The sequence below is a fragment of the Neisseria sp. P0008.S010 genome, from assembly GCF_051962715.1.
GTDB classification, from domain to species: domain Bacteria; phylum Pseudomonadota; class Gammaproteobacteria; order Burkholderiales; family Neisseriaceae; genus Neisseria; species Neisseria elongata.
On record NZ_JBQCVA010000013.1, the window covers coordinates 1 to 54,267 of the forward strand.

Annotated in this window: 50 protein-coding genes and 3 pseudogenes; 17 read left to right on the plus strand and 36 right to left on the minus strand. The window is 53.9% G+C overall.

Annotation, left to right across the window (positions count from 1 at the left end; genetic code table 11):
• From ACTHSL_RS05030 to ACTHSL_RS05040, 3 genes and pseudogenes are all read right to left on the minus strand, one after another.
• Nucleotides 1–110, minus strand: a pseudogene (locus tag ACTHSL_RS05030) (IS5/IS1182 family transposase); the annotation flags it as partial.
• Between the two features lie 86 nt (nucleotides 111–196).
• Complete coding sequence (locus tag ACTHSL_RS05035; RefSeq protein ID WP_440380575.1) at nucleotides 197–748, minus strand: DUF4189 domain-containing protein; 552 nt, start codon at nucleotides 746–748, stop codon at nucleotides 197–199.
• A 148-nt stretch (nucleotides 749–896) separates the two neighbouring features.
• The gene (locus ACTHSL_RS05040) at nucleotides 897–1,547 is read right to left on the minus strand and encodes a DUF4189 domain-containing protein (RefSeq protein WP_440380576.1); all 651 of its coding nucleotides are present in this window, start codon (nucleotides 1,545–1,547) and stop codon (nucleotides 897–899) included.
• A 147-nt stretch (nucleotides 1,548–1,694) separates the two neighbouring features.
• Here ACTHSL_RS05040 and ACTHSL_RS05045 point away from each other — a divergent pair, with 147 nt between their 5' ends.
• A complete protein-coding gene (locus tag ACTHSL_RS05045; protein WP_440380577.1) occupies nucleotides 1,695–2,144 on the plus strand; it encodes a hypothetical protein in 450 nt (149 codons plus the stop codon).
• A 393-nt stretch (nucleotides 2,145–2,537) separates the two neighbouring features.
• Here the strand turns inward: ACTHSL_RS05045 and ACTHSL_RS05050 are convergent, their stop codons facing one another.
• Nucleotides 2,538–3,335 (minus strand): hypothetical protein, encoded by a 798-nt coding sequence (locus ACTHSL_RS05050; RefSeq protein ID WP_440380578.1) that lies wholly within the window; start codon nucleotides 3,333–3,335, stop codon nucleotides 2,538–2,540.
• Nucleotides 3,336–3,424: 89 nt separating this feature from the next.
• Entirely contained in the window at nucleotides 3,425–6,262 is a 2,838-nt protein-coding gene (locus tag ACTHSL_RS05055; protein ID WP_440380579.1) for a valine--tRNA ligase, read from the minus strand.
• A 153-nt stretch (nucleotides 6,263–6,415) separates the two neighbouring features.
• Here ACTHSL_RS05055 and ACTHSL_RS05060 point away from each other — a divergent pair, with 153 nt between their 5' ends.
• Both ACTHSL_RS05060 and ACTHSL_RS05065 read left to right on the plus strand, forming a co-directional pair.
• The gene (locus ACTHSL_RS05060) at nucleotides 6,416–6,784 is read left to right on the plus strand and encodes a YgiW/YdeI family stress tolerance OB fold protein (RefSeq protein ID WP_440380580.1); all 369 of its coding nucleotides are present in this window, start codon (nucleotides 6,416–6,418) and stop codon (nucleotides 6,782–6,784) included.
• Between the two features lie 166 nt (nucleotides 6,785–6,950).
• A complete protein-coding gene (locus ACTHSL_RS05065; RefSeq protein ID WP_440380581.1) occupies nucleotides 6,951–7,616 on the plus strand; it encodes a hypothetical protein in 666 nt (221 codons plus the stop codon).
• 106 nt (nucleotides 7,617–7,722) lie between these two features.
• Here ACTHSL_RS05065 and ptsP read toward each other — a convergent pair whose 3' ends face one another.
• The 4 genes from ptsP to rsmG form a co-directional block, all read right to left on the minus strand.
• Nucleotides 7,723–9,474, minus strand: coding sequence for a phosphoenolpyruvate--protein phosphotransferase (gene ptsP / locus ACTHSL_RS05070; protein ID WP_440380582.1), 1,752 nt, complete (start codon nucleotides 9,472–9,474; stop codon nucleotides 7,723–7,725).
• Nucleotide 9,475: 1 nt separating this feature from the next.
• A complete protein-coding gene (locus ACTHSL_RS05075; protein WP_107884799.1) occupies nucleotides 9,476–9,745 on the minus strand; it encodes an HPr family phosphocarrier protein in 270 nt (89 codons plus the stop codon).
• Nucleotides 9,746–9,748: 3 nt separating this feature from the next.
• Nucleotides 9,749–10,156, minus strand: coding sequence for a PTS sugar transporter subunit IIA (locus tag ACTHSL_RS05080; protein ID WP_440380615.1), 408 nt, complete (start codon nucleotides 10,154–10,156; stop codon nucleotides 9,749–9,751).
• Between the two features lie 176 nt (nucleotides 10,157–10,332).
• Complete coding sequence (rsmG, locus tag ACTHSL_RS05085; RefSeq protein ID WP_440380583.1) at nucleotides 10,333–10,962, minus strand: 16S rRNA (guanine(527)-N(7))-methyltransferase RsmG; 630 nt, start codon at nucleotides 10,960–10,962, stop codon at nucleotides 10,333–10,335.
• 150 nt (nucleotides 10,963–11,112) lie between these two features.
• On the opposite strand from rsmG, the gene ACTHSL_RS05090 reads away from it, so the two are divergent.
• From ACTHSL_RS05090 to ubiT, 9 genes are all read left to right on the plus strand, one after another.
• Nucleotides 11,113–11,931, plus strand: coding sequence for an SDR family NAD(P)-dependent oxidoreductase (locus ACTHSL_RS05090; protein WP_440380584.1), 819 nt, complete (start codon nucleotides 11,113–11,115; stop codon nucleotides 11,929–11,931).
• 274 nt (nucleotides 11,932–12,205) lie between these two features.
• Nucleotides 12,206–13,735 (plus strand): ABC transporter permease, encoded by a 1,530-nt coding sequence (locus ACTHSL_RS05095; RefSeq protein ID WP_440380585.1) that lies wholly within the window; start codon nucleotides 12,206–12,208, stop codon nucleotides 13,733–13,735.
• Between the two features lie 265 nt (nucleotides 13,736–14,000).
• Complete coding sequence (gene ubiU, locus ACTHSL_RS05100; RefSeq protein WP_440380586.1) at nucleotides 14,001–15,008, plus strand: ubiquinone anaerobic biosynthesis protein UbiU; 1,008 nt, start codon at nucleotides 14,001–14,003, stop codon at nucleotides 15,006–15,008.
• 29 nt (nucleotides 15,009–15,037) lie between these two features.
• Nucleotides 15,038–15,655: a GyrI-like domain-containing protein gene (locus ACTHSL_RS05105; RefSeq protein WP_440380587.1), complete on the plus strand. Its 618-nt coding sequence runs from the start codon at nucleotides 15,038–15,040 to the stop codon at nucleotides 15,653–15,655.
• Between the two features lie 351 nt (nucleotides 15,656–16,006).
• Nucleotides 16,007–16,363 carry a hypothetical protein gene (locus ACTHSL_RS05110; protein WP_440380588.1) on the plus strand — a complete coding sequence of 119 codons (357 nt, stop codon included), beginning with the start codon at nucleotides 16,007–16,009 and terminating at the stop codon, nucleotides 16,361–16,363.
• A 131-nt stretch (nucleotides 16,364–16,494) separates the two neighbouring features.
• Nucleotides 16,495–17,076, plus strand: a complete 582-nt coding sequence (locus ACTHSL_RS05115) for a hypothetical protein (protein ID WP_440380589.1) — start codon at nucleotides 16,495–16,497, stop codon at nucleotides 17,074–17,076.
• 107 nt (nucleotides 17,077–17,183) lie between these two features.
• On the plus strand, nucleotides 17,184–17,516 hold the full coding sequence (locus ACTHSL_RS05120) for a hypothetical protein (RefSeq protein ID WP_440380590.1): 333 nt from the start codon (nucleotides 17,184–17,186) through the stop codon (nucleotides 17,514–17,516).
• 26 nt (nucleotides 17,517–17,542) lie between these two features.
• On the plus strand, nucleotides 17,543–18,463 hold the full coding sequence (locus ACTHSL_RS05125; protein ID WP_440380591.1) for a U32 family peptidase: 921 nt from the start codon (nucleotides 17,543–17,545) through the stop codon (nucleotides 18,461–18,463).
• A 12-nt stretch (nucleotides 18,464–18,475) separates the two neighbouring features.
• On the plus strand, nucleotides 18,476–18,922 hold the full coding sequence (gene ubiT, locus ACTHSL_RS05130) for a ubiquinone anaerobic biosynthesis accessory factor UbiT (protein WP_440380592.1): 447 nt from the start codon (nucleotides 18,476–18,478) through the stop codon (nucleotides 18,920–18,922).
• A gap of 186 nt (nucleotides 18,923–19,108) precedes the next feature.
• Here the strand turns inward: ubiT and ACTHSL_RS05135 are convergent, their stop codons facing one another.
• The 3 genes from ACTHSL_RS05135 to ACTHSL_RS05145 all read right to left on the minus strand — a co-directional run bounded on the left by ACTHSL_RS05135 (nucleotide 19,109) and on the right by ACTHSL_RS05145 (nucleotide 21,517).
• The gene (locus ACTHSL_RS05135; protein WP_040665521.1) at nucleotides 19,109–19,402 is read right to left on the minus strand and encodes a helix-turn-helix domain-containing protein; all 294 of its coding nucleotides are present in this window, start codon (nucleotides 19,400–19,402) and stop codon (nucleotides 19,109–19,111) included.
• A gap of 409 nt (nucleotides 19,403–19,811) precedes the next feature.
• A complete protein-coding gene (map, locus tag ACTHSL_RS05140) occupies nucleotides 19,812–20,720 on the minus strand; it encodes a type I methionyl aminopeptidase (protein WP_440380616.1) in 909 nt (302 codons plus the stop codon).
• Nucleotides 20,693–21,517 carry a GNAT family N-acetyltransferase gene (locus ACTHSL_RS05145; RefSeq protein ID WP_440380593.1) on the minus strand — a complete coding sequence of 275 codons (825 nt, stop codon included), beginning with the start codon at nucleotides 21,515–21,517 and terminating at the stop codon, nucleotides 20,693–20,695. The genes map and ACTHSL_RS05145 overlap by 28 nt, the downstream gene beginning before the upstream one ends.
• A 170-nt stretch (nucleotides 21,518–21,687) precedes the next feature.
• Here ACTHSL_RS05145 and ACTHSL_RS05150 point away from each other — a divergent pair, with 170 nt between their 5' ends.
• On the plus strand, nucleotides 21,688–22,452 hold the full coding sequence (locus ACTHSL_RS05150; RefSeq protein WP_440380594.1) for a hypothetical protein: 765 nt from the start codon (nucleotides 21,688–21,690) through the stop codon (nucleotides 22,450–22,452).
• A 712-nt stretch (nucleotides 22,453–23,164) separates the two neighbouring features.
• Entirely contained in the window at nucleotides 23,165–24,607 is a 1,443-nt protein-coding gene (gene mgtE / locus ACTHSL_RS05155; RefSeq protein ID WP_440380595.1) for a magnesium transporter, read from the plus strand.
• Nucleotides 24,608–24,683: 76 nt separating this feature from the next.
• Here the strand turns inward: mgtE and ACTHSL_RS05160 are convergent, their stop codons facing one another.
• From ACTHSL_RS05160 to ACTHSL_RS05190, 7 genes are all read right to left on the minus strand, one after another.
• Nucleotides 24,684–25,517, minus strand: a complete 834-nt coding sequence (locus tag ACTHSL_RS05160; protein ID WP_440380596.1) for a DUF4198 domain-containing protein — start codon at nucleotides 25,515–25,517, stop codon at nucleotides 24,684–24,686.
• A 185-nt stretch (nucleotides 25,518–25,702) separates the two neighbouring features.
• The gene (locus tag ACTHSL_RS05165; RefSeq protein WP_440380597.1) at nucleotides 25,703–26,662 is read right to left on the minus strand and encodes an MlaA family lipoprotein; all 960 of its coding nucleotides are present in this window, start codon (nucleotides 26,660–26,662) and stop codon (nucleotides 25,703–25,705) included.
• Nucleotides 26,659–26,934: an STAS domain-containing protein gene (locus ACTHSL_RS05170; RefSeq protein WP_440380598.1), complete on the minus strand. Its 276-nt coding sequence runs from the start codon at nucleotides 26,932–26,934 to the stop codon at nucleotides 26,659–26,661. Before ACTHSL_RS05170 ends, ACTHSL_RS05165 begins: the two co-directional genes overlap by 4 nt.
• The gene (locus tag ACTHSL_RS05175) at nucleotides 26,934–27,530 is read right to left on the minus strand and encodes an MlaC/ttg2D family ABC transporter substrate-binding protein (protein WP_440380599.1); all 597 of its coding nucleotides are present in this window, start codon (nucleotides 27,528–27,530) and stop codon (nucleotides 26,934–26,936) included. Before ACTHSL_RS05175 ends, ACTHSL_RS05170 begins: the two co-directional genes overlap by 1 nt.
• Nucleotides 27,531–27,562: 32 nt before the next feature.
• Nucleotides 27,563–28,063 (minus strand): outer membrane lipid asymmetry maintenance protein MlaD, encoded by a 501-nt coding sequence (mlaD, locus tag ACTHSL_RS05180; protein ID WP_003772450.1) that lies wholly within the window; start codon nucleotides 28,061–28,063, stop codon nucleotides 27,563–27,565.
• Nucleotides 28,064–28,094: 31 nt separating this feature from the next.
• Nucleotides 28,095–28,871 carry a lipid asymmetry maintenance ABC transporter permease subunit MlaE gene (gene mlaE / locus ACTHSL_RS05185; RefSeq protein WP_074897389.1) on the minus strand — a complete coding sequence of 259 codons (777 nt, stop codon included), beginning with the start codon at nucleotides 28,869–28,871 and terminating at the stop codon, nucleotides 28,095–28,097.
• 62 nt (nucleotides 28,872–28,933) lie between these two features.
• The gene (locus ACTHSL_RS05190; RefSeq protein WP_049248350.1) at nucleotides 28,934–29,734 is read right to left on the minus strand and encodes an ABC transporter ATP-binding protein; all 801 of its coding nucleotides are present in this window, start codon (nucleotides 29,732–29,734) and stop codon (nucleotides 28,934–28,936) included.
• Nucleotides 29,735–30,022: 288 nt separating this feature from the next.
• Here ACTHSL_RS05190 and apbC point away from each other — a divergent pair, with 288 nt between their 5' ends.
• Both apbC and ACTHSL_RS05200 read left to right on the plus strand, forming a co-directional pair.
• A complete protein-coding gene (gene apbC, locus ACTHSL_RS05195) occupies nucleotides 30,023–31,102 on the plus strand; it encodes an iron-sulfur cluster carrier protein ApbC (protein WP_440380600.1) in 1,080 nt (359 codons plus the stop codon).
• A 342-nt stretch (nucleotides 31,103–31,444) separates the two neighbouring features.
• Entirely contained in the window at nucleotides 31,445–32,125 is a 681-nt protein-coding gene (locus tag ACTHSL_RS05200; RefSeq protein ID WP_440380601.1) for a hypothetical protein, read from the plus strand.
• A gap of 491 nt (nucleotides 32,126–32,616) precedes the next feature.
• Here the strand turns inward: ACTHSL_RS05200 and ACTHSL_RS05205 are convergent.
• The 9 genes and pseudogenes from ACTHSL_RS05205 to ruvA form a co-directional block, all read right to left on the minus strand.
• A pseudogene (locus tag ACTHSL_RS05205) lies at nucleotides 32,617–32,734 on the minus strand (prepilin-type N-terminal cleavage/methylation domain-containing protein); the annotation flags it as partial.
• Nucleotides 32,735–33,130: 396 nt separating this feature from the next.
• A pseudogene (locus tag ACTHSL_RS05210) lies at nucleotides 33,131–33,236 on the minus strand (prepilin-type N-terminal cleavage/methylation domain-containing protein); the annotation flags it as partial.
• A gap of 586 nt (nucleotides 33,237–33,822) precedes the next feature.
• Entirely contained in the window at nucleotides 33,823–34,920 is a 1,098-nt protein-coding gene (locus ACTHSL_RS05215; RefSeq protein WP_440380602.1) for an NnrS family protein, read from the minus strand.
• A 188-nt stretch (nucleotides 34,921–35,108) separates the two neighbouring features.
• Complete coding sequence (locus tag ACTHSL_RS05220; protein ID WP_003703682.1) at nucleotides 35,109–35,723, minus strand: CadD family cadmium resistance transporter; 615 nt, start codon at nucleotides 35,721–35,723, stop codon at nucleotides 35,109–35,111.
• 310 nt (nucleotides 35,724–36,033) lie between these two features.
• Nucleotides 36,034–36,726, minus strand: coding sequence for an ATP-binding cassette domain-containing protein (locus tag ACTHSL_RS05225; protein ID WP_440380617.1), 693 nt, complete (start codon nucleotides 36,724–36,726; stop codon nucleotides 36,034–36,036).
• Entirely contained in the window at nucleotides 36,726–37,523 is a 798-nt protein-coding gene (locus ACTHSL_RS05230; RefSeq protein ID WP_440380603.1) for an ABC transporter permease, read from the minus strand. The genes ACTHSL_RS05225 and ACTHSL_RS05230 overlap by 1 nt, the downstream gene beginning before the upstream one ends.
• 442 nt (nucleotides 37,524–37,965) lie before the next feature.
• Nucleotides 37,966–38,943, minus strand: coding sequence for an ABC transporter substrate-binding protein (locus tag ACTHSL_RS05235; protein ID WP_440380604.1), 978 nt, complete (start codon nucleotides 38,941–38,943; stop codon nucleotides 37,966–37,968).
• 57 nt (nucleotides 38,944–39,000) lie between these two features.
• On the minus strand, nucleotides 39,001–40,920 hold the full coding sequence (locus ACTHSL_RS05240; protein ID WP_440380605.1) for a TonB-dependent receptor: 1,920 nt from the start codon (nucleotides 40,918–40,920) through the stop codon (nucleotides 39,001–39,003).
• A gap of 180 nt (nucleotides 40,921–41,100) precedes the next feature.
• Nucleotides 41,101–41,685 carry a Holliday junction branch migration protein RuvA gene (ruvA, locus tag ACTHSL_RS05245; protein ID WP_107993922.1) on the minus strand — a complete coding sequence of 195 codons (585 nt, stop codon included), beginning with the start codon at nucleotides 41,683–41,685 and terminating at the stop codon, nucleotides 41,101–41,103.
• A gap of 122 nt (nucleotides 41,686–41,807) precedes the next feature.
• Between ruvA and ACTHSL_RS05250 the strand changes: the two genes are divergently transcribed.
• Entirely contained in the window at nucleotides 41,808–43,736 is a 1,929-nt protein-coding gene (locus ACTHSL_RS05250; RefSeq protein WP_440380606.1) for a hypothetical protein, read from the plus strand.
• A 93-nt stretch (nucleotides 43,737–43,829) separates the two neighbouring features.
• On the opposite strand, the gene ACTHSL_RS05255 is transcribed toward ACTHSL_RS05250, so the two are convergent.
• The 8 genes from ACTHSL_RS05255 to thrB form a co-directional block, all read right to left on the minus strand.
• Nucleotides 43,830–45,620 (minus strand): aminopeptidase P family protein, encoded by a 1,791-nt coding sequence (locus ACTHSL_RS05255; RefSeq protein WP_440380607.1) that lies wholly within the window; start codon nucleotides 45,618–45,620, stop codon nucleotides 43,830–43,832.
• Between the two features lie 106 nt (nucleotides 45,621–45,726).
• A complete protein-coding gene (locus ACTHSL_RS05260; RefSeq protein WP_440380608.1) occupies nucleotides 45,727–46,689 on the minus strand; it encodes a DUF4424 family protein in 963 nt (320 codons plus the stop codon).
• 64 nt (nucleotides 46,690–46,753) lie between these two features.
• Complete coding sequence (locus tag ACTHSL_RS05265; RefSeq protein ID WP_440380609.1) at nucleotides 46,754–48,202, minus strand: oligopeptide:H+ symporter; 1,449 nt, start codon at nucleotides 48,200–48,202, stop codon at nucleotides 46,754–46,756.
• A gap of 236 nt (nucleotides 48,203–48,438) precedes the next feature.
• The gene (locus ACTHSL_RS05270; RefSeq protein WP_440380610.1) at nucleotides 48,439–50,271 is read right to left on the minus strand and encodes a transglycosylase SLT domain-containing protein; all 1,833 of its coding nucleotides are present in this window, start codon (nucleotides 50,269–50,271) and stop codon (nucleotides 48,439–48,441) included.
• 241 nt (nucleotides 50,272–50,512) lie between these two features.
• Complete coding sequence (locus tag ACTHSL_RS05275) at nucleotides 50,513–51,928, minus strand: sodium:proton antiporter (RefSeq protein WP_440380611.1); 1,416 nt, start codon at nucleotides 51,926–51,928, stop codon at nucleotides 50,513–50,515.
• Nucleotides 51,929–52,396: 468 nt separating this feature from the next.
• Entirely contained in the window at nucleotides 52,397–52,495 is a 99-nt protein-coding gene (locus tag ACTHSL_RS05280) for an iron ABC transporter (protein WP_440380612.1), read from the minus strand.
• A gap of 87 nt (nucleotides 52,496–52,582) precedes the next feature.
• A complete protein-coding gene (locus ACTHSL_RS05285) occupies nucleotides 52,583–52,807 on the minus strand; it encodes a DUF1737 domain-containing protein (protein ID WP_440380613.1) in 225 nt (74 codons plus the stop codon).
• A gap of 135 nt (nucleotides 52,808–52,942) precedes the next feature.
• Entirely contained in the window at nucleotides 52,943–53,866 is a 924-nt protein-coding gene (gene thrB / locus ACTHSL_RS05290; RefSeq protein ID WP_440380614.1) for a homoserine kinase, read from the minus strand.
• Between the last annotated feature and the right edge of the window lie 401 nt (nucleotides 53,867–54,267).

The window sequence follows — 54,267 nt, forward strand, 5'->3', positions numbered from 1 at the left end:
CTTTCTGCTTCTGTGGTGACTTGCAGCATTTCATGAAAAAGGACGGGCGTTACACCTGTGAGCCGTTTGAATTCCCTATTGCTTCTTTGGATTAGGTTTTCGTATTTCATTTGGAAATTGTAAATCTTCAGGATACTTTCGCAAGAGGTCTATTGAAGCTGCATTTTCAGACGGCCTCCAATCCTTTCAAACCCGCCTAGCGGAAAAACGACGGTACCTTTTGCATTCTCATGCCTTTGTCGGGGAAGATGATCCCGGGGTCTTCGTAGCGGCAGGATTTGTTGGTGACGACGTTGCAAGGGACGGCGCAGGAGGGAGTTGCCCCGACGGTGGGGTGGCAGCCCTGGCCGCCCTGGTTTTGGCAGTTGCCCATTGCCGTTATTTTGGCAAACTCGTGGGTGGGGCCGTAGCCCATTGCGTCAAAGCCTTTGCCGTTGCGTCGCCCCTGCGCCATGGTAAAGCACAGATTGCTGTAAAGAACGGCGGTTCTGCAGTTTTTGCCACCGGCCTGGCGGCATTGTTTGAGTGCGTCTGCCGAGGCGGCTTCGGGGGTGTCGAAGGCTTTGTCGGTTGTCCATATCATTTTTATCTCGTCCGAGCCGGCATATCCGCCCCATTTGCGCGGGTGCATTGGGCGCGTGGCCAGTTCCGCTTTGGAAGGCAAACCTTTAATTGCTTCCACAACCGGCATCATGGATTCGATTTCCTGTGCGGAAGTGGGGGCGTTGTTTCCTTTGGCAACCTGCAACAGTTCGTAGGCAAGCGAACCCTGGCAGCCCGCCAGCAGGGCAGCCAGCGCGGCGGCGGCCAGCGGGGGGGGGTACGTGAAGTCATGGTTATTCCTTGTTTATGGTTGGTTGAAGCGGTATTGCAGACGGCGTGATATGCCGTCTTACTTATTTGTCCGGTTCCGGACGCGTCAGTAGCGCAGGCATTTTGTGCATTCTCTTGCTTTTGCCGGGGACGATGTAGGCGGGGTTTTCGTAGCGGCAGGTTTTGTCGGTAACGAGGTTGCAGGGCACGGCGCAGGAGGCGGGTGCGCCGGGGACTGGTTCGCAGTTTTGCGCGCCCTGGTCGCGGCAGTTGGCCACGCCCACGCTTTTGGCAAGCGATTCGGTGGGGCCGTAGCCGAATGCGGTAAAGGGTTTGCCGTTGCGTTTGCCCTGCGCCACGGCAAAGCACAGATTGCTGTAAATGGTATAGGTTTGGCAGTTTTGGCCGCCTTGTGCGCGGCATTCTTTCAGAACGTCGTTGGAGGCGGCTTCGGGGGTGTCGTAGGGCTTGTCGGTTGCCCATATCATTTTGCCCTCGGGGGAAGCGGCGTATGCGCCCCATTTGCGCGGATGCATTTTGCGCTTGGCCAGTTCTGCGGCGGACGGCAGTTTTTCCATGTCTTCCACAATGGGCATCATATTTTGCACTTGGTCTGCAGAGGGGCCGTTGCTGCCTCTGGCAGCCTGCATCAGTTCGTAAGCAAGCGAGCCTTGGCAGCTGGACAACAGCAGGCTGAGCGCGCCAGCCGCCAGCAGGTGTTTTTTATTCAACAAGATACAACTCCTTTCAGATAAAACGGTAAAAACGGGTATCGCCGTGCGACGGGCGATTATACAGTTTTTTTATCGGCTCACACCGCAGCGGCTTATAATGCGCGCTTTGACCGTCTGTTCATTGTTATCTATTTTTGCTAAGGGGGAATGATGTTGTTACCAAAATCCGTTTTGCTGTTGTCCGCCGCCGTGCTGATGCTTGCCGGTTGCGAAACGGTGGACAAAATTATGAGTGCCGACATCTCGCCGTACGACCCAATCAACGCGGCGCGCAGGGGTGTGGCCGGCGCGCGTTTCAAAGGCAAGCACATTGTTTCGGCGTATGCGGAACTCGGTAAGGCCGACGATATCCAGCACGGAATTATCCAGGAAGGCAAACTCAAAGGGCAGGAAGGCTACATTTACACTTGGACGGATGTCAGCCAAAACAGCGCCTTCACCCATTATCTCGGTAGCGGCTACCACAGCAATGGCGATCGCACCGATTACTACGAACAGGGCGTAACCAATTTCACGCGCTACCGCTATCTCATTACCGACACCAACCACGTTATCCGCGATTACAAAGAAAGCGAGCATCGGGCGCTGGTGCAGTAGGTTTGACCATATCGGATTTGAAACCAAGCAGCCTGAAAATGTCGGACGGCATTTTCAGGCTGCTTGGGTATTTTGGCGGGGCAGGCAGCCTGAAAAGCAACAAACACCACCATTCTTGCGCAGGCGGGAATCTTGTTTGGGATTCGGGGGGCGTTTGTTTATTTGGATATTGCTGCAGCCGAACCAAGATTCCCGCCTGCGCGGGAATGACGGCGGATGGGTTTGGGGCGGGGTAAAGGTTTCAGGCTGCCTTGGGGAAGGGCAACCTGAAAATGGGGAGGCCGTCAGAAAGAGCAGTTTCAGACGGCCTTTTGGTCGCTTGGGTTGTAAACCCAACGCAAAACAGATGATTTAATGGTTTGGTTGAGTCTTGGTTCAAGCTATGCTGCTTGCTCAATTTACGTTTATTTCTCTGTCTGAAATATTTTTTACAATTGACTTAGCAACTAAATAATATGGAATAAACCTGATTAAATCATCATTTGCGCGCATAGCAATACCGACCCATTCAATGGAGTTGCTATATGCTCTTAAAACTACACCGCCACTCATGCCATTAACAGTCATACCAAATTCGCTATTGGCATCTTCTTTTTTTATAGCAAATCCAATTTCATCTCTTATACATCTACCGCCAAAAAGCCTAGCCTCATGATTAACTCTGTTTATTTGGCTGATACTACCATCATCACTTATTTCAAAATCAATTTCATTTTTCTCTAACGGAAATCCATAAGCAAATAAAGTTTCACCTAGAATTGGATCTTTATCAGACAATAAATATTGTCGCATCTTATCGTCATCAAAATCTAAATATCCGTGTGGAGTTAAATTGTTTATTCCTGCTAATTCCATCGTTAAGATTTCCTCACTAAGCATTAAATCATTTTGGATTGTGGTCGCAGAGCAGTTCATAGGAATAAGCAATAATTTTTCTAATTCAATATTTTCCCTATCAAAATCTCCTAAATATGTTTTATACATTATTCGTAAACCTCGAACTGCCTCTTCATCAATTTCGTTATTTCTATCTGAAAAAGAGTGGTAAAGGCATGAGAGATAGTATTTATTATTGAGTTTTATAATTATTCCTGTTCCAGCATTGCTAAAATAATCATGTGATATATATAGAAGTCTTCTAATAGACTGTCCTACTTCGGATTCAATAATTTGTTTTGCTATTTGTTCCATAAAATACCTAATTAGGGTTTGTTTCTAAAGTCAGTGAAAAAAGCAGCCTGAAACCGTTTCCAGGCTGCCTTTCTCACAACCAAACAATACTACCCTTTCAACTTCGCCAACTGCCCTTCCACTTTTCCCATCTTATCCGTCAACTCCGCCAAATCGGCTTTGTCTTTTTCCACCAGATGCGCGGGGGCTTTTTCGGTGTAGCCGGGTTTGGAGAGTTTGGCGTTGAGTTTGTCCAAGGCTTTTTGCAGCTTCTCGGCTTCTTTGCTCAAACGGGCGGTTTCGGCGGCTTTGTCGATTTCGACTTTCAGCATCAGGCGCGCGCCGTTGCAGACGGCGACGGGCGCGTCTTCGCTTTCGGGCAGGGCGGCGACTTGCTGTGCTTCGGTCAGGCGGGTCATCATTGGCAGGTACTTGAGGTAGTCTGCCAAGTCGTCCGCGCTTTCGACAAACAGCGGGGCTTTCACGTTGGGCTGGATGCCCATTTCGCCACGCAGGTTGCGGACGGCGCCAATCAAATCCTGCAACACGGTCATTTGCTCGAAGGTCGTCTGAACGATTTGTTCGCGGTCGGCTTCAGGGAAACGGGCGAGCATGATGCTGTCGGCGGTTTTGGCGTCGCACATGGGGGCGACGGTTTGCCACAGTTCTTCGGTGATGAAAGGGATAATCGGGTGCAGCAGGCGAAGGGCGGCTTCGAGTACGCGCAATAAGGTATGGCGTGTGGCGCGTTGGCGGCTGGCGCAGCCGGTTTGGAGCTGCACTTTGGCGAGTTCCAAATACCAGTCGCAATAGTCGTTCCACACGAAGCTGTACAGGGTTTCCGCCGCCAAATCAAAGCGATAGGTTTCATAGGCTTGCGTTACTTGCTCGATGGTCTGATTCAGACGGCCTATGATCCACATATCGGGGAAGGAGTAGCCGCGCGGTTCGGTGACGGTTGCGCCGTAGCCGCAGTCTAGGTTTTCGGTGTTCATCAAGACGAAGTTGGTGGCGTTCCAGATTTTGTTGCAGAAGTTGCGGTAGCCTTCGGCGCGTTTGAAGTCGAAGTTCACGCTGCGCCCGAGGCTGGCGTAGCTTGCCATGGTGAAGCGCAAAGCGTCCGCGCCCATGCTGGGGATGCCTTCGGGGAAGAGTTTTTTCGTGGCTTCTTCCACTTTCGGCGCGGTTTCGGGTTTGCGCAGACCGGTCGTGCGTTTTACCAGCAGCTTGTCCAAGTCGATGCCGTCAATCAAATCGACGGGGTCGATGACGTTGCCTTCGGATTTGGACATTTTTTTGCCTTCGTGGTCGCGCACGATACCGTGGATGTACACGTCTTTAAACGGTACTTTGCCGGTAAAGTGGGTGGTCATCATAATCATGCGTGCCACCCAGAAGAAGATGATTTCGTAGCCGGTTACCAAGACGGTGGACGGCAGGAAGGCTTTGAGTTCGTCGGTTTCAGACGGCCAGCCGAGCGTAGAGAACGGCACGAGCGCGGAGGAGAACCATGTGTCCAATACGTCTTCTTCGCGGGTCAAGCCTGTTTTGCCGGCTTGTTTTTCGGCTTCCGCCTGATTGCGGGCGACGTAAACATTGCCTGCTTCGTCGTACCACGCGGGGATTTGATGCCCCCACCACAGTTGGCGCGAGATGCACCAGTCTTGGATGTTGTTCATCCATTGGTTGTAGGTATTGACCCAGTTTTCGGGGATGAAGCGTACCGCGCCGCTGTCGACGGCTTTTTTGGCTTTGTCGGCTAGGCTCAAGCCTTTGAATTCGCTGTCAGGCTCGCCGCTGTTTGGTGTGGCGGACATGGCGACAAACCATTGGCTGGTCAGCATCGGCTCAATCACTGAACCGGTTCGGTCGCCTTTCGGCGTCATCAGCGTGTGCGCTTTGATTGCGACCAACAAGCCTTGTTCCTGCAAATCGGCAACCATTTGTTTGCGCGCGGCAAAGCGGTCTAAGCCTGCATATTTTTCAGGCAGGGCAAAGCCTTGTTGCGCTTCGCCTTTGAAGTTGAACACTTCGGTGTTTGCCAGCACTTTGGCTTCCAAATCGAACACATTAACCAAGCGCGTATCGTGGCGTTTGCCGACTTCGTAGTCGTTGAAATCGTGCGCAGGCGTAATTTTCACGCAGCCTGTACCGAAGTCTTTTTCAACGTATTCATCGGCAATCACGGGGATGGTGCGGCCGGTCAGCGGCAGGATTAATTCCTTGCCGATCAAATGGGTATAACGTTCGTCTTCAGGATTGACGGCAACGGCCACGTCGCCCAGCAACGTTTCGGGGCGGGTGGTCGCCACGATAACAGCTTCGGCGGGATTGTCCACCAGCGGATAGCGGATGTGCCACATAGAGCCTTGTTCTTCCACGCTTTCCACTTCCAAATCCGATACCGCCGTGCCGAGCACGGGATCCCAGTTCACCAAGCGTTTGCCGCGGTAAATCAAGCCTTGCTCATACAGGCGCACAAACACTTCGGTCACGGTTTCGGCGCGCACGTCGTCCATCGTGAAATACTCGCGCGTCCAGTCGGCAGAGCAGCCCACGCGGCGCATCTGCTGCGTAATCGTGCCTCCGGAAACTTCTTTCCATTCCCACACTTTTTCCAAGAATTTTTCACGGCCCAAGTCATGACGGGACACGTTTTGCGCGGCAAGTTGACGCTCGACCACGATTTGCGTGGCGATGCCCGCATGGTCGGTGCCGGGAATCCAGACGGTGTTGCAGCCTTTCATGCGGTAGTAGCGGGTCAGACCGTCCATAATGGTTTGGTTGAAGGCATGGCCCATATGCAGCGTGCCGGTTACGTTGGGCGGCGGCAGTTGGATGGAAAAAGACGATTTGGTCAAATCCATATCGGGCTGGAAATAACCTTGGGTTTCCCAGTTTTGATAGTGTTTGGATTCGATTTCGGCGGGATTGTATTTGTCGAGCATCGGAGGCTACCTGAAAAATTGGTTGATTTAAGATAAAAGACAGAGATTATAACGGAATTTTTAGGGGGAGGCCGCTTCCCCGCATTTGACAAATACTGCGCAAACGACCTATAGTTTTCCGCTGATTTTTCCACCTCAAACAGGAATTCATTCATGAAGAAGCTGATTTTTATCATTTTATCTGCGCTTTCCCTTTCCGCTCATGCCGAGTTTGTGCCTGAAGGCAACCCTGCGCCGTCGCGCCAACACGTCAACACAGTACACGAAGCCAAAACCGAATTCGGCGATAATGCGCATATCGTCTTGGAGGGTTACATCACGGGCTCGGCAGGTACCATCAATCCCGAAGAATATTTCTTCAAAGACGATACCGATACCATCAAAATCGAAATCAATCCTGATGTGTGGCGCGGTCAGAAAGTTACACCGCAAACCAAAGTCCGCATTGCCGGAGAGGTGGACATCAACCGCTTCAACAATTCGCGTGAGATCGAAGTACGCCGTTTGGATATTGTGAAGTAAGCAGGTAATGTTTTAGAAAGACAAAGAAAAAGCAGGCTGCCCGTTCCAAAGTTTCGGAAGTGCGGCCTGCTTTTTTGGTTTTACCATATGCGGATTTCGGTTATCATCTTTACACATCATGTCAGGCTGCACGAATTAATGTTCAATCGAAACGAAAGAAAATACCATGAAGTATCCAATCCTCCTCGCCCTGCTTATGGCCGCTACCGCCGCAACCGCTGCCCATGCGCAAGAATATGTGTTCAAAGACCAGCCCTTTGAAAGCGGCTACCTGTCCACAGACGGCAAAACCTTTTCCATCAACACCGTCAATTCCAGCGGCAATCTGTGCAATTTGGAAGGCCGTCTGAACAACAATGTTTACCGCGACGGCGAAGGCTGCGAAGTGCGCTTTACCTTTGCCCGCGACAAAGTAAACGTTACCGTGCCCGAATCCGCCCGCAAAGCCTGTGCGGAATATTGCGGGCTCAACGCACATTTTGCGGATCAATACCACCGCCTGCCCGCCGCCTGCACCGAGTCTGCCGCCAAAAACACCGCACAGCGCTTTCAGGCTGCCTACCGTGCCAAAAATTACGCCCAAGCCGCGCAAATCCAGCAGCAGTATGTGAACACCTGCAACAGTTTCATGTTTATTACCGAACAAATGCGCGCCCGCAACGATTTGGCGGTGGCCTATAAAAACAGCGGCAACAAAACCGCCTGCCGCACCGCACTGCAACCGTTGCGCCGCTATTGGAACGACAAGGCGGACGACCACACCTACCTTTACCGCGACGATTTCATGAAAGAACTGGCCGCCGCCAAATTCAACTGGAACGCGTGCCGCTGAGAATTGAGGCGTTACGGAGGAAGTCGGTTCGTCAGAGGCATATCGCAGTCTGCCTGCTGTAAAAAGGCCGTCTGAAAACATCAGTTTCAGACGGCCTTTGTTATTTTCAGACAGCCTTTTCGGCTTGGTTGAGTTGTTTCAGCAGTTTGTCGGCCTTGTCGGGGTCTTCGTTGCGCAGGATGCGCAGGATTTCCTGTTCCAGACGGTCGATGTGGCTGTGGATGACGATATCCTTCACGGCCAGCAGGTTGTTGGTGTTCATGGAAAAACTGCGCAGTCCCATGCCGAGCAGCAGGCGGGTGAAGGTTGTGTCGCCCGCCATTTCGCCGCAGAGGGAAACGGTTTTGTTCATGCGGTTGGCGGTGCGGATGATGTGTGCCAGAAGGCGCAGGACGGCGGGGTGGGCAGGCTGGTAGAGGTAGCTGACCGCGTCGTCGCCCCTGTCTACCGACAAGGTGTATTGGATCAGGTCGTTGGTACCGATAGAGACGAAGTCTACCGGTTTGAGCAGGCTGGAGACGGTCAGGGCGGCGGAGGGGATTTCGATCATGCAGCCTGCCGATACTTCGCCGAAGGCTTCGCCGCGTTCGGCCAGTTGGCGGCGGGCGGTGTCCAGGTGGGTCAGGCATTGTTTGAGTTCGGAAACAGACGCAATCATCGGCCACATCATTTTCACCGGCCCGTGGGCGGCGGCGCGCAGGATGGCGCGCATTTGGGTACGGAACATGACGGGTTCGGCCAGGCACAGGCGGATGCCGGTCAGCCCCAGTGCGGGGTTCAGGCTGCCGTTGGGCGTGCCGTTCTGGCCGAACCAGCGCGGGTTTTTGTCCACGCCCAAGTCCACAGTGCGTATGGTCAGAGGCTTGCCTTTCATTTTTTTCACGATGTCGGCGTATACGCCGTATTGTTCTTCTTCGTCAGGCAGGGTGTCGCGGTTCAGGTAGAGGTATTCGCTGCGGAACAGCCCCACGCCGTCCGCGCCGAATTTGTGCAGGGCTTTGATGTCTTCGGCGTTTTCGATGTTGGCATAGAGTTCGATTTGGGTGCCGTCTTCGGTGGTGGCGGCGGTGTTTTTCAGTTTGTTCAGTTCGCGCTGTTTGCTTTTGTAGGCGCGCAGTTTTCGGCGGTATTCGGCCAGTACGATGTCGTCGGGGTTGATGATGAGCACGCCGTTGATGCCGTCGACAATCACCCATTCGTGTTCGCTGATGAGCCTGCGGGCGTTGCGCAGGCCGATGACGGACGGGATGTCCAGGCTGCGCCCTAAGATGGCGGTGTGGCTGGTGGGTCCGCCTGCGTCGGTTACAAAGGCGGTAACGCGCTGTTCTTTCAGGTGGACGGTGTCTGCGGGCGACAGGTCGTGGGCGATGAGTATGGTGTCGTCGAGCAGGTTGGCGTCTAGGTTCAGTTCGTTGCCCGACCCCGTCAGGTTGTTGTGGATGCGTTCGACCACTTGCAGCATGTCCTGCTTGCGGGTGCGCAGGTATTCGTCGTTAATCGCGTCGAACTGCTGGCTCAGGCGGTCGGTTTGGATTTTTAACGCCCATTCGGCGTTGATGTGCTGTTCTTCGATGATGTCCAGCGGTTCGCGCGACAGGGTAACGTCGGTCAGCAGCATCAGGTGCAGGGAGATGAACGCGCCCAGTTCGGTGGGGGCGTTTTCGGGTATCGTGCTGCGGATTTGTTCCAGTTGGCGGCGGGTGGTTTTAATCGCGGCTTCGAAGCGGGCGGTTTCGGCGGCAATTTCGTTTTCGGCCAGGTCGTATTGCGGCACTTCTTCGTGTCCGCGCACCACCAGGTGGGCGCGGCCGATGGCGATGCCTTTGCCCGCCGCCACGCCGTGCAGCACGATGCCCATGTTATTCTCCTTCGCCGAAATAGTCGTTGATCAAGGCGGTCAGTGCCTGCATGGCGGCCGTTTCGTCCGGGCCGTCGGTTTCGACGGTGATGGTCGTGCCCTGTGCGGCGGCCAGCATCATCAATCCCATGATGCTTTTGCCGTTGATGCGGTTGCCATTGCGCGTTACCCAGATTTCGCATTGGAAGGGGGAGGCCGTCTGAACGAATTTGCTCGATGCACGGGCGTGCAGGCCGAGTTTGTTGATGATTTGGATGTCCTGTTTCTGCATGGCTTATGTCCCTTCGGGCGGTTCGGTCAGTGCGAGTATGCCTTTGACGGCGGCCTGGCGCACGTCTTCGGTAAAGTCTTCCAGATTGCCGGCGGTGCCGGAATATTGCACGACTTTGATCAGCATGGGCGCGTTCAGGCCGGTGAGCATGGCCACTTTGTGCGGCACGATCAGTTTTCGGGCGGCGTTGCACGGGGTGGCGCCGAAGATGTCGGTCAGGACGAGTACGCCGTCGGGCGCATCCAAGCCGTCGATTTCGGCGCGGATGCGGCAGATAACGTCGTCGTGGTCTTCCATGCGCTCTACGCCCAGCAGGCGGATGTGGGCGGGGATTTCGGGGAAGAAGTGGTTGGCCAGTCGGGTGTAGGCTTTGCCTATGCTTTCGTGGGTTACGATGATGATGCCTATCATGGTGTGGTTGTTCCTGCCGTTTTCAGACGGCTTGTTGTCTGTGGGAGTGGGCATTATATAGTAAAGGCCGTCTGAAAAAATGCGTTTCCGCTCTTTTCAGACGGCCTGCCGTATCGTGCGGCGATACTGCGGCCGGTTGGGTGGGAAGCTCTGTTTGCCGCCCGCTGTAACGGGTTTCAGACGGCCTTCGGTTTCATAATCACCATGTGCCGTTCGGCTTCCAGCATCGGTACGGACAGTTTGTTCACTTTCACGATTTCCACGTTTTCCGGAACCTGTTCCAGCTCTTCGTAGGGATAAACCCCTTTCATCGCCGCCCAGTAGCCTTGCCCGTTCAGCAGGTGGGCGGTTAGGGAGATGAAGTCTTTCAGTTCGGCGAAGGCGCGGCTGGTGACCACATCTACTTTTTTGTCGTGCATTTCTTCTACGCGGCCGGAGGCGACGGTTACGTTGTTCAGGCCCAATTCAATCACTGCCTGCCGGAGGAAGGTGGTTTTTTTGGTGTTGGCATCCAAGAGGGTGATTTGCAGGTCGGGGCGGCAAATCGCGGCGGGGATGCCGGGCATGCCGCCGCCGGAACCTACGTCCATCAGTGTGGAGGCTTGTTCGATGTAGGGCAGCAGGGTCAGGCTGTCGAGGATGTGGTGGCTGATCATGGTCTGTTCGTCGCGCAGGGCGGTGAGGTTGTAAGTGCCGTTCCATTTTTTCAGCAGGGCGACGTATTCCAGCAGCAGTAATTGTTGGGCGGTGGTCAGTGTCAGGCCGAGCGCGGTCAGGCCTTCCTGTAATTTTTGTTTGTTGTCCATTTTTCGTCTTTTCATCTTTGTTCTGTATCGGGGAGAATATTAAAGGAAAACCGCCGCCCGCACCGTGAAATGTTTGCACTCCCTGCTGCAATCGTATTCATATACGGGCGTTCGCGTACAATCGTTTTTTTCATTTTCAGACGGCCTCATATGCTTTCCACGCTGCTTTATCCGCCATCACGCCCCGACACGGAACGCCTGCGCGCGGCCGTTGGCGGGAAAACCGTCCTGCTGACCGGAGCCAGTTTCGGCATCGGCGAGGCTTTGGCCGGCAAGTTGGCGGCGGTCGGCGCGAGGCTGCTGCTGGTAGCGCGCAGTGCGGACAAACTAGCGGAAGTGCAAACCCGTTTGACGGCGGCCGGCGCGCAAGCCGAATATTTTGCCGCCGACCTGCGCGATGCGGCGCAATGCGAAGCGGTTGTCCGTTGGACGGAAGAAAACGGCGGGGCGGATATTCTGGTGTTGAACGCAGGGCATTCCATCCGCCGCGGCCTGTGGCAGTCGCTCGACCGTTTTCATGATGTCGAACGCTGTATGTCGCTGAATTTTTACGCACCCGCGCGGCTGACGCTGGCCCTGCTGCCCGAACTGGCGCGGCGCGGCGGCGGCATCGTTACCGTATCGGCGGTGAATGCCCGCTTTCCGGCCGCACCCGGCTGGGCGGCTTATCAGGCCTCGAAAACCGCCCTCACGCAATGGTTCGGCAGCATCGCACCCGAGGCGGCCGCACGCGGCGTGTCGGTGGGGGTTGCACTGTTGCCGTTGGTCCGCACCCGCATGATTGAACCCACTGCCGCCTACCGCCGCGCCCCGGCCATGACCCCGCAGGCCGCCGCCGACGTGCTCGCCGGGCTGATTGTCAGCCGCCGCAGCCGCTGGCAGCCGTGGTGGCTGGGCCTTGCCGCCGCAGCCGCTGCCGTTTTCAGACGGCCTCTGCTTTGGCTGGCGGCAAAGGGTGGGGGGAAATAACGGATTCAAATCAAAACGGTATCTTTCACAGCCTATTATTCCTGTTTGGAAAAATTAACGGTGATGCCGCATCCGTTTGATTTTCATTGAAAACCTGTCGTCATCCGAACCCAATCCCCGTTCGCGCGGCAAAGGCGGCAGGTCGGCTGTGTTCAATTCCAGCCCTATTCGGCAGGCCGTCTGAAACGCGGAAAACGGGTTTTCAGACGGCCTTTTCCCTCCGGCAGCCGATACCCGCTACAATGCCGCTTTTTCCCACCTTGATTCCCAGCCTATGCGCCGCCTGTTTTCCATCCTGCTTCTCGCCCTGCTTCCCGTCGGATTCCTTGCCGTGATGGTTGTCGTCCCCTTGTGGGCGTTGGCCGACTACGGCGGCGGTTTGGATTGGGAAGGCGTGCTGGCGGACGCTTATCTGCGCGGCAAAATCGCATGGACGGCGGCGCAGGCGGCGGTTACCTGCGTATTGGCGGTGTTGTTGGGCGTGCCCGTCGCCTGGGCTTTGGCACGGCTGGATTTTCGCGGGCGCGGCTGGGTGCTGCGGCTGTTGATGCTGCCGTTCGTGATGCCGACCTTGGTGGCGGGCATGGGCGTTTTGGCCTTGTTCGGCGCGCGCGGCCTGCTGCTGTCGGGCTGGCAGGACACGCCTTACCTGCTGTTGTACGGCAATGTGTTTTTCAACCTGCCCGTGCTGGTACGCGCGGCCTATCAGGGTTTGCGTTCCGTCCCCGCCGCCCGGCTTTTGGCGGCGCAGACGCTGGGTGCGGGCGCATGGCGGCGGTTTTGGCTGGTGGAAATGCCGGTGCTGCTGCCGTGGCTGGCCGGCGGGGTGTGCCTGGTGTTTTTGTACTGCTTTTCCGGCTTCGGGCTGGCCTTGCTGTTGGGCGGAACGGAATACGGCACGGTGGAAGTGGAGATTTACCAACTGGTTACGATGGAGTTGGACATCGCGCGCGCGGGTGTGCTGGTGTGGCTGGTATTGGGGATAACCGCGCTGGCGGGCGCGGCCTATGCTTGGTTGAGCCGCGGCACTGCAGGCGGCGGACGCATTGCGCCGTTGCCGCCCGCCAAAGCCGACAGCGCGGGCAAACGGCTGCTGTTGGCCTTTGCGCTCGCCGTCCTGCTGTTGTTTTGCGCCCTGCCTTTGGCGGCGGTGTTGGTGCAGGCGGCACAGGCCGGCGGGTCGTGGCAGGTGTTGTGGGAGGAAGAAACGCGGTTGGCGGCGTGGAACACCCTGCGGTTTACCGCAATGGCGGTGGCGGCCGCATTGGCATTGGGCATCAGTCATGCGGCACTGGCGCGCCGGCTGCCGTGGATACGCGGCATCACGTTTCTGCCGTTTATGGTGTCGCCCGTTTGCGTGGCCTTCGGCATCCTGCTGCTTTACCCCGAATGGACGGCTTCGCTGCCGCTTTTGACCGCGACATACGCGCTGTTGGCCTATCCGTTCGTAACCAAAGACCTGCTGGCCGCAAGGGACGCGCTGCCGCCGCAATATGCCGCCGCCGCCCGCAGCATGGGCGCAAACCGTTTTCAGACGGCCTGTTACGTTACCGCCCCGCTGCTGCTGCCCGCCATGCGGCGCGGCCTGACGCTGGCCGCCGCCACCTGCATCGGCGAATTTGCCGCCACCCTGTTTCTATCGCGCCCCGAATGGCTCACGCTCACCACCCTGATTTATCAATATCTCGGCACCGCCGGTGCGGAAAACCACGACCGCGCGATGGTGCTGACCGCCGTCCTGATGATGCTCGCTGCCGCCGTTTTCGTGCTGCTTGATGCGGCGGAACGCGAAAAGGCCGTCTGAAAACGCAAAATCCCTGTACAACCCATCGCCTGTCGGTAAGCATCCCGTAAATTTTCAGACGGCCTCAAAATGCGGTATCGGCTTTCCAATCGGCCGTTTTCATCTTTGACGGCTTTATCATAGAATTTAACAAACATATTGATTGTTTGATTTAAATCAGCATATCTAGTATTTCAACCCCTTAAAATCGGCAAAATTTTACTAAATATAGATTTTGCCGTTGGATTCAGTTCGCACAGCGGCGAAAACGCAAAGGAACCGCCGCATGAAAAGCATCCCCGAACTCGTCTGCCCCGCCGGCAACCTGCCCGCCCTGAAAACCGCCGTGGACAACGGCGCGGACACGGTTTACATGGGGCTGAAAGACGCGACCAACGCGCGCAATTTCCCCGGCCTGAATTTCGACCAAAAATCCATCATCGAAGGCATACGCTACGCCCACGACCGCGGGCGGCAGGTGCTGATGGCCATCAACACCTACGCGCAGGCAGGGCAGGTGGAACGCTGGCGGCGCGCGGTGGACACGGCAGCCGATTTGGGCGCGGACGCGGTGATTGTGGCCGACCCCGCCGTGATGGCCTACGCCTGCGACAAACACCCCAACCTGCGGCTGCACATGTCGGTGCAGGGTTCGGCCACCAATTACGAAGCCATCAATTTAATGAAGGACTTGTTCGGCATCCGCCGCGCCGTGCTGCCGCGTGTGCTGACGATAGACCAAGTGCAGCATGTGATTGAAAACACGGATGTGGAGATTGAAGTGTTCGGCTTCGGCAGCCTGTGCGTGATGGTGGAAGGCCGCTGCATCCTGTCGAGCTATGCCACGGGCGAATCACCGAATATGCAGGGCGTGTGCTCGCCCGCCAAGGCAGTGCGTTGGGAACAGCTGCCCGACAAAATGAACGTGCGGCTCAATCAGGTGATGATCGACCAGTTCAACAAAGACGAACCGGCAGGCTACCCCACGCTGTGCAAAGGCCGTTTTGAAGTGAACGACGAAACGTATTACGCGCTGGAAGAGCCGACCAGCCTGAACGTGCTGGAAGTGCTGCCGCAGCTCATCAAAATCGGCGTGGCGGCGGTGAAGGTGGAAGGCCGCCAGCGCAGCCCGATGTACACCGCGCAGGTTACGCGCACGCTGCGGCAGGCTTTGGACGCAGCGGCGGCAGACCCCGCGCACTACCGCGTAACCCCCGCATGGGACGCGGCTTTGGGCAAGGTGTCCGAAGGCAGCCAGAGCACGCTGGGTGCATATAACCGGCCTTGGAAGTAGGTTTCAGGTAGCCTCAAGGCAAAAGGGAAATGCTTATGAAACAAGAATGGAAGAAGGTTCATAAAGACTTATACGGCATTAAGGCGCAGCCTGTGCTGCTGGATGTGCCTGAACAATCGTTCATCATGCTAGACGGCGAAGGCAATCCCAACGCCGCCGATTTTTCCGAACGCGTGGGCGCGCTGTACAGCCTCGCCTATGCCGTGAAGATGAACTACAAAAAATCCGCAGCCGGGCAGGCCGTTGATGATTTTGCCGTGTACCCGCTGGAAGGCGTTTGGCGGCAAAAAACGGCGGGCGCGGACAAGTTGGATAAAGACAATCTGGCCTACACCATCATGATTGCCCAGCCCGATTTCATCACGCCTGAAATGTGGCAGGACGCGCTGACCAAAACGCGCATTAAGAAACCCAATCCGCTGTATGAAGAAGTACGCTTCGAGCGCATGGCCGGCGGCAAAAGCGTGAGCATCCTGCATGTTGGCAGGTTTGATGACGAACCCGCTTCGTTTGCCAAAATGGATAACTTCTGCCAAGAACACGGCCTGCGGCGCAGTGGCAACACGCACCGAGAAATTTATCTGAACAACGCCAACCGAACCGCGCCGGAAAAACTCAAAACCATTCTGCGCTATGAGGTGGAATAATTTCAGGTAGCCTTAAGGCTGTCTGAAAGGCTACCTGAAAGCGCAGCTTCAACGAAGTTAAAACGAAACGGCTATGCCCGATGTTCCGACAAACACAGTTTGTCAGGCATAAATCCCCGACCTGCTGCCTGTTCGAATTGCATGAAGAACACACTTTCAGGTAGCCTTAAACAACTGTTACCCGTATTAGCGGGATGTGCGGAATACACATAGTTTCAAGGAAGTAAAACCGCTTGGGCGCAAATGCCCGCCTTGAAGCCATTTCGTCCATGCCCCGCTTAGCATCGGAAAAACAAGAGATGTTATGGGTAATGGTAGAAATACAATCAACCATGTCAAGAAAGGATATATATGAAATTGTATGGCGGTGGGATATATGACAATGAGCGTGCGGATTTAATAGGTATAGGTTACGCTGAGTTTGCTATTCAAACTGTTCAAGAGGATATCGCCTGGCTTAAATCCACTAAAGAAATATGCCAACCAGTTCTTGCCAGTATAGATATGTTATTGGTGATTGCTAAAAAATTTCCGGATGATGTCTATTCAAGGCTATCTGAAAAACAAATTAAAGAATGGAATATGATTTTTGATGAATGGTTTAATAGGGTTAATAAAAAGATTCCTGAAAAATATCGTCAAAAAATCTTTGATGATTCCGTTTTGCTTTTTAAAAAGCTAGAAAAATATGGAAACAATTTCACCTGATCTGATATGGCAGGCGAAGGATAGGCATCCATTGCCTGCGCAGCCCTTTCGGGCTACCTGAAACGTTGGGTTATATTCCAACCTGCGGCCTGAATCAGAAATTAAAAACTGCAGATAGGAAATCCAGGATAATGATATTAAAAGAAAAACTTGAAGAAGTAAGGCGATATGAAAGTCTAATATGGAATTTCTCTTGCCAATCCGCCGATTGCGATACCGAACTGATCACCATTATTCGGGAGGTATTAGATTTCTCTATTCAAAACCTTTTCATTATCCATGATGGATACAAATATGAAATGTATTGGTTTGAAATTGTGAATGGTAGTATTTGCGGCGCAGTCGGAACTTTGCTTGACAAGGAAGAACGTTTAAAGAAATCGCAAAATATCGCAAATTTCTTTACGGAATTAACCTTGCAGGAAAAATGGAAAGGCAGCCGCTTCCATTTTATCTTTATCTTGCAAATTATGAAAAGAAAAAGCAATATCGCGTATATTGCCAGCCATCCGGCTATTTGGGAAGCCGACGGCTTTACCCAATTTGCGCTAGTAGAAGCACTATATAAGTTAAGAATCCCCGGATTCAGCCGCGAATTTTTGGAGATGAAGAAAATTGCCGAACGGGACGGCGACAAACAAATGCTGAATTTTATCACGCGCTATCTTGCCAACGAGCATAAATATAAGCCGGTTCCACCTGAGCCAGCATAGTCCACCTGTGTAGTATGTGTGCGTTCCGCACGCACGCGGTTTCAGCTTTCAGGTAGCCTCAAAGCCGTCTGAAAGGCTACCTGAAAAACAGCGCAAAAAATAAGAGCATGAAAAAACACATCGAAGACCTGCGCAACGCCCTATACAAACACGACCTGATCGTGGCCGCCGAAGAAGAAGCCCCCGCCTTTCCCACCGTATGGACATTGGCGCACCCTTATTTCACATTGCCGCTGACCATCGCCTTCCACAACGCCCACGACACCGGCCTCGTGCCGCTGTATGCCGGCTTCGGCTGCTACCTAATGGAAAAGCCCGAAATATCGCTGTATTTCACCAAAACCAACCGCCATTCGTGGCAGCGTGATTTGGCTGTTTTTATCGAAACGCTGATGCAATATATCTACGCCGCCGAAACCGAACACAATAAGGCCGTCTGAAAAGACATAAAAACAAAGGAACACCCATGAAACTCTCCCTCGCCCCCATCCAATTCTTCTGGCAGAAAGAAACCCTGCTCGAATTCTACGCTCAGATGCTCGACAGCCCGCTCGACACCATCTATCTGGGCGAAACCGTCTGCTCCCGCCGCCAGAAAATGCGTTTCGACGACTGGTTCGGCCTCGCCCAAGACCTCGCCGACAGCGGCAAGGAAATCATCCTTTCCTCCCAAGTGCTGCTCGAAAGCGAATCCGACCTCAAACGCCTGCGCAAAATCACCGGCCAAACCCAATTTAAAATCGAAGCCAACGACATGGGCGCGGTCAAACTCGCCCGCGAACACGGTATCCCCTTCGTGGCCGGCGCCAGCCTCAACATCTACAACGAAGCCACCCTGCAACTCTTCCAAAACCTCGGTGCATACCGCTGGGTCGCCCCCGCCGAACTCGCCCGCGACAAAGTAGCCGACACCGCCCGCCTTTCAGACGGCCTCGAAACCGAAATCTTCGCCTGGGGCAAAATCCCCTTGGCCTATTCCTCCCGCTGCTTCACCGCGCGGCACTACAACCTAAACAAAGACAGCTGCGAATTCCGCTGCCTCGACCACGAACACGGCCTCACCATGAACACCCGCGAAGGCCAGCCGTTCCTCACCATCAACGGCATCCAAACCATGTCCTACGGCAGCCAATGCCTGCTGCCGCACCATGCCGACATGGCCGCCATCGGCGTAAACATCCTGCGCCTCTCGCCCCAGCTCACCGACATGCCGCGCATCATCGAACTGCACCGCGCCGTGCTCGACGGCCAAACCACCCTCGACGAAGCCCTGCCCGAACTCGCCCGTCTGTCCACCGGCACACCCGTGGACGGCTACTGGCTGGGCAAACCCGGCATCGAAGCCGTGGAAGCCCACCGCAAAGCCTACGGCACCAACGCCGCCTGAAAGGAAACCATCATGTCCCTGCCCGACATTACCCTGCCGCAATGGTGCGCCCAAATCGGCCGCCGCCTGCCCGCCCTGCCGCCGCGTTTCGCGCTGGTTAAAACCCTCAACCTCATGCTCAAGCGCGGCCTTTTGCCTGCCGACATGAGCCTGTTTGACGGCCGCACCTTCGAAATCGACGTGCTCGACGCGGGCATCACCGTGCGCTTCACCGCCGATAGCGAACGCTTCCTCGACCGCCGCTTCGAAGGCACACCCGACCTCCGGCTGGCCGCCAACGGCGTGGATTTCTTGCGCATGATGCTGCGCGAAGAAGACCCCGATACCCTGTTTTTCAAACGCAAACTGCAAATCGAAGGCGACACCGAATTGGGGCTGATCACCAAAAACCTGCTCGACAGCGTGGAATGGCCGTTTGCCGAGCAGTTGGTGAAATGGCAGGAGAAGGGGATACTTTGAATGTCGGAAAGATAAAGAGGCCGTCTGAAAGCATAGTTTTAATAAATTTGAAAACTGCTTTTCAGACGGCCTCTTTGTGTCTGTAGCGGATTTTTGCGGTTTGGTATTGAAATCAGGTCGGTTTGAAAGCGGTATAAAAATCCCAAGCGGTGGGTTCGCTTGGGACTGTTTTAATGAGTCTTGGAATTACGGGTTTTCCGTTTTTTCCAGCTGTTTGAGTAAGCGGTGGTAGGTCTCCGCTTCCTGCTCTTTCAATAAGCGCAGGACAGACAGGTCTTTACCATTGACTCTTTCCAAATCAACTCTCTCGATGTGGACCAAACGCAGTAACTCGCGTACGGGTTTGGGCATGTTGCGTCCTGATTCGTAACGGGATCCGCCTGATTGGGTAACACCGATTTTGCTCCAAAATTCGTTTTGGTTTAATCCGAGTTTTTTGCGAATTTCACGAATATTGGTGATTTGTGGGAATGAGGACATTTTTAAATCTCCTTCTGATGGTAACAATGCCGCTTTCTTGTTGTGCTAATCAATGCTTAGGAACAGCAAGTGCGCATTGGCTTCTGTTTCTAACTACTAGGGTTATTATAGTGGCTGCATCGCAATCTTAAAACCGTACTTTCAATAACTTAACTTAAATTAGGGAAAGTTTTTATTCTGTGGGAGAAAAAACACTTTCCCCAATACTTCTTTGCAGATGTTAAGAAATTATTAAGTAAGGCTTAAGCTGACTGAATGTAACCTCTAAGTCATTACAGTATAAAGGGTAGTAGAGGGAAATAAAAGGTAATTTTTATAAATAAACGGTATTTTGTCGAGCAAGTTGGAAAGATGTGTCTGCTAGACTTTGTTTTATTTGCAGCTATTTATTTGTCTTACTTTTATGTCATTAAGGCTTTTGCGTTGCAGGGCTGACGGTCAGGATTTCATAACCGATGTCGGTTACTAAAACTTCGTGTTCCCATTGGGCGGAGAGGGAGCGGTCTTTGGTTACCACCGTCCAGCCGTCGGGTAGGATTTTCAGATGGCGTTTGCCTTGGTTGATCATGGGCTCGATGGTGAAAATCATACCGGGTTCGAGTTTCAGGCCCTGGCCTTTGCGGCCGTAGTGCAGGACTTGAGGTTCGCAGTGGAAGGCGCGGCCGATGCCGTGGCCGCAAAATTCCTGCACGACGGAATAGCCTGCGTTTTCGGCAACCTGCTGGCAGGCATAGCCTACGTCACCCAGTGTCGCGCCGGGTTTGACGGCTTCGATGCCCGCCATCATGGCATCATGGGTGGTGTCTATCAGGCGTTGGGCGATGGGGGAGACTTTGCCGACGGTAAACATGCGGCTGGAGTCGCCGTGGAAGCCGTCTTTTTTGATGGTCAGGTCGATATTGACGATGTCGCCTTCTTTGAGGGGTTTGTCGTCGGGGATGCCGTGGCAGATGACGTGGTTGACGGATGTGCAGCAGGATTTGGGGTAGGGCGGGTTGCCGTAGTTCAACGGGGCGGGATAGCCGCCTTGAACGTTGACGTGATAATCGTAAACGAGTTTGTCGATTTCGTTGGTGGTGATGCCGGGTTTGACGAATTGGCCGATGTAGTCGAGGGCTTCGGCGACGAGGCGGCCCAGTTCGCGCATTTTTTCGATTTCTTCGGGGGTGTGGATGATGACTGCCATGGTTTTGTATGTGTGTTGATTGGAATGGCGGTTATTATAACGCGAAACGGAAAGGCCGTCTGAAAGCGTATGGCGTGCGTTCAGACGGCCTCTTTTTTCAGGGTTTATCTGCGGAAGCGTTCGGTTTTGCAGACGAAGTGGTGGGCGTTGATTTCGAAGCCGTGCTTGAGATACATGCGGTGGGCATCGGCGCGTTCGCTGCCGACCGAGACGTGGGTGTGGATTTGGGCGATGTTTTGCGATTCGGCAATATCCACTACGGCTTGCAGCAGGTGGGTGCAGTAGCCGCGTCCGCGTGTCTGCGGCACGGTAACGAGGTCGTCTATGACGATGTGGCGGCCGAAGGCGAGGGTGGTGGTGATGCGGAAGCCGCATACGGCAACGGCGTTGTTTTTGCCTTCTTCGAAGATGCCCAGCAGTCGGTAGCCGGCGGCGCGCTGTTCGTTGTTGACTTGTGCGGCGAAGCGGGCGACGTCGTTCAACGTCGGGCGCAGGATGCTGAGGGCGGCGAAGGCGGCGGTGGTTTCTTCGGGCGGAATTTCGCGGAGTTTGAACGGCTGCCCCTCTGGTTTTTGCGGTGCCGCTGACGGCTCCGGCTGCGGGGGCGGTGCTTCTGCCGGTTGGGACTGTTCGCTGGCCAGCTCGCGCAGCATGGCTTCGTCGAGCACGCGCAGGTCGTTGTCGGCGGCGAAGTCCATCAGGAAGCGGAACATCGGCGGGTTGATGGTTTCCAATTGTTTGCCGACGGCCACGCTGCGGATTTTGCCGATGAGCAGCGGACGTACCCATTGGTGGTAGGAGAGGCGGTTGCCTTTGTCGAACGATGAGAGGATGCCGCAAAGGCGTTCCGCCCAGTCGCTCGGACGGAAGGTTTTGCCGTTGCTTGTGGTGCCGTAGATGACGATTTCGTCCGGATTCGGGGTAAACATTTTCAACTCTTTTTTCTTTTTGACAGACTGTGTGCGGATTATACCGCAGGATGCGGGTCGGCGTGGTATAGGCCGTCTGAAAGTGGGGGTGCGTATTTTTAGGGATGTTTTTATCTTGAGTGTTGTAGAATTACAGGTTTGTACAACACATCATCGGGAAATTATCTATTATGGATCATTATTACGAAACTGTTTTATTGTCCGAACCCGCCAGGCGGCCATGGTATCGCGGCTTTTTTTGGTTCTTTGACGCATTAGGCATTATTTTTGGCAAACCGCTGGCTTGGCTCATGATTATGCTGCTGATGTGCATCGGGGAATTTGGCATTGTTATGTTCGCCCATATGCTGCCGTTTGTATTGGGATTTTTGTTGCCGCTGGGCTTGTGGTTTTATATTGGTATACAGTGTGCCGCCGATGAGCAGGTGGACAACGGTGATTCGCCGCGTTTTGCCGTTTTTGTGGAATCATTGCTCGGCAGGCATAATGATTTTTCTCTGTTGTTATCCTGCTTTGTGTTGTTTGCCGTGTTTTTGGGTGTGGTGCTGTACGGGATGCAGCATAAGTTGCCGCCGATAGAGTATTGGTCGGTTGGTATGCGCTTGGTCGTGTTTCTGGCGCTTGGTGCAGTATTGAATATTTTTTGGATGGGGCCGCTTTTGGTGTTCCTGCAAGGCGAAGAGGTTTGGGATGCGTTGCATTTGAGCGTAAAAACCTTTGCTCGCAATATTTTGCCATACATCTGCTTTTTATTATTGCAAGGTGTGTTGGTGATGGGTTTGAATTATCTGGTTGAAAAATTTGGATTGCCCGTTTCGCTTTTTAAACGATATGCATTGTTGGCAGTATTGATTGCGTTATGCCAGATTGTTTTAGCTTTGTGTGCTTATGCGGCATATAAGGATATTTGGTTTGAATTTGAGGAAGCTGAATAAGGTCTTCTCACAAAAAGGCCCTTGGATTCATCGGTGTCAGACTAGTCTTGATGGTGGTAGTAAAAGCTGCTTTGGGGTAAATGTGCGATGTGCAGCAGGTATTTGAGCGGGTGTTGCGCCCTCAGTGTGCGGACGGTTTGGCTTTGTCCTTTGTGGTCTGCTTTTAGCTGAGGGCTTTTAGCCCCTTTAGATAGACAACCTTTGCGCACATGTAGCACAGTTCTTCGATAGGTTATGCCTGTGTTTTTCTGTGATTGGGCTTGTTGGCGATGAAGGGGTTTTTGCGGTGGCGGGTCATGATTTTGGACCGGGCTGTTCGATTGCGCCGATGCTGCCTTGCTGATAGGCGGTTATCCAACGTCGCAGGTGGGTTTGTGAGATGCCGTAGTGGTCTGGGTACGCTGTTGGCTGCGTATGTGCAGATAGTGGAGTACGGCTTGGTATTTGAAGTGTAATGTATATTTGGTCATAAAAAACTGCACCTTGATGGTTGGAGGAGGTGTGCCCAACTTTGGAGGTACAATTCAAACCCGTGAACGGTTTTTCAGACGGCCTCTTTTCTATGTTAGAATGCGCCCCGTTTTTGACAGCCCGCCTGCGCCGCAGGCAGAAATCATGGAACTTCCCGGTTCGTTTCCCGAAAATTCCCGCTTCTCCACCTGATTCTAAACCCGCTTGAATGCGCCGCCGCCTTCCTGCGGGCGGAGCATTTATGACCACACCGAACATCCCCACACCTGCCCAGGCCGCAGACGGCCAACGCCTCGATTTGGATATCGACCACGTTCACGAGCTGGCTGCCGCATTACTGCCCGTGTATGCCGATATTTCTGCCGGGCGCGCGCCTGCCGACGAAAAACTGAACGCCAAATTGGCCGAGCTGACCGCCATCCTGCACGAACTGCACCCTGCGGACATGGCCGTACTGCTCGAATCGCTGCCGCCGAAGGAGCGCGTCGTCGTGTGGAAACTGGCTGAGCCGGAAGACGACGGTGACGTATTGCTGGAAGTGTCGGAAGCCGTACGCGAAACCCTGATCGAAAGCATGGGCAAAGACGAACTGCTGGCGGCGGTGGAAGATTTGGATGCCGACGATTTGGCCGAACTGGCCGACGATTTGCCGCACCAGGTGGTCTATGAAGCCCTGCAAACCCGCGACGAGGAAGAACGTGAGCAGGTGAAGGCGGCGATGTCGTACGAAGACGGCCTGGTCGGCGCACTGATGGATTTCGAATTGGTCAGCGTTCGTGCCGACGTGAGCTGCGAGGTCGTGTTGCGCTACCTGCGCCGTTTCGAAAGCCTGCCCGACCACACCGACAAAATCTTCGTCGTGGATGAAGACGACATCCTCATCGGCGTGCTGCCCATCCGTAAACTGCTGGTATCCGCCCCCGAAGACTTGGTTGCCGACGTAATGGCGACCGACGTGGTGCGTTTCCGTCCGTCCGACGATGCGGAAGAGGCGGCGCAGGCGTTCGAACGTTACGACTTGGTTACCGCGCCCGTCATCGATGAAAACAACAAGCTCATCGGCCGTATCACGGTGGACGAAATGGTGGACGTTATCCGTGAAGAATCGGAAGCCGACATCTTGAACATGGCCGGTTTGCAGGAGGAGGAAGACCTGTTCGCGCCGGTGTGGGATTCGGTGAAAAACCGCTGGACGTGGCTGGCGGTAAACCTCTGCACCGCATTCGTCGCCAGCCGCGTCATCGGCGCGTTTGAAGGCAGCATTTCCAAAATCGTCGCCCTCGCCGCACTGATGCCGATTGTAGCGGGCATCGGCGGCAATTCGGGCAATCAAACCATCACCATGATTGTCCGCGCCATTGCCGTCGGCCAGTTGGCCGACATCCAGACCGGACGGCTGCTGAGGAAGGAAATCGGCGTCGCCCTGGCCAACGGCCTGATTTGGGGTAGCGTGATGGGGCTGGTGTCCTTCCTGCTCTATGACAGCATCGGCATCGGTTTGGTCATGGTGGCTGCGATGACGCTCAATCTGCTGCTGGCGGCGGCAGTGGGCGTATTGATTCCGACTGTGATGGAAAAACTCGGCCGCGACCCCGCCCTCGGCAGTTCGGTGCTGATTACCGCCGTAACCGACTCCGGCGGTTTCCTGATTTTCCTCGGCTTGGCCACGGCGTTCTTGCTGTAGGCCGTACGGATAAACCGAGAGGCCGTCTGAAACCCGATTTCAGGTTTCAGACGGCCTTTTTCCTTTTATCTGCCGCTTAATGGTGATGATGGTGATGCGGTTCCGTATTCGCCCGCACGGTGCCGACAGGCATAATCAGTGTGGCATACGCGGTAGAGTCGCCGCATACTTTGGGATCGGCAAACGGGGTTTTGTGTACCAGCCTGATTTTCCACAGCCCTTCAACCAAAGGCAGAATGTTCACTTTGCCCTGTTTGTCGGTTTTGCCGGAAAAGGCCTGCGGTTCGCGGTGGTCGTGCGTGGCCGCCGGGTCTTTTGCCGCAACGGTATCGGCGGTGGCGGTTACCGTCGCGCCTGCCAGCGGTTTGCCTTCGTATAGGATTTGTACCGGAAACAGGCTGCCCGGCCGCACGGTGTTCGGATTGGCCAATGGTACGATTTCCAAGGTTTGGCCGATCGGGCGGCTGATGGCGGACAAATCTTCGCCGTCATCGACGATCAGTACGCTTTTTCCGAACATCCGGCTCTGTTCGCACGATACCGCTTCCGGACGTTCGGCCAAATTTTTCTGTTCCCATTTGCCCACCGCGTCTTTCGACCAGAATGTCGGTTTGTAGGTTGCGCTGATGATGTAACTGCCTTTTTTCAGCTTGCCGCCGGTGTATTGGTAATTCTCGCCCTGTTGTTTCATGTTGCTGTGTTTGCCGTCGGGAGAAGTCAGTTGCAGTGGGGCGAAGATATGCAAACGGTCGTCGGCAATTTTTTCGGCATGAGGGAAGTCGTGGCTGTAGGCCAAATCGGCGCGGAGGGTGTCGGACGAGGCGAGTTTTGCCGGGGCGTTTACCCACACTTCGTGCGCCTGTGCGGATGCGCAGACGCCGATTAAGGAAATCAAAAGCAGTTTTTTCATCTCATTTCACCTTGACAAAGGTTGTTGAACGAAAATGATACATTATCACATTGTTTTTCCTGTGCACAGTAGGAAACCGATGGTGTGAACCATGGTATTGCCGTTTGCTTGTTATCCAATTGTACGAGGCCGTCTGAAAGGTGTTTTCAGACGGCCCCAAGTGATGGTGAAAACGGTAAAACGGATTATTCGCCGATAGTGCCGATGTGATTGGGTTCTTCCGCCGAAGCTGCTTCGGGGGCGGCAATGCCGGCGGCGGTTGTGTCAACGGCAGGTTCGGAAGCGGCTGAGGCAGTTGCCGAGGCCGGTATGGCGGCGGCAGATTCTTCCGGTGCCACCAATTCGTCGATGTCTATGTCTTCCCCGCTGCCTTCAGACGGCTTCAAACCGAGCTGGCGGCGGCGTATTTCCATGTAGCCGTCGCGCATCATGATATAGGGGTCGAGGGCGGCTTCCTCCATGCCGTCGGTCAGGTCGAGCAGGCTTTCGCGCGTGCTGACCGCATTGACGGCAGAGGCTGCAGCCCGGCCGGCGGTGGTGTGGAATACGGCGTTTTGCACCGGATAGGCCATCAGTGCGGTCGTACCCAGGCTGTCGCGGACGGTGGAGGGGCCCAAAATCGGATAAACGAAGTAGTTGCTGTTTTTCCAGCCCCATGAGGCGAAAGTGTCGCCCAGGGTGTTTTTGTTGTTCGGGATGCCGCCCGCACCGGCCACGTTGATCAGGCCGCCCAATCCGAAGGTGGTGTTGACGGAAACGCGCATGAAGTCTTCGCTGGCGCGTTTGATGTCCAAACGCAGCAGGTTGCTGCCGAAGCTGACCACGTCGCGCAGGTTGTTGAAGAAGTTGCCCACGCCGGTGCGTACCGGGCCGGGGGTGACTTTGCGGTAGCCGCGCGCAACCGGTGCGAGGACGTAGCGGTCTGCTTTGTCGTTCACTTTGAACATGAAACGGTTGTAGCGTTCGTAGGGGTCTTTGCTTTTTGCTTTGGCCGACTGCCGGGCGGGTTCGGAGGCCGTCTGAAAAGGCGTGCCGGATTGTGTTGCGTTTTGCGGCGGCGCGGTTTCTTTATCGGCGGCGGCAGCGGGCAGGGCGGCAAGCAGCAATGCCAGTGCGGCGGTGTATGCGATGGGGTGTCGTTTCATGGCGTGATCCATTCTCGGACTTCGTACAGTTCGGCCAAGTCCGCCACGGCGGGCGGCATATGCCTCAGTTCGGGACGGCTGCCGTTGCGGCGCAGTACGGAAAACAGCAGCGACAGGCAGGCGGAATCGGCACGGCTGACCGCAGACAAGTCCACAGCCTTGATGTCACCGCCGCTCAGTTGCAAAAATTGGCGGTAGGCACTGCCGTGCACGGTTTTGACGGTGATTTCGCCGTCAAGGTGCAATATGCCGTCGCGGATTTCGCAGTTCATTATTTGCCGCCGTTTTTGTTTTTCAATTCTTGAATCAGGCCGTCAAAGCCTTTGTTTTTAATGGTTTCACCGAATTGGTTGCGGTAAACGGTAACCAGGCTCGCTCCTTCGATGGCCACGTTGTAGACGCGGTATTTGCCGCCGCTCTGATAGGTGGTGAAGTCCATATTGACCGGTTTGCTGCCTGCCTGGCTGACTTCCACGCGGACGATGACTTCTTTGCCGCCACGGTTGATGATGGGATTGCCTTTGACATCGACGGCGGAATTTTTAAATTTCAGCATGGTGCCGGAGTAGGTACGGATTAACAGAGTTTGGAATTCTTTCGACAATTCCTGTTTCTGCGCCGGCGTGGCCTGCGTCCAAGGTTGGCCGACGGCTTGTGCGGTCATGCGCTGGAAGTCGAAATAGGGCAGGGCATAGTTCTCCGCCTCTTTGCGTACGGCCGCATTGTTGCTGCCGTTGGCTTTTTTCAGGATGGCCAATACTTGGGCGGCATTTTCGCGTACTTGGGAAACCGCCTGCTGCGGCGTGGCCTGTGCACTGCCTGCTGCGGCAAGGGTAATCAGGGCTACTGTGTAGAATGTGGTTTTCATGTTGTAACTTTCTCTGTTCGGGAGTTGTGGGGTTAGGGTTGGCTGTCGGCTGTTTTTTCAGACGGCTTGGCATTGCCTTCCGCCATATTGGTCATAAATTTGCCGATCAGGTTTTCCAGCACCAGTGCGGAGCTGGTCAGGCTGATGGTGTCGCCGTCGGCCAGGCTGTCGCTGTCGCCGCCCTGCATCAGGCCGATGTATTGTTCGCCAAGCAGGCCGGAAGTCAGGATTTGGGCGGAAACATCGCTGCTGAAAGTGTATTGTTTGTCCAATTGCAGCGTTACTTTGGCCTGATAGGTTGCCGGGTCGAGCGCGATGTTTTGCACGCGGCCGACCAGTACGCCCGATGCTTTGATGGGGGCTTTCACTTTCAGCCCGCCGATGTCGGTGAAGTTGGCATAGACGGTGTAGGTTTGCCCGCTGCCGCCGCCGAAGTTGCCGCCGCCGGCAACGCGGAAGGACAAGAAGGCCAGTGCGGCGATGCCGATCAGGACGAACAGGCCGACCCAAAATTCCAAAATGCTTCGTTTCATGAAAAATTCCTTGGTTGTAATTGCGCTGCGTTCAGCCGGTAAACATGAAGGCGGTCAGGATGAAGTCTATCGCCAGTACGACCAGTGCGGACGATACGACCGTGCGCGTGCTGGCGCGCAGGATGCCTTCGGACGTCGGCAAGGCGTGAAAGCCTTGGTGGACGGCTATCAGTGTAACCGCCACGCCGAAAAAGGCCGATTTGATCAGGCCGTTGAGTACGTCGTAGCCGAAGGAGATGTTGTTTTGCATCTGCGACCAAAAGATGCCGCCATCCAAACCCAGCCATTGCACGCCGACCAGATATGCGCCGTAAATACCGGCCACGTTGAAGATGGAGGCCAAGAGCGGCATGGAAAACACACCCGCCCAAAAGCGCGGCGCAACGACGCGGGCAACGGGGTTTACCGCCATGACATTCATGGCTTCGAGTTGTTCGGTGGCCTTCATCAGGCCGATTTCGCTGGTCATCGCGCCGCCCGCGCTGCTGGCAAACAGGATGGCCGCCAATACGGGACCCAGTTCGCGCAGCAGTGAGGCGGCCACCATGTAGCCCAAGATGTCGGCCGATTTGAATTTGGCCAGCTGGGTGTAGCCCTGCAAACCCAGCACCATGCCGACAAACAGGCCGGAGACGGCGATAATCAGCACGGAAAGCACGCCGGCAAAATACACTTGCCGCACGCTCAGGCGGAAGCGTAAAAGCGATGTGCCGGAGTGCGCCAGTATCTGCAGTAGAAACAGGCAGACGCTTCCGAGTGCCTGTATAAAGCCGAGGGTTTTCGCCCCGACGGTTCGGATAAGGTTCATATTTCGGTTCAATTGTTTTTTCAGACGGCCTTTTGTATTCGGCAGGCCGTCTGAAAACTGGTTTAACGTCCCAGCAAATCCTGCTGCAAAGTCGTTTGCGCCGGATATCGGAAGGCGACGGGGCCGTCGGCCAAGCCGCCGACAAACTGGCGCACCCAAGGCGAATCGAGTTCGCGCATTTCCTGGGGCGAGCCGGAAAATACCACTTCGCCGTTTGCCAAAAAAACCACCTGATCGACGATTTCCAGCGATTTTTCAATATCATGCGTAACCATCACGCTGGTTGAACGCAACGCTTTGTTCGCACGGCTGATCAAGTGGGCGATGACGCCGAGCGAAATCGGGTCGAGTCCGGTGAACGGTTCGTCGTACAGCATCAATTCGGGGTCGAGCGCGATGGTGCGCGCCAAAGCCACGCGCCGCGCCATACCGCCCGACAATTCGGCAGGCATCAGTTTTTCTACGCCGCGCAGGCCGACGGCGTTCAGCTTCAGCAGCACCAAATCGCGGATGACGGCTTCGGGCAGTTTGGTCAGCTCGCGCATCGGGAAGGCGATGTTGTCGTACACCGACAAATCGGTAAACAGTGCGCCGTGCTGGAACAGCACGCCCATGCGGCGGCGGTGTTCGTGGAGTTCCTGCGCGGAAAAGGCCGACAAATCGCGCCCTTGAACCAGCACTTGTCCCGACTGCGGGCGGATTTGGCCGGTAATCAGCCGCATCAGCGTGGTTTTGCCGCTGCCCGAACCGCCCATTACCGCCGCAAACGCGCCCTGCGCGATGCGGAAGCTGACATCTCGCAGTATCGGACGTTCGCCATAGGCGAAGACGACGTTTTTCATTTCGATAAACGGCTGGGTCATGGTGCGGCTCAAAGTTGAAAGCTTTGCATTCTAAATATTTGTTGCAGCAGGGGCAAATTTTCAGACGGCCTGTAAGATGCTTTAAACGCGGAAGTGTATGCAAACGGCTGATATTGTGCCGTTTCAACGGCTGTGGATATGCTCGAACCTGTTGTGGTTTTCAGACGGCCTGCCGTATTGCAGGCCGTCTGAAAAACAGGATGGGCAGTGTGGCAAATCTGCTAGAATCCCCGTTTGCCGTCTGTTTCGACAGGCGGCCACCATCAATAGGAAAGAAAGGACAATAAAATGGATATGGAAATTTACCGGCAGGCATTGTCTTCCGTCTGCCTGCCGGGTTGTACGCGCACCTTGGGCGGCGAAAAGGCCGTTAAAAAACTGCATGAAGAGGCAGACGGCCTGCATATCGAGTTATCTTTCGGTTTTCCGACCGCGCATTTGTGGGACGGGCTGGCCGAGCGTGTTCAGACGGCCTTGGCTGCCGCAGGCAATACCCTGCCGCTGCATATCGAAATCGCCACCGAAATCGCCACGCACAAAGTGCAGCCCGGCGTGGCAACGATTAAAGGCGTGAAAAATATCATCGCCGTGGCCTCGGGCAAGGGCGGTGTGGGCAAATCCACCACTACCGCCAACCTGGCAATGGCCATGGCGCGGATGGGCGCGCGCGTGGGCGTGCTGGATGCCGATTTGTACGGCCCCAGCCAGCCGACCATGCTGGGCGTGCAAGACCGCAAGCCCGATCAGGAAAACAAAAAACTGATTCCCGTGGAGGCGGACGGCGGCATTCAAGTAATGTCCATCGGCTTTTTGGTCGATACCGATCAGGCCGTGGTTTGGCGCGGGCCGATGGTCAGCCAGGCTTTGCAGCAATTATTGTTTCAAAGCGAATGGGACGATGTGGATTACCTATTTGTCGATTTGCCGCCGGGTACGGGCGATATTCAGCTTACCCTGTCGCAGAAAATCCCCGTTACCGGCTCGGTGGTCGTAACCACGCCGCAGGACATCGCACTGATAGACGCACGCAAGGCGGTCGATATGTTCGACAAAGTCAATATCCCGATTTTCGGCGTGCTGGAAAATATGTCGGTACACATCTGCTCCAACTGCGGCCATAGCGAAGCAATTTTTGGCAGCGACGGCGGCAAGGCCTTGGCTGAAAGGTTGAATGTGCCGCTTTTGGGTCAACTGCCGCTCACATTGGCGGTGCGCGAAGCGATGGATAGCGGTACGGCTAAGGCTTTGCAGGAAAACCATCCCGCCGTTGCCAAACTTTATACCGATGCGGCATTCAACATTGCACTGACTATTGCCGATAAAGGCAAGGATTACAGCCGGGCGTTTCCGAAGATTGTGGTGGAGTGATTTTGGCTGTTGGGTTTAATGCAAAGGCCGTCTGAAATGGTTTTTAGACGGCCTCAAGTTATAAAAAATATAGCAGGTAAAATTTTAATTCGAATAAGGAAAAAGCAACGAAGTATGTCAGTATATGCAATCAATTCATGAGAGATATTTTAGTGTTTTCGTTAAGGATCTCTTTTGAGTTTGGAGGTGTCAGCTTTTGGTTGATCCACGATAGTTTTAACGCTATCTGCATATTGGCGGTATAATGTTAGCTAATAACACGAATGGAATGAGAAAATCCAATATCATTTCAATCTTGCTGTAACTAATCAAATTATCATTCATGAATTACTTGAGAAAATCATGAAAAAAAGTTTACCTCTTAATAAAGTAGTTTTTAAATCTAAATTTCGGGCAGCTTTAATACATTTTTTATTTTCATTGATGATTTTCTTAGCTGTTGTCGGATGGTTAATCAGCGTACTTTATCCTTCATTCCAATTCAAACTAAATGGTGGTGTCCATGCCCTTCAATTATTAATTGGCGTGGATTTGGTATTGGGGCCGCTGCTGACATTGTTAGTTTTTCATCCAATGAAAGGTCTTAAGGAAAGAATTGGTGATTTTACGGTCATCGGTATTGTGCAGTTGGCCGCACTAGCCTACGGTTTGAATACCATGTATCAACAACATCCTAAAATGCTGGTGTTTTACGATTATGGGCGTATAGAGGTAATTACTCAGCAGGCATGGGAAGCTAATCCTAGTAGTACGGAAAATTTCCCTGTTGTAGGAGGTGTACCGACGGGGGCCTATCAAGTGGATACGGGGGCATATGTCCCATTGACTGTACAGATGTTGTCTGTAGCAGATCCGGCGGCCAGAAGTGTGATGACTTTTGAAGACAAGGCATATTTGAGCCATTTGGAAAAACAACATGGCAGGCTGTATGCTGTAATAGCAGCAGGAAAATATAAAACCGTTAATCTGGTGTTGAACGATAAAATGGAAGTGGTCGCCGAGTTTGGATGGCGGGATATTTAATTTAGTCAAGTATTATGCGCCGTTGGTATAAAGGAAAAGTAATAAAAGCAGGCTGCCATTCCAAGTTGCCTTCTGCAGGGTTTTAGAATATTTTCATTTATCTTAAGAAGGTTTAAACATTACCAGGTTATAGGTGTTCTAACGCATCATTAGATTTGGGAAGAGCCAGGCCGTCTGAAAACTACATTTTGTTTTCAGACGGCCTCTTTAATGCATATGTGTTGCTTACGGAGCTACCAGCTCACATGAACCTGTACGTGTTTTACACGAAACTTTTTTCAATAGGGCCGCTGTTCCCCTGGTTTGAGGTACGAATTCGATAGTTTCAGTTCTATCCCATGTCGCACCACGAACTAACTTGGTTGCAGGATTGACAGACAAACAGGCTTTTACGGTGTAAGTATTAGCCATGACTCCATCTGTGCCGATTTCGGCTACGCCGGCATTGATAAAGCCTTTCGCCTCTGATAGGCAGGCATTGTTGGCGGCTTTTTGCATGTAGTCCTGATAGGCGGGCAGGGCGATGGCCGCCAAAATACCGATAATGGCCACAACAATCATTAACTCGATTAAAGTGAAGCCCCGAAGAGTGTGTTTGTTCTTATCCATAAAAAATCTTTAAACCTTTAAATTAGCAAAGCATATGCCAACATCGGATTTACATTGAAAAACATATGCTGTTTTTAGTATTTGATTGAAAAATTAAAACAGCCCCATTTACATGGGGCTGTTTTGCCTAAACTAGCTATTATTGCAGGTGGCAAGTACCAGTTTGAGCTTCACACTCGGTGTCTTTTTTCAGAGCAGCAGTACCGCGAACTCTTGCAACGAATGTGGGGTTAGTACCAGCAGTAAATGCAGCACCAACAGCAGGAGTACCAGTAGCACTTGCGCAGGCAGCAGCAGTATAAGCTTTCTGAACAGAACCATCGGTAGCAATTTCAGCAATCGCACCGTTCATCCAAGCTTTGGCTTCGCCCAAGCAAGCGTTGTTAGCAGATTTCTGCATATAGTCTTGGTAAGCCGGCAGGGCGATGGCAGCCAAAATACCGATAATGGCGATTACGATCATCAACTCGATCAGGGTGAAACCTTTTTGCATTGCTTTCATGATTAACTCCAGTTAAGTGTTTGGTAAAAATTACCGTTTTAAAAATCAGCTTTGCCGCCCCATGCGGCGCCGCCTTGTGGTTATCCCATAATGTGCTTGGCACATATTCTTTCAATTTGCTTCAGGCTTCGCTTTTTGGCGTTGCCTGTTGCGGATGAAATGTATCAAGCAAAGCTTGTGCCAACGGAGTATTTTCAGCTATTTTTTTATTTAACAATTTGTTTATTTTAAGTTTTATTTTTTATATAAATTGTATTTGGAGTATGGCTGGCATGAATGACAGGTGTATTTTTACGGCAGATTTGACGTTTCGGGGCAGGTTGGAAGGGACGCTGGGCGGCAGTTGACGGATTTTGTCAGTTATTTGTCATGGATTGGTAGGGTGGCTGTCTTAATAGTCAATTTAAATAAGAACACCCTGTATCGTCATTCCCGCGCAGGCGGGAATCCAGTGGTTGGGTTTTCAGGAATTGATAGGAAAGGGCTGTTATGCGACGGTCTGGATTCCCGCCTGCGCGGGAATGACGATGGCAGGCATTTTTTATTTTGATCCACTATAAAATCCGATTTTCAGACGGCCTCTTCATTATTCCGGATCATCCGTAAACGCATTCGCCCGAAAGATTGGTACGAACGTCAACAGATAAAGCACGAACACGGCGGCGGTCAGAATCGCAGGGACGGTGATGAAGAATATCGGATTCACGTTCATTAAAACAGCGCGCGAGACGGCGGCGGCGAAGAGGATGGGGACGGCGATGCGGCAGAGTTTGGGATAATCGAGCTTGGTAAAGCCGCTGTGCCACAGTCCGGCAGTCAGCCACACCATCATCACGCCGCCCATCATGCCGCCGAGGGTAATCAGGTGCAGGGGCGAGGAGGTGGGCAAGTTTTGCAATTTCGCCGCGCCTGTCCACAGATAACCTGCGGCGGCAAAGAGTTGGAGCAGGTAATAGGTGCGGACGTAGTGTTTGCGCAGGAGTTCGTGATGGTGCAGTTCGCGCAGCTTGGCGAGCAGGATGAAGCCGACGGCGAGCGCGGTAAAACCAGCGGTTTGCGCGGGCAGCCAAAGTTCGGCGGCGGCGTGCAGCAGCAGGAAGGTGATGGCGATGTTTTTATAGACGACGTTGGGGATGAATACGGGGTCTTTCAGACGACATTCTTTGAGGGCTTCCGCACCCAAAAGGACGCTGACGCGGACGGATACGAACATGACCGCCGCCATGTTCAGATGCACTTGCGCGCGCAACAGGTTCAAATCGCCGCTGACGGCATAGGTCGTCTGAAAAACGGTGAACGCGGCAAGCAGCATCAACAGGGCAAAGTTGTCGGTGTTACGGTCGAGCCAAATCAGCCAGGCGCAGAACAGCAGCAACACCAGCCAATAGACGGCGATGAAAAACGAAGCGGTTTGCGACGCAAACGGCAGTAGGACGGATGCGGCAAGCAACAACGCCGCCAAGACGGTGGAAACGGGTTTCAGACGACCTTTATAACCCGTCCATTCGAGCATGGCGGCAGTCAGGAAACCGCCGTATGCCGCAGGCAGCATGAGTTCTAAGAAGATTTGGCGGTGCAGGACGATGGCGCCGGGGCTGATGAAAAACACCAACGCGCCGAGTATGGCAAGCACCGCCGCGCCGACAAAAAACGGCCGCATGGGGTGGGTGAAAAATTTATTCATGACTTGGCTTGATTCTGCATGAAGATGCTTTCTGATATGGATTTATTGGGCGGACAGGGCCGTATCTTTTGCCAAAGAGGCAAGCCTGCGGCTTGCTTGCCCTCTCCCTAACCCTCTCCCCGTGGGAGAGGGTTAGGGAGAGGGCAACGAACCGCAAGGTTTGTCAGATACTCAAATGCCCGTATCATTCATATTATTGATATTATTGTTCGAATTGTATTATTTTCAATAATAATAAATAACCCTAAACCAATATAAATAACAGCCATTATCCAACGACTAAACTTCTCTACAATTTCACCAACACCTGAAATATTAGCCAATCTTTGTGCTGTATATACTAAAACAAAAATCAATATTAAAAATACAAGAAGAGTAACTAATAAGTCGACAAGATCTAAAGTCACAAAGTAAGGAACAAAAAGTCCAATATTATCTGCACCACAACTAGCAACTGTAACCAAAGCAACAATACCGACTAATTTTGATAACCCTTTTTCATCCAATTCTTTTTTAGCTCTTTTTTCGCCCTCACAATCGTCGTAAATAGCAACTTTAATACCTAAGTAAATCGGTATTAAACCTAATAAACCCAACACCCATTTTTCCGGAACATAATTCAAAACAAAAGCTAGAAATAAACTAACTAATATTAAAATTACAGAACCTAAATATTGTCCGATATAAATATCTCGATATTCTTTTCTAGTATTTGCTCTAGCAAAAAATATTAATAGTATTACCAACAAATCTACTGCTGTAGCAATATATAAAACAGCAGCAGTAATCACAGTCGAAAACATAAAGCACCTCATAATGAATCCCCTGCTCCCTTGGCACCACGGCTTTTTCAAAAACCGAATCGCGTTCGGATAACAGATTCGTATCTTTCGCTAAAGAGGCAAGCCTGCGGCTTGCTTGCCCTCTCCCTAGCCCTCTCCCACGGGGAGAGGGAATTGGGCTGTCGAGTCCGAGCATTTTCAGGTTTACCCGCCATCTGATTCTCAATCCTGCGCCCTCTGATTTTCAGCAACCTGCTCCCCTCTCCCTGTGGGAGAGGGTTAGGGAGAGGGCAACGAACCGCAAGGTTTGTCAGACACTCAAATCCCCTCATCACTCATAATAATGAATCCCTTGAAACTCCCTAGCCACGACTGCCTCTTCAAAAGCCGAATCGCGTTCAGATAGCGGCGTGGGCAGGGTCATCACGTTTTGTACGTTCATGCCCTTAGCGGAAAGCAGCATAATTTCATGGCTCAGGCGTGCGGCTTCGAAGCGGTCGTGCGTTACCAGCATACACGCCATGCCCTGCCGCTCGATTTTTTCCACCAGCATGGCAACCAAAATATCGCGCAAATCGCGGTCCAAACCGACAAACGGCTCGTCCAGCAAGGCAAGGTCGCAGCCGCACAGCAGCAGGCGCAAAAACGCCACCCGTTTCGCCATACCGCCGGACAACTCGGTCGGATATTTGTTCAAATCGCCTTCAGTCAGCCCGACTTTCGCCGCCAGCGCGATGATTTCGCCTTCATCGGGTTTGCCCATAAAAATGGAGATATTCTGCATCGCGGTCAGGTTTTCCGGCAGGCGGTTTTCCTGAAACAGAAAACCCGTTTTACGGAAAGTATTGCGTATCGTGCCCGATTTCGGCGTTTCCAGGCCCGCAATCAGCCGCAAAACCGTCGTCTTACCGCAGCCGCTCGGCCCGAACAAAGCCTTCACTTCACCATGTTGCAAATTCAAACTGAAATCGCGCACGATGGGGTCGCGGAGAATTTCAAAACGCACGTTTTCAAGACAGAGCATCATCTCCTCCACGGCATAAATAAAATTTCCAAAGGCTTGGTAATCAGGTATTCAAACAGCGACACAAACACGATAACCAGCACCACATAAGCCATCACCGTCGAAGTCTCCAGCATCGCCCTCGCATCCGCAATCCGCGCGCCCACGCCTTCGCTTGCGCCCAAGAGTTCCGCCATAATTACCACCTTCACTCCCATCGCCACCGCCACGCCGATGCTGGAAATCACATAGCCCGTCAGATGCGGGATATACAGATAACGGATTTTTTTCAGACGGCCTAATTTATAAGCGTCAAACAACTCCTCATGCTGCTTGTTCACGCTCGCCATCCCGACCGCCGCACTCGCAAACGTCAGCGGCGCAACCAACACAATGATGGTAAACAACACGCTCGGATTGCCGAAACCGAACCAAAACAACGCCATCACCACCCAAATAATCGGCGGCATCGCCAACAAAACCGTAATCACAGGCTTAAGCAACGCCATCACCGTCTTAAAACTGCCCGCCACCAGCCCCGCTGCCAGTCCCGCTACCAGCGCAACCGAAATACCCACCACAGACCGCCACAGCGAAATCCCGATTTCGTTTTCCTGAAAATGTTTCAATAAATCAAACGACTTTTGAAACACCTCCACCGGCGCAGGCAGCATAAACCCGCCGAACACGGCACTGCCCCACGCCCACAACGCCACCACCACCATCGCCACGCTCAGACCGGCAAAGCCGCTCCAAAGGTAGTCGATGATGTAAAACACCGCAGGCTGCGGTTTACGGATTTTGTCGGTTTTAATCATGGTTTAGGTGTTGGTTTGTCGTTATGTTTTGGCAAGGATAGGCCGTCTGAAAAAAGTAGGTCGGATACTCGTATCCGACAGCCCCCATTTAGCCGAAATGTCGGATTCAAGAATCCGACCTACGCTGCTACCCGCCGTCATTCCCGCGCAGGCGGGAATCCAGAGGTTTAACGTTGCTGCAATTTTAAAACATTCCTGCAATATCAGAGACTGGATTCCCGCCTGCGCGGGAATGACGGCTTTTTGTGTACTGTTCGAATATTATCTGATAGGCCGTCTGAAAAAAGTAGGTCGGATACTCGTATCCGACAGCCCCGTTTAGCCGAAATGTCGGATTCAAGAATCCGACCTACGCTGCTGATAATGTCCTTATAGGCCGTCTGAAAATGACAAGTCGGATTTCATGGCTACTTCACTATTTTCAGACGGCCTCTCTCCTCTTTTAAGCCAAGAAGAACCCGTTATCCGGCAGCTTGCCGCCCAAGAGTTTCGGATTGAACTGCATCAGGATTTCGTAAAACTTCAAAATCTCGTTCTTCACTTCGCTGCCTTTGGTTACCGTCAGCCGCGCGCCGTCCAAGCCCATGACTAGGGCGGGTTCGGGGGCGGGGAGGTAGTTTTTGCCGATTTTCGCGGCGCTTTGGCGGTTGGCCAGTATCCAGTTGAGCGCGTTTTTCAAATCCTGATGGAAGATGTCGAACTGGGCTTTGTGCGCGTGGAAATATTCTTCGTTGGCGATGATGCCCGCCATCGGAATCAGCGGTTTGGTGTCAAACGCCTGCCCCCATGCCTTCACCAAATCAAAGCTGCGCACGACGTTTACGCCCATGGTTTTGCCTTTGAGCATGCTGGCGGTTGCCATCGGTTCGGGCAGGATGGCGGCGTGGTAGTCCTTGCTCAAAAACAGCCCCACCGCTTCGGGCGGCGTGGCGGTGTAAGTGATGCCGACTTTGTGTGCGTCGATTTTCAGTTTTTTCAACAAGGCTTGCAGCACGATGTCGGGCATGTCGTTTTTAAACGGCACGAGGATTTTTTTGCCGACCAAATCCTGCGGCGAGGTAATCGCGCTGCCTTTGCACATCAGCTGCGTGATGCCGTTGGTCAAAATATTGACCATGCCGACTTTCTGCCCTTGGTTGCGCAGGTTTACGCCGACATTGCTCGGGCTCATCATTACTTTAAATTGTCCGCTCGCTACGCCTGCGCGCAGTTGGTCGGGCGAACGCCAGATTTTCAGCGACACATCCGCCTGCTTCGCCAGCTTGCCTTGCAACGCCGCTACGGCAATGGTGACGCTGGGCATCGCCGGTGCGCCGTAAATGGTAAATTGCTCTTTCCCCGCCGCCAACAGCGAAGGCGAAACGCCTGCCGCAGCCAGCGCGGCGGTCATTTTTAAGAAATCACGTCTTTTCATATCCATTTTTTATCTCCTAATTCTTAATAAGCCAATGCAGGCATTCTTTCAGACGGCCTGATTTTAAAACGCCGCGTGCAAACTCAACCAATATGTCCTGCCCGGTGCATACACTACGCTGGGCGACAGGGCGAGAACGTGGTCGCCGCTGATGTGTTCGGCGTATTTTTTGTTGAATACGTTGTTCACACCCAGGCGCAAGCCGTATTTGTCTTTGATGTTTACGCCGGCATACACGTCGGCAACGGTAAAGCCTTTGGCGGCTTCGCGTTTGTCTATGCCCAAACCGCTTGCCGCGTCAAAATCGCCGCGCGTTTGTTTGGCGACAAAGCGTGCCGCCGCGCCGATGTTGTAGCTGCCGTGGGCAAAGTAGTTTTTGTAGTCGGCTTGGACGGCGGCTTCAAACGGACGGATTTGATAAAGCGGCCTGCCGTCGGTTTCGTTGTGTCCGTAGTTGTAGGCGGCTTTGATGCCTGCCGCCCAATGCGGATTGAAGTTGTAACGCGCGTATGCCTGCGCGGTGAATAGGCGCGCATCGACATTGCGTGTGATGATGCCGCTGCCTTTGGAGGCCGTGCCGCGTTGTCCGCGTGCGCGGTCAAAAATAATCAGGTCTTTGACTTTGTCCGCCACAAGCGTGCCGCCTACGTTCCAGCCCGCGCCTGCCAACGAGTTCATGTAGCCGTTGTAGTAGTCGTTGCGGCTGTCGGCGGTGAGCTTGATGCGGTTGTGTTTTTCGGTTTTCAGCAGGGGGTTGCCTGCGATGGCGGCGGCCGGATTTTGGTTCATCAACGCGCCGTTCATGCGGTTTTGCACGATGGCGGCAAGCGAGTTGAAGCGTTCGGTGTTGTCGCCGATGCGTTCCAAATGTGCGAGGGAAACGCTGTATTTTTGCGTTTCAGACGGCGTGAAATCGTATTTGAGTTCGCCCGACAAAGCATGACGGCGCACTTTGCCGTTGAAGTCGTAGCCGTAATGGGTTTTCCAGATTTGCTGCGCCGAGGCGAAGGCGAGATTGCGGTTCATCGGATGGGCGGGTTGCGCCGTATTTTTGCGAACGTCCGCTTCGTTGAGTTCGTAGCTCAAACCCAAGCCTAGTTTGTGTTGGTCGTTGAATTTGTAGGACAAGGTATCGGCAATGCGCCAGCGGTCGATGTGCACATCGGCGAAACGGTAGCCGTTGAGGAAGTCGCGCATGGCGGTGTGGGTGTTGCGTTCGCCGTTTTGGCTGTCATTGCGGTAGCTGACGGCGGCCGTGTTGTGGAACTTGCCGAAGTCCGCGTCGTGTTTGAGCGAGAAATCATACACTTTGCGGTCAAGCTCTACGAATACTTGCTGCGGCGTGTTGTTTTGGCGCAGGGAGTAATTGTCGGCATGGCGTTTGAGTTTGATGACGCCTGCTTCCGCGCTGACCGTATTGCTCAAATCGGCATTGCCCCAACGCGCGTTGAGTTTGGCGATGTGGCGTTCGGTATCCAATGCATCGTTGACGAACTGCGGCTGGCGGTCGTTGTTGATGTCGTCGTGCAGATAAGTGAGGCGGTATTCCTGATTTTCAGACGGCACGAAACCGAGTACCAAAGCCTGATTGAAGCGGCTGTATTTCCAATCGGTATCGCGCCCGCCGCCGTCTTTGTAGCCGTTTGCCTTGGTGTGATTGAGGTTGGCTACGCCGTACACCTTCGCCCCGCGTGCTTGCGCGGTAACGGAGTTGTAAAAGCTTTTGCCGTAAAAGCCGCTGTTTGCCTTCAGCGGGCGGAAGGCTTGGTCTATGTTTTCGGTAATAAAGTAATGATCGCTGCGGTCGGTATGGTCGAATTGGTTTTCGGGGAAGTAGCCCTGAGCTGCGGTCGGCGCAACGGGCTTGGGGGGCGAGAAGGTTTTGACAGGCTGGATTTCGTCAGGGTCTGCCAAGGTTTCCGCGAAAATGGGTGCCGATGCAAGGCCGCCCATCAGCAGCCAGGCCAGATGTTTTTGTTTCATGTCATATCCTGATAATAATTTTTATTTATTATGCTATTAAAAGTAATGCAAGTAAAGAAAAGTTTCTTTCAATCGGCTGAAGGAAACTTTTATTGATGTTTGCCGCTATGGCCGAATGTAAAAAGGCCGTCTGAAAACGGTATTTTCAGACGGCCTGTTGTGTTTTTATTGCTTTGCAGCTTATTTCAGCAGGTTTTTCAAGGCCAGACGTACGCCTTCGCCCACTTCCGTTCCCGGGGCGATGCCTTTGACGGCGGCGCGGGCTTCGCGGTCGCTGTAACCCAGGGCCAGCAGCGTGCCGATGATGTCGTCGGTTTCGTCGGCGGCCTGCGGTTGGGCAAACAGGCCGTCTGAAACGGTACTACCGGAAAGTTTGCCGCGCAGTTCGAGTATCATGCGCTCGGCGGTTTTTTTGCCGATTCCCGGAGCGGAAGAGAGGCGTTTGACGTCTTCCTGCGCCACGGCCTGCGCCAGTTCGTCGGCGGTCATGGCAGACAGGATGCCCAGGGCGGTTTTTGCGCCGATGCCGCTTACTTTGACCAGTTGGCGGAAAGTCGCGCGTTCGGCGGCCGTGCCGAAGCCGAACAGCAGGTGTGCGTCTTCGCGCACGACGAGCTGGGTGTAGAGCTGCACGGTTTCGTTCAGGGGCGGCAGGTTGTAGAAGGTCTGCATGGAAACGTCGGCTTCGTAGGCCACGCCGTTTACGTCGATGACGATTTGCGGCGGCTGTTTTTCGATGAGTTTTCCGGTCAGGCGGCTGATCATGGGGATTCCTAGAATGGATTAAAACGGGCGGGATTATAGTGCGAAACGGGCGGCGCGATTCGGCGCCGGTGAGTATAATTGCGCGGCCGTGGTTTCTGGCAGGGCGTTTTCAGGGGGAATGAATGAGTGATAACAGAAAACATGATGAGTTGGCGGGCATTCTGCTGTTTCGGTTGCGCAATCTGATTGACGGCAATCAGGCGCGTGCGGATGACGTTGTACCCGGGGTGTATGAAGCGGAGGATTTTCGTGTCCGTTTGTTTGTGTTGTGGTCTTTTTTCGGCAGGATGGAGGACAGCGTAACGGCGGGCGATGTTTCGATGGCTGACCATTTCGGTTACAACGGCGCGGCATTTGCGCGGCACAGCGGCGAATTGTCGGAACGGGCGGCCTGCGATACGGATTTGCGGGCGGGCTTTATGGACAGGCTGCGTGCTGCGGGCGGGAAAGGTGTGGCCGAATCGGGGCGGGAAACGGCTTTCCATACTTTCCGGCCGTTTTCCATGCATGAGCAATGCCAATCCTGCCACGGCAAAGGCAATATCTCATGCCACTCCTGCCAAGGATCGGGGCGGGAGCGGTGTCATTGGTGCGGCGGTTCGGGGCAACATGCCGAGCAGGTGCCGGTATATGACGGCAACAGCCAATACCGGGGTACGCGGACGGTGTACAAAAGCTGCGGCGGTTGCTGGGGCAGCGGATACAGGACGTGCGGTTCGTGTTCGGGCAGCGGCAGGGAAAAATGCGGCAATTGTTCGGGCTACGGCTTTTTTACCCGTGTCCGAGAAATACAGGCATTGGCCGTGCCGTCGTACGAGGTGGCTGCGGATACGCGGTTTGCCCCTCAGGCGTTGAGCGATTTGCTGGCCCGGTCGGGGGCGGAATTTTGCGGCGAGAAAATCCCGTTCGATTTGAATGGGGAGCAGGCGGGGGAAAAGATGCACCAGATGTCGTATGCCGGTATCAGCACCGCCGTCATGCTGCCGTTCGGGCTGAAGGGGAAGACGTATATCTGTCATGCGTTTTCCAATCCGCCGTATCCCTATGTGCGGCCGACCGTGTTCGACGATTTGTTTGCCGACGAGCTGGCGTTCCTGCAGACGAATTTGTCCGGAAAGCGGAAATTGGGCAAAAAGGATGCGGTGGCGTTTTTCAGCCGCTATGCCGGACAGCCGGTTTTGGATGATGCTATGCGTAAAATCGCGGATTGCCGCACGGCGCAGGACGAAGATACCGGCCATGCCGTTCAGACGGCTTGCCAAGGCTTTATCAGTACGGAAATGGCAGGGCGGCTGGCCAATGTGCTGAACTTGATCATCGATAAAGTGTCTCCCGCCTATTCTCCGGCCGTATGGATTTTGTCCGGCCTGCCGGTTTTGGCCTATCTGGCCTTGCTGCAGGAATGGGATGCCGAACAGAATATTGCCGCGAAGCCGTTCGGAACATTACTGGGCGGCGGATTGGCTTTCCTGCTGATCCTGTTAGCTGTCGGTATTGCGGCTTCTTTGCTCAGTATGGTGGTTGTGGCCTGGCAGAGGCGCAAAGTACCGCCTGCCTACCGCCAGCAGATGCGTAATGCGGAGGCATTCGGAAAATTGTTCGGCTGGGGCTTCCTTGTATGGATGGCGGCCTGCGCCTACGGTTTTGCCGCCTCGCAGGATTGGCTGCCGAAAAGCGAAGGCCGTTTGGCCTTGGAGGTAACTCAGGCGGCGTGCAGGCAGGCGGACGGGTGGTTGGGGCCGTCTGAAAACGGGGAATTCGAAGGAAACAGTTTTTTTGCGAAGCTGAAACGGGATTTCGGCAGTCTTTGCCGGCCTTCTGACAATCATACCGAAAGGATGGAACTGCCTGCGCAAAAAGAGCAGGTGCTGTATATCCAACGCCGTTTGCAGGCAGGCGGTTACAAGATTAAGGCCGACGGTAGATTCGGTAAAGAAAGCCGCCGTTTGGCCCGCGATTATCTGGCCAAAGCAGGGCAGTCCGTTGCCGACGATGCTGCGACGGAGGATTACTATCGGGTGTTTTTGCAGCTGGAAGAAGCAGGGTATTGAGCCTGCATGGCTTTCGACATCAAAGAGGCCGTCTGAAAACCTTAAAACGGGTTTTTCAGACGGCCTTTCAACTTATTGCGGCCTTTACCGTTTTCAGACGGCCTCTGTCCGCAGCAGCAGCCAGTCGCGTGCTTCGCCGTCTACCAGCGGCAGCAGTTTTTCGCGCACGTCGGCGTGGTAGGCGTTGAGCCAGCGGATTTCTTCGGCCGTCATCAGCGACAGGTTTATCGGGCGCGTGTCTATCGGGCAGAGGGTGAGGGTTTCGAAATGCAGGAATTTGCCGAATTCGGTTTCCTGCGGCGATGCCACGGGCAGGCTGGCGACGAGGTTTTCGATGCGGATGCCCCATTTGCCCGGGCGGTAGAGGCCGGGTTCGTTGGAGGTAATCATGCCTGCCTTCATTGTTTGGTTCGGATTGGCGGGTGTGAGGTAGGAAATAATCTGCGGGCCTTCGTGCACGTTCAGGAAGTAGCCCACGCCGTGTCCCGTGCCGTGGCCGTAGTTGCATTGTTCCTGCCAAAGGGGTTTGCGGCAGATGGCGTCGAGCAGGGTGGAACCGATGTTTTCGGGGAACACGGTTTCGGCCAGCGCGATATGGGCTTTTAAGACCAGCGTGTAGTCGCGTTTTTGTTCGGGCGTGGTTTCGCCGACGGGGACGACGCGGGTGATGTCGGTGGTGCCGCCCAGATATTGCGCGCCCGAGTCAATCAGCAGCAGGCCGCTGCCGGTGATGTCGCTGAACGCTTCGGGCGTGGCGGCGTAGTGCGGCAGCGCGCCGTTGGCGTTGTAGCCGGCGATGGTGTTGAAACTGAGTGAAACGAAGTTCGGGCGCGCGCTGCGGTATTTGTGGAGCATGGTGTCGATGTCCAGCTCGTTCATGGCGGTGCCGTCGGCCAGATTGCGCTCGAATTCGGCGAAGAAGCCGCACAGTGCCGCACCGTCCTGCCGCATGGCTTCGCGCACATGGTCCAAATCGGCGGCGGATTTGACGGATTTGAACAGGGCGGACGGGTTGATGTTTTCAATCAGGCGGTTCTCAGACGGCATGAGTTGCAGCGTGCTGACGGCGGTTTTGTCGGGGTTGACGAGCAGGCCGTCTGAAATTCCGGCCAAGGCTTCGCGCACGGCGGCGTAGTGTGCGGTGGTGATGCCCGCTTCGGCCAGCAGCGCGCGCGATGCCGGATTCAGCTTGGCTTCATCGACAAACAATACGGCCGAATCGGTGCCGATGAGCAGATACGACAGAAACACGGGATTGTACGGTACGTCGCTGCCGCGCAGGTTGGTCAGCCATGCGGTGTCGTCGAGCGAAGAAATCAGATGCCAGGCCGCGCCTTGTTCTTTCATGGCGGCGCGCACGCGGGCGAGTTTGGCGGCGGCGGTTTCGGAAACGAAGGCTGCGTCGTGCGGGAAAACGGTTTCCTGCGGCAGGGCGGGGCGGTCGGCCCAAACCGCGTCGGTGATGTCGCGCGATACGTCTAGGCGGATGTTTTTGGCGGCGAAGGCGGTTTCAAGCTGGCGTTTGGCGGTCAGCGACAGCATGTCGGCCGCTGCGCCCGCCGCCGAGCCGTCCGGCAGTTCGGCAGCCAGCCAGTCGGTGTAGGGCGCGACTTCGCCGACTTTCTGCAATTCTATGCCGCTGCCTTGGAGCTGGTGTGCGGCTTGTTCCCAATAGCGGCTGTCCGCCCACAGGCCGGCTTTGTCGGCGGTAACGACCAAGGTGCCGACCGAACCGGTGAAGCCGGAAAAATACACCCGCGCCTGCCAGTGTTCGGGCAGGTATTCGGACAAATGGGGATCGGCGGACGGGATAATCCAGGCGTCTAGGTTGTGTTCGCGCATGGTTTGGCGGAGTTTGGCAAGGCGTTGGGCGGCGGGGTTCATGAGTTGTTCCTTTCTGCGTGCGCGCCGTTTCGGCGGCGGATTGGATGGGTGGAGGGGCCGTCTGAAAGCAGGGTTTCGGTTTTTCAGACGGCCTGTTCGGTTCGGCTTATTCGTTTACTTCTTCCAACGCGGTGAAGAAAATAACATCCAAGTCCTTTTTGGGTAGGAAGTCGGATTTTTCGGCGCGGAAGACGTTAGGGCCGGTTTTACGCAACGACTTGTCCCAGCACATGGAAACGAGCTGGCCGGGTGCGCGTTCGATTGTCAGCGTAAACTTGCCGATGGGTTTGGCCCAGTTTGCGCCGGTGGTCAGGATGTAGCCCAATTGGGTATAGAAGCGCATTTTACGCTTGGGGTCGGCCAGCGTCCGGTGCAGGTCGTCGCTGATACAGTAGGCCTTGTCCATTTCGCCGCCTTTTTCGAATTGGGGCGGGTAGACGAAGCTGCCGCCCAAAAGCGGGGCGTACTGATGCTTGATTTCGGTGGTTTTGCCGGCTTTGAAAGTCTGCTTCCAGCTGTATACGACCTGAGCCGACCAGAAATCGCTTATGTCGTCATCGACTTTCAGCTTGAGTTTGGCCGCCTGCGGGGCTAGGCATGCCTTGATTTTGGCCGACAATTTTGCGTAATTGTGCTTCTGCGTCCACGGATTCATCAACTCGTCATCGGACAGCCCGCATCGTTTCAATTCTGCGGTCAGGTCGGCCTTTTTGCCGTCCTTTGTTTCAAAATAAGCGCGGACATGGGCTTGCGGCTTGACGGCCCTGCCGTCTGCCCAAATGCGGAAACTGCCGATTAGGCCGGCCGTGTCGGCGAAATCGCCGTCATAATCGGCCGCCACTTCGGGCAGCGGGAACAACACCGTTTCGGTGATGTCCCGCGTGGAATTATTCTTAAACAAATAAGCCACACGGATTTGCCGCTGGCTGATGTACAAATCCTCGCTCTGCATTTCAATATGCGGATTTTTTAAATATTGGATGCCGCCGGTTTCGATAAAGCCGGTGCTGTCATTGGCTTGCGCCGTTGCGGCGGCGAGCAGTAGGGGAAGGAGAATAGCGCGTTTCATGGGATGCCTTTGAAAAAACAGAGGAAGGCCGTCTGAAATGTTTTCAGACGGCCTGAAGCGCATGTTAATCCGCACCTTTGAGCATACGGTTCAGTACGGGAACCTGCACCAGCAGCGCGATGCCGACCGATACACCGATGATGCACAGCAACCAGTAGAAATCGAGTGGTGCCTTTTCATCATAAAACCGTTTGAACAACTGACCGCCCAAGGTAAAACCGATGGAGAGGGCAAGGAAGTTCAAGGCCACCATCTGGGTTTTGAACATCGGCGGGGCGATTTTGGTGGCCAGGGAGAGGGAAATCGGCGACAGCAGCAGTTCGCCCATCGTTACGGACAGCAGTACCAATGCGAAGATAATGATCGGCATCGGTGTGCCGGAAGAAATGTAGGGCACGAAGCCGAGGTAGGATACGCCGACCACCAGCATCGCCAGAGCGAATTTCAGTGGTGTTTTCGGCTGGCGTTTGCCCATTTTTGTCCATACGGCGGCCAATACACCGGAGAACAATACTACCCACATGCTCTGTATCGAGTCTTTCCATGCCACGGGTACGGTAAAGCCGAAGAATGTGCGGTCTACCGTTTCGTCAAAATATACGGTGGCTACGGTGTACACTTGGAACCATACCGCCCAGAAGGCGCAGATGGTGATAAACAGCGGGATATAGGCCATGATGTGGCGTTTGTTTTCTTGATCCACATGCCGGCTGCCCAGCAGGCGCGAGAAGTAGGCAATCACGGCCAGAATGACTGTTACCAGCAGGAATTGCGGGAAGGTTTCCAAGTTCAGCGCGCCGGTGGCGATCAGGCTGCCCAAAACCAATATCATCAATACGCCGATTGCGGCGGCGGTTTTTACTTTTTCCGGCTGCAGCGGATTGGGGGCGGGCGTATGGGGCAGATTTTTGCGGCCTAGGGAATACCACCACAAACCAAATGCCATGCCGACGGCGGCCGCACCGAAACCGTAATGGAAGCCGTAATCTTTTTGCAGCAGGCCGGTAATGATGGGGCCGAAGAAACCGCCGACGTTGATGGAAATGTAGAAAATTGAGAAACCCGCATCGCGCAGCGGTTTCATTTCATCGCTTTCATACAGCGAACCGACCATGGAGCTGGCCGACGACTTTACGCCGCCGCTACCCAAGGCGATGCACACTAGGCCAAACAGCAGGCCGGACAGGCCGGGGATGACGGCCAGCAGGATGTGGCCGAGCATCACGACGATGCCGGAGGTAAACAGTGTTTTTTCCGCCCCGAAAATCCGGTCGGCCAACCACGCGCCGAGGATGGTGGATAGGTAGACGCTACCGCCGTATGCGCCGACGATGCCGCCGGCCAGCGTTTTGTCGATACCCAACCCGCCTTCCTTCGCTGTGTAGTATAGATAAATCATCAGGATACCCTGCATGCCGTAGAACGAGAAACGTTCCCACAGTTCGATGTGGAACAGGGTGGAGAGTTGGATTGGGTGGCCGAAGAATTTTTTGGCCGGGTTTGGGGTAGACATAAATTCTCCTAAAAAAGGCAATCGGTTTTTTTCTTAGCCGGCAGGCGGTATTCGGCAGTCTGGCCGTCTGAAAACAACGGGAAAAGCCGAATCCTGCCTGCCTTGTATCGATTTGTAACTCAATATTTAAAATTTGTCAAAACGGGCAATGACGAATTTACGTTTTATCGGGTGTTCAAATGGAAAGGCCGTCTGAAAACGGATTTTCAGACGGCCTTTTAGATGATTTCCTGCGCTTATTTGCCGGGGACGACGCCCATGCGCTGTTTCAGCGAGGTGTTTGCCTGTTTGAACAACGAGGCGTAGTAGGCAGCGTTGGTCATCACTTTTTTCACGTAGTCGCGCGTTTCGTCGAACGGGATGGTTTCGGCATAAATCGCGCCTTCCAGCGGAGATGATGCCTGCCATTGGCGGGCGCGGCCGGGTCCGGCGTTGTAGCCCGCCGTGGCCATGACTTCGTTGTTTTGCAGGCGGCGTTTGGCATCGGACATGTACCATGTGCCCATACGGATGTTGCCGTCCATGGTGTAGAGTTCGCTGCTGTCCATGCCGATTTTGCCTGCGATTTCGCGCGCGGTGGCGGGCATAACCTGCATCAGGCCTTGTGCGCCGACGCTGGATTGTGCACCGAGCATGAAGCGGCTTTCTTGGCGGATGAGGCCGTAAACCCATGCCGGGTCAATGCCCGCTTCGGCGGCATAGCGGCCGGTAATGTCGCGGAAGGGCGAGATGTAGCGCAGGTTGTAGTTGAGTTTGTGCGTGGTGCTGTCGGCGGTGTGGATGGCCATTTCGTAGAATTGGTTGTCGTAGGCAAGCTGGGCGGCGGCCAGCTTGGTGTCTTCGTTGAAGCCGCGCGTGGCGTAACGCCATTCCGCCTGTGCCGCACGGCGCATGGCGCGGTCGCCGCCGCCTGCTTTGAACAGGGTGAGGGCGCGGGAAATGGCACCGTCGCGTGCCAGGGCGTCGAGGTCACGGCGGCTTGCAGCGGCGGCATTGTTGTCGGTGCGGATGCGGTTGCCGAGTTCTTCTGCGGACAGTACGGCGTAGAAGTTGCGTCCGCTTTGTTCTGCTTTACGATAGAGGGCTTGGGCTCGGGCGTTGTCCCCGCGCGCGGCGTGGCTGCGGCCGAGCCAGTACAGCCAGGTTGGATTGTCCTGTAGTTCGGCCGGCATGGAGGTGATGATGTCGGCCAGTGTGCCCCAGTCTTGAAGCCTCAGGGCGGAACGGGCAAACCATTCGAATTGGTCGTTTGTCAGTTGGTTGCGGTCGGCACGGCGGTAGTATTCGAGGGCGGTGGCGAAGTTTTGGCTTTTGGCCTGACGGTGCGCCAGCACGCCCCAGGCGAATCCGGCCTGTTCGCGGGTGAAGAGGCTTTCTTGGTTGCTCAGGTTTTGGGCTGCCACCGGGCTTTTTTGTGCGTTTGCGCCGATGATGCCGCGCAGGAGGTTTTCTTGCGCGCCTTGCCCGCTGCCGCCTTCAAGCGGGCTGCCGAGGGCGGCGGCAAGACGGGAGGCATCGGTGGTTTGGTTGTTGGCAATCAGGCCGCGTACGCGCCGCCAGGCATCGGTGGTTTTCAGACGGCCTTCCCGTGCTCGGGTTTCGATTAAGGCGGTGCAGCCTTGCGGCAGGCGGCTGGTTTCGCGGACGAGTTTTGCCGCCAAGCCAGTGTCTTGCAGGTTTTCGGCGTAGCAGCCGACTTCCTGGCTGCGGCCTTCGGCGGCGAGTTTGGCGTATTCGCGTTGGAAGGTTGCCCAGTCGCCGCGCCGCGCCAGGCTTTTGAGCCATTCGTTGCGGACGGCTTCGCCCATCGCGCTGTCGCTCTGGCTGCTGAGAAATTGGGCGGGCTGGACGTCGTCGCCCGTTTTGGCGGCGCGCAATACGTTTTCGTAGAGGGCGTAGTCGTTCAGTGTTTTTGCCGGGTTTTCGCTGCTGCGGGCGGTCGGCAGGCTGATACCGCCGGAAACGTCGGACGGTAGGGTGTGCCTGCTGTTTACGGGTTCTACGGGCTTTTCGGCGGTACATGCTGCCAAGAGCAGGGCGGCAATCAGGGGTATTCTGTATCGGATCATGCGTCGTCGTTCTTTCTGTTGCGGGTTTCAGACGGCCTATATTATGTATTTAATATATTGGAGGCCGTCTGAAGGCAGGGAGGGGATGATAACAAGGTTTGCCGGCTTTGCCCAAATGTGCCGCACTTGATTTACATTGGTTATTCGTATTCGGCGGTTTATCGGAAGATAGGCCGGCCGGACGTTTCCGTCCGGCCGGTGGATGTTTTCAGACGGCCTCGAAAGGTTGTCTGCCGTTTTTTTAAAATATCTGCCACACGAAGAAAACCAGGGTGTGGAGCAGGAAGAGCGGAACCAAAATGCCGAACGACCAGGCCATGTAGCCGAAGAAGCTGGGCATGGGCACTTTGCGTTGTTCGGCGATGGCTTTTACCATGAAGTTCGGGGCGTTGCCGATGTAGCTGAGCGCGCCCATGAAGACCGAACCCATTGAAACGGCCAGCAGGGTGTGGAACAGGTGGCCGTTCATTAAAACGTGGGGGTCGCCGCCGGCGAGGTTGAAGAACACCAAATAGGTCGGTGCGTTGTCCAAAAAGGCGGACAACAGGCCCGACATCCAGAAGTACATGGTGTTAATCGGATGGCCGGAGCTGTCGTGCACCAGTGCGACCACGCCTGCGAGCGCACCGTTTTCGCCTGCTTTGAGGATGGCCAAAACAGGTGTGATGGTGATAAAGATGCCGAGGAAGAGTTTGCCGACTTCAGCTATCGGGTCCCAGTTGAATTCGTTGCCGGCCCGAACCTGTTTCGGCGTAATAATCAGCGAAACGGCGGTTATAGACAGCAGCAGCAGGTCGCGGATGAGGTTTTGCAGTTCGTAATGGCTGCCGAATACATCTACGGAAATGCCGGGTTTCCAGATGCCGGACATCAATACGGTACCGACGATGCCGATTAGCAAGGCAAAGTTGCGTTTGCCGTGGATTTGCAGACGGCTGTCCGGGCTTGGGTCATGGGGTTGGATTTCGTTTTCTTTGCCGTAAAAATGCCTGTCAAGAAAATAAAACAGGGTCAGCAGGACGGTGCTGCTGATCAATACGGGCATCAGCATATGGCGTACCGTCCACATGAAATCCACGCCTTTCAAAAAGCCGAGGAACAGGGGCGGGTCGCCGAGCGGGGTCAGGCCGCCGCCGATGTTGGCTACCAGGAAAATAAAGAAAATGACGGCGTGTACGCGGTGTTTGCGGTTATCATTGGCCTTCAGCAGCGGGCGTATCATCAACATCGCCGCGCCGGTCGTTCCCATCACGGAAGCCAGCAGGGTGCCGATGGCGAGGATGGTGGTATTCGTTTTAGGCGAGCCATGCAGGTTGCCCCATACTAAAATGCCTCCGGATACGGTATAGAGTGCCAGCAGCAATGCGATAAAGGGAATGTATTCGTCCACTAAAGCGTGGATAACGGTAGAAATGCCAGAACCCAAGCCATAGCTGAGCGAGAACGGAATAAGGAAAAGCAGCGTCCAAAACGCGGTAATTTTGCCGAAGTGATGATGCCAAGTGTGTGAGAACAACAGCGGACCGGTGGCAATCGACAGCAGAATCAAGGCAAACGGCAAACCCCATAACAAACTTAGAGTTGAGCCGTCGGGCGCGGCGGCGAAAACGGAAGTCGGAAAGAGTAATAGCAGGGGTAGAAGGAGTTTGTGCGGCATTGGGGTTCCTTTTCTTATTCCGGTCAGCAGGATATTTTTCAGACGGCCTTCCTTTATAGTCAAACGGTCTGATTATTAAAAACTACCGTCCGATTGTAACGGAAAAACAAAATCAATGAAACGCAGCAGGGAAATGCGCCGAATTGAGAAAAAAAGGCAGAATTTCCGATTCTGCCTTTTGAAAAATATTTGACTGTAATTGGGGCGGCAAGGATATATAGGAACAAAAGCATCATTGTTTGGGTATGTTGGGAATACGCTAAACAGTTTGTTCTGATAATAATGTTCCCAAGTTTTCTTATAATCCTATCTTAGTCTATTTTCTGTACAATCTCAACAAAATCATCAAGTACGTATTTTTTAGGTAATTCGTTTCTTTAAAAAGCGAATATATTTTGAAGCGATGGATATGCTGTATGGTATTTGGGTTCTTTATATTTTAAGGATTTTAAGCGAGAGGATGTGCCGTCAGCTGAAATCGTCGACGCCGACGGAGAGGCTGACGATAAAGAGTACCGCCAGTGCCAGCAGGTTCGACAGGTTGAAATAAGAAAGTTTCGGAGGCATAGGTTCCGTGGGGACGGGTTTCAGACGGCCTCAAACCGTCATCAGGGCCGTCTGAAAAACAAAAACGAAAACCGGCGGCGCGTCCGGTCAGTATTCCGACAGCGGTTTTTCCGGGTCGTAGCCGCCGTCGCTTTCCTTGACGACGGCCTGCCCGCAGATAATGTGTTCGCCGTTGAACGTGAGGGTGGGGTTGCCGTACAGCTCCCAGCCGTTTTGCAGGGCTTCGGTAACGCGGCGGCAGAACGAGGCGTCGTCCGGTCCGGTGAGGTAGCGGTAGAGTTTCATGAGCGGTTTCTCCAGTGTGAAAAACATTTTCAGACGGCCTCAAAAGCAGGACGGGGCCGTCTGAAACAGTATAGTGAAATATCTAAAAAATAGTAACGGCCATATTCGGTAATTTACTCTTTCCGAGCGGCGGAAAAGGGACAAGACTGCCGTTTAAGAGGATTAAGGCCGTCTGAAGGTCAGCAGCAAATCGCGGAATACATTCGGGTCTTTGATGAAAGTCATTTCCCCCTCTTGCGGGAAGTGGAAATCCAACAGGCGGGAAACCCAAAAACGTATACAGCCGGCACGCTGGGCCGTAGGGAAATAAGCACGTTCGGCATCGGAAAGCGGACGGATGCTTTCATAACCGCGAACGAAAGCATCTTCTAAAGAAGAGTCCAAGTGATTGTCTGCCGTTCGCGCCCAATCGTTGATCGCAATCGCCAAATCGTACATAAAATTGCCGTCGCAAGCATAATAAAAATCGATAAAACCCGCTACATCGTCGCCGTTCAGCAGCACATTATCCTTAAATAAGTCTGCATGGATAATGCCGCGCGGCAAACCTGTATCGGGGTGGTTGTCCAAATAAGCAATCTCATCCCGCAAGAGTTCGGCATCTTCTTGATTTAATACCGGCAGCAGTTTATCTGCCGCTTCATGCCACCAGACGGCATGGCGGGGATTTTCCATATGCAGCGGAAAATCCCGGCCCGCCAAGTGCATTTTGGCCAGCATCGCACCTGTGTTAAAACATTGCCCAATGGTCGGCCAACCCGTATCCGCACCTTGAAGGCAGCTGACCAAACAAGCCGGTTTCCCTGCCAAGATAGAATCAAAACGACCGTCTTTGCGCATGATAGGTGCCGGGCAGGCAACACCGGCTTTACTCAAATGCTGTTTCAACAAAAGAAAAAAAGGCAGTTCGTGTTGTTGCAGAACTTCAAACACAGTCAGCACATAACGGCCATGGGATGTGGTTAAAAAATAATTGCTATTGGTTACGCCTTGGGCAATCCCTACTAAGGAAATAAAATCACCCAAATCGTAATCAGTCAAAAAAGTACGCATTTCATCATCGGAAATACTGGTATAAACAGACATGGGAATCGCCTATCTTTGGAGAAGATATAGATAAGTTTTAAAACTGCGGCATCATATCAAATATACAAACTTATCAGGAAAGAATGTACGTAAAATAAGTTTTTTAGTTTTACTGTTAGGAGGTGCGAAAAATAAAATTTTATAAAACATTATGATAAGCAATTTCCCATATTTTTCTTGCAATATTTGTTTGACAGTATTTTCGGATGTGCGTATAGTTCGGTTCTTCGCTGCTTCGGCAGCGTATTTTGACGGTTTAGGCAGTTTCTTTTTATTTTGAAAGTAGCTTGACAAAAAGAAATGGCGTGCTATAATAATCGTCTTTGCTCTTTAACAAACAGATTACCGATAAGTGTGAGTGCTTAGGCCTCACGCTGTTTAGAAGACAGACAAGATGATGT

Bases quoted from the DNA above. Each gene is read 5' to 3' on its own strand.
- ACTHSL_RS05045 (WP_440380577.1), top strand. From the start codon at position 1,695: ATGATGTTGTTACCAAAATCCGTTTTGCTGTTGTCCGCCGCCGTGCTG.
- ACTHSL_RS05050 (WP_440380578.1), bottom strand. From the start codon at position 3,335: ATGGAACAAATAGCAAAACAAATTATTGAATCCGAAGTAGGACAGTCT.
- ACTHSL_RS05055 (WP_440380579.1), bottom strand. From the start codon at position 6,262: ATGCTCGACAAATACAATCCCGCCGAAATCGAATCCAAACACTATCAA.
- ACTHSL_RS05060 (WP_440380580.1), top strand. From the start codon at position 6,416: ATGAAGAAGCTGATTTTTATCATTTTATCTGCGCTTTCCCTTTCCGCT.
- ACTHSL_RS05065 (WP_440380581.1), top strand. From the start codon at position 6,951: ATGAAGTATCCAATCCTCCTCGCCCTGCTTATGGCCGCTACCGCCGCA.
- ptsP (WP_440380582.1), bottom strand. From the start codon at position 9,474: ATGGGCATCGTGCTGCACGGCGTGGCGGCGGGCAAAGGCATCGCCATC.
- ACTHSL_RS05075 (WP_107884799.1), bottom strand. From the start codon at position 9,745: ATGCAGAAACAGGACATCCAAATCATCAACAAACTCGGCCTGCACGCC.
- ACTHSL_RS05080 (WP_440380615.1), bottom strand. From the start codon at position 10,156: ATGATAGGCATCATCATCGTAACCCACGAAAGCATAGGCAAAGCCTAC.
- rsmG (WP_440380583.1), bottom strand. From the start codon at position 10,962: ATGGACAACAAACAAAAATTACAGGAAGGCCTGACCGCGCTCGGCCTG.
- ACTHSL_RS05090 (WP_440380584.1), top strand. From the start codon at position 11,113: ATGCTTTCCACGCTGCTTTATCCGCCATCACGCCCCGACACGGAACGC.
- ACTHSL_RS05095 (WP_440380585.1), top strand. From the start codon at position 12,206: ATGCGCCGCCTGTTTTCCATCCTGCTTCTCGCCCTGCTTCCCGTCGGA.
- ubiU (WP_440380586.1), top strand. From the start codon at position 14,001: ATGAAAAGCATCCCCGAACTCGTCTGCCCCGCCGGCAACCTGCCCGCC.
- ACTHSL_RS05105 (WP_440380587.1), top strand. From the start codon at position 15,038: ATGCTTATGAAACAAGAATGGAAGAAGGTTCATAAAGACTTATACGGC.
- ACTHSL_RS05110 (WP_440380588.1), top strand. From the start codon at position 16,007: ATGAAATTGTATGGCGGTGGGATATATGACAATGAGCGTGCGGATTTA.
- ACTHSL_RS05115 (WP_440380589.1), top strand. From the start codon at position 16,495: ATGATATTAAAAGAAAAACTTGAAGAAGTAAGGCGATATGAAAGTCTA.
- ACTHSL_RS05120 (WP_440380590.1), top strand. From the start codon at position 17,184: ATGAAAAAACACATCGAAGACCTGCGCAACGCCCTATACAAACACGAC.
- ACTHSL_RS05125 (WP_440380591.1), top strand. From the start codon at position 17,543: ATGAAACTCTCCCTCGCCCCCATCCAATTCTTCTGGCAGAAAGAAACC.
- ubiT (WP_440380592.1), top strand. From the start codon at position 18,476: ATGTCCCTGCCCGACATTACCCTGCCGCAATGGTGCGCCCAAATCGGC.
- ACTHSL_RS05135 (WP_040665521.1), bottom strand. From the start codon at position 19,402: ATGTCCTCATTCCCACAAATCACCAATATTCGTGAAATTCGCAAAAAA.
- ACTHSL_RS05145 (WP_440380593.1), bottom strand. From the start codon at position 21,517: ATGTTTACCCCGAATCCGGACGAAATCGTCATCTACGGCACCACAAGC.
- ACTHSL_RS05150 (WP_440380594.1), top strand. From the start codon at position 21,688: ATGGATCATTATTACGAAACTGTTTTATTGTCCGAACCCGCCAGGCGG.
- mgtE (WP_440380595.1), top strand. From the start codon at position 23,165: ATGACCACACCGAACATCCCCACACCTGCCCAGGCCGCAGACGGCCAA.
- ACTHSL_RS05160 (WP_440380596.1), bottom strand. From the start codon at position 25,517: ATGAAAAAACTGCTTTTGATTTCCTTAATCGGCGTCTGCGCATCCGCA.
- ACTHSL_RS05165 (WP_440380597.1), bottom strand. From the start codon at position 26,662: ATGAAACGACACCCCATCGCATACACCGCCGCACTGGCATTGCTGCTT.
- ACTHSL_RS05170 (WP_440380598.1), bottom strand. From the start codon at position 26,934: ATGAACTGCGAAATCCGCGACGGCATATTGCACCTTGACGGCGAAATC.
- ACTHSL_RS05175 (WP_440380599.1), bottom strand. From the start codon at position 27,530: ATGAAAACCACATTCTACACAGTAGCCCTGATTACCCTTGCCGCAGCA.
- mlaD (WP_003772450.1), bottom strand. From the start codon at position 28,063: ATGAAACGAAGCATTTTGGAATTTTGGGTCGGCCTGTTCGTCCTGATC.
- mlaE (WP_074897389.1), bottom strand. From the start codon at position 28,871: ATGAACCTTATCCGAACCGTCGGGGCGAAAACCCTCGGCTTTATACAG.
- ACTHSL_RS05190 (WP_049248350.1), bottom strand. From the start codon at position 29,734: ATGACCCAGCCGTTTATCGAAATGAAAAACGTCGTCTTCGCCTATGGC.
- apbC (WP_440380600.1), top strand. From the start codon at position 30,023: ATGGATATGGAAATTTACCGGCAGGCATTGTCTTCCGTCTGCCTGCCG.
- ACTHSL_RS05200 (WP_440380601.1), top strand. From the start codon at position 31,445: ATGAAAAAAAGTTTACCTCTTAATAAAGTAGTTTTTAAATCTAAATTT.
- ACTHSL_RS05215 (WP_440380602.1), bottom strand. From the start codon at position 34,920: ATGAATAAATTTTTCACCCACCCCATGCGGCCGTTTTTTGTCGGCGCG.
- ACTHSL_RS05220 (WP_003703682.1), bottom strand. From the start codon at position 35,723: ATGTTTTCGACTGTGATTACTGCTGCTGTTTTATATATTGCTACAGCA.
- ACTHSL_RS05225 (WP_440380617.1), bottom strand. From the start codon at position 36,726: ATGCTCTGTCTTGAAAACGTGCGTTTTGAAATTCTCCGCGACCCCATC.
- ACTHSL_RS05230 (WP_440380603.1), bottom strand. From the start codon at position 37,523: ATGATTAAAACCGACAAAATCCGTAAACCGCAGCCTGCGGTGTTTTAC.
- ACTHSL_RS05235 (WP_440380604.1), bottom strand. From the start codon at position 38,943: ATGGATATGAAAAGACGTGATTTCTTAAAAATGACCGCCGCGCTGGCT.
- ACTHSL_RS05240 (WP_440380605.1), bottom strand. From the start codon at position 40,920: ATGAAACAAAAACATCTGGCCTGGCTGCTGATGGGCGGCCTTGCATCG.
- ruvA (WP_107993922.1), bottom strand. From the start codon at position 41,685: ATGATCAGCCGCCTGACCGGAAAACTCATCGAAAAACAGCCGCCGCAA.
- ACTHSL_RS05250 (WP_440380606.1), top strand. From the start codon at position 41,808: ATGAGTGATAACAGAAAACATGATGAGTTGGCGGGCATTCTGCTGTTT.
- ACTHSL_RS05255 (WP_440380607.1), bottom strand. From the start codon at position 45,620: ATGAACCCCGCCGCCCAACGCCTTGCCAAACTCCGCCAAACCATGCGC.
- ACTHSL_RS05260 (WP_440380608.1), bottom strand. From the start codon at position 46,689: ATGAAACGCGCTATTCTCCTTCCCCTACTGCTCGCCGCCGCAACGGCG.
- ACTHSL_RS05265 (WP_440380609.1), bottom strand. From the start codon at position 48,202: ATGTCTACCCCAAACCCGGCCAAAAAATTCTTCGGCCACCCAATCCAA.
- ACTHSL_RS05270 (WP_440380610.1), bottom strand. From the start codon at position 50,271: ATGATCCGATACAGAATACCCCTGATTGCCGCCCTGCTCTTGGCAGCA.
- ACTHSL_RS05275 (WP_440380611.1), bottom strand. From the start codon at position 51,928: ATGCCGCACAAACTCCTTCTACCCCTGCTATTACTCTTTCCGACTTCC.
- ACTHSL_RS05280 (WP_440380612.1), bottom strand. From the start codon at position 52,495: ATGCCTCCGAAACTTTCTTATTTCAACCTGTCGAACCTGCTGGCACTG.
- ACTHSL_RS05285 (WP_440380613.1), bottom strand. From the start codon at position 52,807: ATGTTTTTCACACTGGAGAAACCGCTCATGAAACTCTACCGCTACCTC.
- thrB (WP_440380614.1), bottom strand. From the start codon at position 53,866: ATGTCTGTTTATACCAGTATTTCCGATGATGAAATGCGTACTTTTTTG.